At 69.1% G+C, this 55,457-nt stretch carries 54 protein-coding genes (2 of these 54 only partly in view); 23 read left to right on the plus strand and 31 right to left on the minus strand.

The genetic code is table 11. The features are described 5' to 3' along the window. The 3 genes from AC07UH_RS05235 to AC07UH_RS05245 form a co-directional block, all read left to right on the plus strand. Positions 1-634, plus strand: partial view of an ATP phosphoribosyltransferase regulatory subunit gene (locus tag AC07UH_RS05235; RefSeq protein ID WP_137899778.1) — the 3' portion only. 467 nt of this gene lie to the left of the window's left edge; the window shows 634 of its 1,101 coding nt (coding positions 468-1,101); the start codon falls outside the window, past its left edge; it ends in the stop codon at positions 632-634. Positions 635-656: 22 nt separating this feature from the next. Continuing rightward, the gene (locus AC07UH_RS05240; RefSeq protein ID WP_495179120.1) at positions 657-821 is read left to right on the plus strand and encodes a hypothetical protein; all 165 of its coding nucleotides are present in this window, start codon (positions 657-659) and stop codon (positions 819-821) included. A gap of 262 nt (positions 822-1,083) precedes the next feature. Continuing rightward, positions 1,084-2,373: an adenylosuccinate synthase gene (locus AC07UH_RS05245; RefSeq protein ID WP_322848685.1), complete on the plus strand. Its 1,290-nt coding sequence runs from the start codon at positions 1,084-1,086 to the stop codon at positions 2,371-2,373. Positions 2,374-2,436: 63 nt separating this feature from the next. Here the strand turns inward: AC07UH_RS05245 and AC07UH_RS05250 are convergent, their stop codons facing one another. The 8 genes from AC07UH_RS05250 to AC07UH_RS05285 form a co-directional block, all read right to left on the minus strand. Continuing rightward, complete coding sequence (locus tag AC07UH_RS05250) at positions 2,437-2,904, minus strand: hypothetical protein (protein WP_495179119.1); 468 nt, start codon at positions 2,902-2,904, stop codon at positions 2,437-2,439. A 69-nt stretch (positions 2,905-2,973) separates the two neighbouring features. Continuing rightward, the gene (gene aroC / locus AC07UH_RS05255; protein WP_495179118.1) at positions 2,974-4,044 is read right to left on the minus strand and encodes a chorismate synthase; all 1,071 of its coding nucleotides are present in this window, start codon (positions 4,042-4,044) and stop codon (positions 2,974-2,976) included. Beyond that, positions 4,041-4,295: a DUF2442 domain-containing protein gene (locus AC07UH_RS05260; protein ID WP_137899775.1), complete on the minus strand. Its 255-nt coding sequence runs from the start codon at positions 4,293-4,295 to the stop codon at positions 4,041-4,043. Before AC07UH_RS05260 ends, aroC begins: the two co-directional genes overlap by 4 nt. Further along, complete coding sequence (locus AC07UH_RS05265; RefSeq protein ID WP_495179783.1) at positions 4,270-4,521, minus strand: DUF4160 domain-containing protein; 252 nt, start codon at positions 4,519-4,521, stop codon at positions 4,270-4,272. The genes AC07UH_RS05260 and AC07UH_RS05265 overlap by 26 nt, the downstream gene beginning before the upstream one ends. Continuing rightward, the gene (gene fabI / locus AC07UH_RS05270; protein ID WP_081974412.1) at positions 4,521-5,324 is read right to left on the minus strand and encodes an enoyl-ACP reductase FabI; all 804 of its coding nucleotides are present in this window, start codon (positions 5,322-5,324) and stop codon (positions 4,521-4,523) included. The genes AC07UH_RS05265 and fabI overlap by 1 nt, the downstream gene beginning before the upstream one ends. Next, entirely contained in the window at positions 5,321-6,271 is a 951-nt protein-coding gene (locus AC07UH_RS05275) for a YihY/virulence factor BrkB family protein (RefSeq protein ID WP_038667115.1), read from the minus strand. Before AC07UH_RS05275 ends, fabI begins: the two co-directional genes overlap by 4 nt. A 7-nt stretch (positions 6,272-6,278) precedes the next feature. Next, positions 6,279-7,217: a DnaJ C-terminal domain-containing protein gene (locus AC07UH_RS05280; RefSeq protein ID WP_495179117.1), complete on the minus strand. Its 939-nt coding sequence runs from the start codon at positions 7,215-7,217 to the stop codon at positions 6,279-6,281. Between the two features lie 198 nt (positions 7,218-7,415). After that, positions 7,416-8,048, minus strand: coding sequence for a hypothetical protein (locus AC07UH_RS05285; protein ID WP_495179116.1), 633 nt, complete (start codon positions 8,046-8,048; stop codon positions 7,416-7,418). Between the two features lie 108 nt (positions 8,049-8,156). On the opposite strand from AC07UH_RS05285, the gene AC07UH_RS05290 reads away from it, so the two are divergent. The 4 genes from AC07UH_RS05290 to AC07UH_RS05305 all read left to right on the plus strand — a co-directional run bounded on the left by AC07UH_RS05290 (position 8,157) and on the right by AC07UH_RS05305 (position 12,286). Next, entirely contained in the window at positions 8,157-8,822 is a 666-nt protein-coding gene (locus AC07UH_RS05290; protein WP_495179115.1) for a response regulator, read from the plus strand. A 4-nt stretch (positions 8,823-8,826) separates the two neighbouring features. Beyond that, a complete protein-coding gene (locus AC07UH_RS05295) occupies positions 8,827-10,194 on the plus strand; it encodes a sensor histidine kinase (protein ID WP_495179114.1) in 1,368 nt (455 codons plus the stop codon). A 27-nt stretch (positions 10,195-10,221) separates the two neighbouring features. Further along, entirely contained in the window at positions 10,222-11,325 is a 1,104-nt protein-coding gene (locus tag AC07UH_RS05300) for an NADH:flavin oxidoreductase/NADH oxidase (protein ID WP_495179113.1), read from the plus strand. Positions 11,326-11,410: 85 nt separating this feature from the next. Continuing rightward, positions 11,411-12,286 carry an SMP-30/gluconolactonase/LRE family protein gene (locus AC07UH_RS05305; RefSeq protein WP_495179112.1) on the plus strand — a complete coding sequence of 292 codons (876 nt, stop codon included), beginning with the start codon at positions 11,411-11,413 and terminating at the stop codon, positions 12,284-12,286. Between the two features lie 235 nt (positions 12,287-12,521). Here the strand turns inward: AC07UH_RS05305 and AC07UH_RS05310 are convergent, their stop codons facing one another. After that, a complete protein-coding gene (locus AC07UH_RS05310) occupies positions 12,522-14,102 on the minus strand; it encodes an aldehyde dehydrogenase (NADP(+)) (protein ID WP_495179111.1) in 1,581 nt (526 codons plus the stop codon). Positions 14,103-14,217: 115 nt separating this feature from the next. After that, the gene (locus AC07UH_RS05315; RefSeq protein WP_038662692.1) at positions 14,218-14,496 is read right to left on the minus strand and encodes a hypothetical protein; all 279 of its coding nucleotides are present in this window, start codon (positions 14,494-14,496) and stop codon (positions 14,218-14,220) included. Positions 14,497-14,717: 221 nt separating this feature from the next. Between AC07UH_RS05315 and AC07UH_RS05320 the strand changes: the two genes are divergently transcribed. Together AC07UH_RS05320 and AC07UH_RS05325 are read left to right on the plus strand one after the other, a co-directional pair. Beyond that, a complete protein-coding gene (locus AC07UH_RS05320; RefSeq protein ID WP_495179110.1) occupies positions 14,718-16,757 on the plus strand; it encodes a TonB-dependent receptor in 2,040 nt (679 codons plus the stop codon). A 47-nt stretch (positions 16,758-16,804) separates the two neighbouring features. Beyond that, positions 16,805-17,827, plus strand: a complete 1,023-nt coding sequence (locus AC07UH_RS05325; RefSeq protein ID WP_495179109.1) for an alanine racemase — start codon at positions 16,805-16,807, stop codon at positions 17,825-17,827. Here AC07UH_RS05325 and AC07UH_RS05330 read toward each other — a convergent pair whose 3' ends face one another. From AC07UH_RS05330 to AC07UH_RS05345, 4 genes are all read right to left on the minus strand, one after another. Further along, positions 17,828-18,796, minus strand: a complete 969-nt coding sequence (locus AC07UH_RS05330) for a 2OG-Fe(II) oxygenase (RefSeq protein ID WP_495179108.1) — start codon at positions 18,794-18,796, stop codon at positions 17,828-17,830. An 84-nt stretch (positions 18,797-18,880) separates the two neighbouring features. Then, positions 18,881-22,141 carry a TonB-dependent receptor domain-containing protein gene (locus AC07UH_RS05335; protein ID WP_495179107.1) on the minus strand — a complete coding sequence of 1,087 codons (3,261 nt, stop codon included), beginning with the start codon at positions 22,139-22,141 and terminating at the stop codon, positions 18,881-18,883. 186 nt (positions 22,142-22,327) lie between these two features. After that, the gene (locus AC07UH_RS05340; RefSeq protein WP_495179106.1) at positions 22,328-23,500 is read right to left on the minus strand and encodes an acetyl-CoA C-acetyltransferase; all 1,173 of its coding nucleotides are present in this window, start codon (positions 23,498-23,500) and stop codon (positions 22,328-22,330) included. Between the two features lie 13 nt (positions 23,501-23,513). Next, entirely contained in the window at positions 23,514-24,515 is a 1,002-nt protein-coding gene (locus AC07UH_RS05345) for an alpha/beta fold hydrolase (RefSeq protein ID WP_495179782.1), read from the minus strand. 107 nt (positions 24,516-24,622) lie between these two features. On the opposite strand from AC07UH_RS05345, the gene phaR reads away from it, so the two are divergent. Next, positions 24,623-25,180 (plus strand): polyhydroxyalkanoate synthesis repressor PhaR, encoded by a 558-nt coding sequence (gene phaR / locus AC07UH_RS05350; RefSeq protein WP_137899549.1) that lies wholly within the window; start codon positions 24,623-24,625, stop codon positions 25,178-25,180. A gap of 9 nt (positions 25,181-25,189) precedes the next feature. Continuing rightward, positions 25,190-25,375 (plus strand): hypothetical protein, encoded by a 186-nt coding sequence (locus AC07UH_RS05355; RefSeq protein WP_495179105.1) that lies wholly within the window; start codon positions 25,190-25,192, stop codon positions 25,373-25,375. A gap of 294 nt (positions 25,376-25,669) precedes the next feature. On the opposite strand, the gene AC07UH_RS05360 is transcribed toward AC07UH_RS05355, so the two are convergent. Together AC07UH_RS05360 and AC07UH_RS05365 are read right to left on the minus strand one after the other, a co-directional pair. Beyond that, complete coding sequence (locus AC07UH_RS05360; protein ID WP_495179104.1) at positions 25,670-26,851, minus strand: aspartyl protease family protein; 1,182 nt, start codon at positions 26,849-26,851, stop codon at positions 25,670-25,672. Positions 26,852-27,026: 175 nt separating this feature from the next. Next, positions 27,027-28,568 (minus strand): TadA family conjugal transfer-associated ATPase, encoded by a 1,542-nt coding sequence (locus AC07UH_RS05365; protein WP_169742540.1) that lies wholly within the window; start codon positions 28,566-28,568, stop codon positions 27,027-27,029. A gap of 134 nt (positions 28,569-28,702) precedes the next feature. Between AC07UH_RS05365 and AC07UH_RS05370 the strand changes: the two genes are divergently transcribed. Beyond that, the gene (locus AC07UH_RS05370; RefSeq protein ID WP_495179103.1) at positions 28,703-30,253 is read left to right on the plus strand and encodes a S1C family serine protease; all 1,551 of its coding nucleotides are present in this window, start codon (positions 28,703-28,705) and stop codon (positions 30,251-30,253) included. A 13-nt stretch (positions 30,254-30,266) separates the two neighbouring features. On the opposite strand, the gene AC07UH_RS05375 is transcribed toward AC07UH_RS05370, so the two are convergent. Continuing rightward, the gene (locus AC07UH_RS05375) at positions 30,267-30,560 is read right to left on the minus strand and encodes a hypothetical protein (RefSeq protein WP_495179102.1); all 294 of its coding nucleotides are present in this window, start codon (positions 30,558-30,560) and stop codon (positions 30,267-30,269) included. A 258-nt stretch (positions 30,561-30,818) separates the two neighbouring features. Here AC07UH_RS05375 and AC07UH_RS05380 point away from each other — a divergent pair, with 258 nt between their 5' ends. Continuing rightward, complete coding sequence (locus AC07UH_RS05380; RefSeq protein ID WP_495179101.1) at positions 30,819-31,103, plus strand: hypothetical protein; 285 nt, start codon at positions 30,819-30,821, stop codon at positions 31,101-31,103. A gap of 277 nt (positions 31,104-31,380) precedes the next feature. Here the strand turns inward: AC07UH_RS05380 and ada are convergent, their stop codons facing one another. Both ada and AC07UH_RS05390 read right to left on the minus strand, forming a co-directional pair. Further along, entirely contained in the window at positions 31,381-32,406 is a 1,026-nt protein-coding gene (ada, locus tag AC07UH_RS05385; RefSeq protein ID WP_495179100.1) for a bifunctional DNA-binding transcriptional regulator/O6-methylguanine-DNA methyltransferase Ada, read from the minus strand. A 49-nt stretch (positions 32,407-32,455) separates the two neighbouring features. Further along, positions 32,456-33,388 (minus strand): hypothetical protein, encoded by a 933-nt coding sequence (locus AC07UH_RS05390; RefSeq protein ID WP_495179099.1) that lies wholly within the window; start codon positions 33,386-33,388, stop codon positions 32,456-32,458. A gap of 355 nt (positions 33,389-33,743) precedes the next feature. Between AC07UH_RS05390 and AC07UH_RS05395 the strand changes: the two genes are divergently transcribed. The 6 genes from AC07UH_RS05395 to AC07UH_RS05420 all read left to right on the plus strand — a co-directional run bounded on the left by AC07UH_RS05395 (position 33,744) and on the right by AC07UH_RS05420 (position 38,979). After that, complete coding sequence (locus AC07UH_RS05395) at positions 33,744-34,313, plus strand: F0F1 ATP synthase subunit delta (RefSeq protein ID WP_495179098.1); 570 nt, start codon at positions 33,744-33,746, stop codon at positions 34,311-34,313. 6 nt (positions 34,314-34,319) lie between these two features. Further along, positions 34,320-35,849: a F0F1 ATP synthase subunit alpha gene (gene atpA / locus AC07UH_RS05400; RefSeq protein WP_038662651.1), complete on the plus strand. Its 1,530-nt coding sequence runs from the start codon at positions 34,320-34,322 to the stop codon at positions 35,847-35,849. Between the two features lie 97 nt (positions 35,850-35,946). Continuing rightward, positions 35,947-36,831, plus strand: coding sequence for a F0F1 ATP synthase subunit gamma (locus AC07UH_RS05405; RefSeq protein WP_495179097.1), 885 nt, complete (start codon positions 35,947-35,949; stop codon positions 36,829-36,831). A 25-nt stretch (positions 36,832-36,856) separates the two neighbouring features. Beyond that, positions 36,857-38,338: a F0F1 ATP synthase subunit beta gene (gene atpD / locus AC07UH_RS05410; RefSeq protein ID WP_038662646.1), complete on the plus strand. Its 1,482-nt coding sequence runs from the start codon at positions 36,857-36,859 to the stop codon at positions 38,336-38,338. Between the two features lie 35 nt (positions 38,339-38,373). Next, positions 38,374-38,622: a hypothetical protein gene (locus AC07UH_RS05415; RefSeq protein ID WP_137899832.1), complete on the plus strand. Its 249-nt coding sequence runs from the start codon at positions 38,374-38,376 to the stop codon at positions 38,620-38,622. 105 nt (positions 38,623-38,727) lie between these two features. After that, a complete protein-coding gene (locus tag AC07UH_RS05420; RefSeq protein ID WP_037535488.1) occupies positions 38,728-38,979 on the plus strand; it encodes an ATP synthase F1 subunit epsilon in 252 nt (83 codons plus the stop codon). A 184-nt stretch (positions 38,980-39,163) separates the two neighbouring features. Here the strand turns inward: AC07UH_RS05420 and AC07UH_RS05425 are convergent, their stop codons facing one another. The 3 genes from AC07UH_RS05425 to AC07UH_RS05435 are packed head-to-tail and all read right to left on the minus strand — an operon-like array spanning position 39,164 to position 43,855. After that, positions 39,164-40,150 (minus strand): glycosylasparaginase, encoded by a 987-nt coding sequence (locus tag AC07UH_RS05425; protein ID WP_495179096.1) that lies wholly within the window; start codon positions 40,148-40,150, stop codon positions 39,164-39,166. Between the two features lie 34 nt (positions 40,151-40,184). Then, positions 40,185-42,356, minus strand: a complete 2,172-nt coding sequence (locus AC07UH_RS05430; protein ID WP_495179095.1) for a primosomal protein N' — start codon at positions 42,354-42,356, stop codon at positions 40,185-40,187. A 41-nt stretch (positions 42,357-42,397) separates the two neighbouring features. Next, positions 42,398-43,855: a diguanylate cyclase domain-containing protein gene (locus AC07UH_RS05435; protein WP_495179094.1), complete on the minus strand. Its 1,458-nt coding sequence runs from the start codon at positions 43,853-43,855 to the stop codon at positions 42,398-42,400. Positions 43,856-43,931: 76 nt separating this feature from the next. Here AC07UH_RS05435 and AC07UH_RS05440 point away from each other — a divergent pair, with 76 nt between their 5' ends. Then, positions 43,932-44,828 carry a tyrosine recombinase XerC gene (locus AC07UH_RS05440; RefSeq protein WP_137899828.1) on the plus strand — a complete coding sequence of 299 codons (897 nt, stop codon included), beginning with the start codon at positions 43,932-43,934 and terminating at the stop codon, positions 44,826-44,828. Positions 44,829-44,883: 55 nt separating this feature from the next. On the opposite strand, the gene AC07UH_RS05445 is transcribed toward AC07UH_RS05440, so the two are convergent. The 3 genes from AC07UH_RS05445 to AC07UH_RS05455 form a co-directional block, all read right to left on the minus strand. Then, on the minus strand, positions 44,884-45,486 hold the full coding sequence (locus tag AC07UH_RS05445) for a DedA family protein (protein WP_495179093.1): 603 nt from the start codon (positions 45,484-45,486) through the stop codon (positions 44,884-44,886). 23 nt (positions 45,487-45,509) lie between these two features. Continuing rightward, positions 45,510-46,466, minus strand: a complete 957-nt coding sequence (gshB, locus tag AC07UH_RS05450; RefSeq protein WP_038662629.1) for a glutathione synthase — start codon at positions 46,464-46,466, stop codon at positions 45,510-45,512. 85 nt (positions 46,467-46,551) lie between these two features. Beyond that, positions 46,552-46,932, minus strand: a complete 381-nt coding sequence (locus tag AC07UH_RS05455; protein WP_495179092.1) for a YraN family protein — start codon at positions 46,930-46,932, stop codon at positions 46,552-46,554. A gap of 198 nt (positions 46,933-47,130) precedes the next feature. Here AC07UH_RS05455 and AC07UH_RS05460 point away from each other — a divergent pair, with 198 nt between their 5' ends. After that, on the plus strand, positions 47,131-48,600 hold the full coding sequence (locus AC07UH_RS05460) for a glycosyltransferase (protein ID WP_495179091.1): 1,470 nt from the start codon (positions 47,131-47,133) through the stop codon (positions 48,598-48,600). A gap of 26 nt (positions 48,601-48,626) precedes the next feature. On the opposite strand, the gene AC07UH_RS05465 is transcribed toward AC07UH_RS05460, so the two are convergent. Then, the gene (locus AC07UH_RS05465) at positions 48,627-49,667 is read right to left on the minus strand and encodes a CAP domain-containing protein (RefSeq protein WP_495179090.1); all 1,041 of its coding nucleotides are present in this window, start codon (positions 49,665-49,667) and stop codon (positions 48,627-48,629) included. Between the two features lie 84 nt (positions 49,668-49,751). Continuing rightward, the gene (rsmI, locus tag AC07UH_RS05470; protein WP_495179089.1) at positions 49,752-50,606 is read right to left on the minus strand and encodes a 16S rRNA (cytidine(1402)-2'-O)-methyltransferase; all 855 of its coding nucleotides are present in this window, start codon (positions 50,604-50,606) and stop codon (positions 49,752-49,754) included. On the opposite strand from rsmI, the gene AC07UH_RS05475 reads away from it, so the two are divergent. Then, positions 50,605-51,810, plus strand: coding sequence for a penicillin-binding protein activator (locus AC07UH_RS05475; protein WP_038662619.1), 1,206 nt, complete (start codon positions 50,605-50,607; stop codon positions 51,808-51,810). The genes rsmI and AC07UH_RS05475 overlap by 2 nt on opposite strands. Positions 51,811-51,931: 121 nt before the next feature. On the opposite strand, the gene hemW is transcribed toward AC07UH_RS05475, so the two are convergent. Further along, positions 51,932-53,080 carry a radical SAM family heme chaperone HemW gene (gene hemW, locus AC07UH_RS05480; RefSeq protein ID WP_495179088.1) on the minus strand — a complete coding sequence of 383 codons (1,149 nt, stop codon included), beginning with the start codon at positions 53,078-53,080 and terminating at the stop codon, positions 51,932-51,934. 12 nt (positions 53,081-53,092) lie between these two features. On the opposite strand from hemW, the gene AC07UH_RS05485 reads away from it, so the two are divergent. Continuing rightward, entirely contained in the window at positions 53,093-53,662 is a 570-nt protein-coding gene (locus AC07UH_RS05485; RefSeq protein WP_495189915.1) for a CAP domain-containing protein, read from the plus strand. Between the two features lie 265 nt (positions 53,663-53,927). Here the strand turns inward: AC07UH_RS05485 and AC07UH_RS05490 are convergent, their stop codons facing one another. The 3 genes in view from AC07UH_RS05490 to rph are tightly spaced (at most 4 nt apart) and all read right to left on the minus strand, a layout consistent with a single transcriptional unit that may run on beyond the window. After that, on the minus strand, positions 53,928-54,554 hold the full coding sequence (locus tag AC07UH_RS05490; protein WP_495179086.1) for a GNAT family N-acetyltransferase: 627 nt from the start codon (positions 54,552-54,554) through the stop codon (positions 53,928-53,930). A 4-nt stretch (positions 54,555-54,558) separates the two neighbouring features. Then, positions 54,559-55,185, minus strand: coding sequence for an RdgB/HAM1 family non-canonical purine NTP pyrophosphatase (rdgB, locus tag AC07UH_RS05495; RefSeq protein ID WP_495179085.1), 627 nt, complete (start codon positions 55,183-55,185; stop codon positions 54,559-54,561). Beyond that, positions 55,182-55,457, minus strand: partial view of a ribonuclease PH gene (gene rph, locus AC07UH_RS05500; protein WP_495179084.1) — the end only. The gene runs 438 nt beyond the window's last position; 276 of the gene's 714 nt are visible here — the last part of the coding sequence; its start codon lies beyond the right edge, outside the window — the gene reads right to left on this strand; it ends in the stop codon at positions 55,182-55,184. Before rph ends, rdgB begins: the two co-directional genes overlap by 4 nt.

The following is a 55,457-nucleotide window of genomic DNA, read 5'->3' on the forward strand; positions in this document are numbered from 1 at the left end:
CTCGATCGATTTCACCTTGCCCGATCTGGTGGATACGCTGGCGGCGGGGCCGCTGCCCGTCGCCGCCGAGCGGATCGCGCTGTTGCAGGACCGGCTCGACGCCAAGGATGCCGGCGCGGTCGCGGCGATCGCGCCCGGCTATCTGCCGCTGATCGAGGCGGCGGGACCGTTCGACAGCGCGATCGCGCGATTGCGTGCCTTCGATACCGGGCAGGTGCTCGCCAGCCGGCTCGACGGGCTCGCCGCGATCGCCGCGGGGCTGGGGGAGGGCGTCGCGCTGACGCTCGACCCGACCGAGCGGCATGGCTTCGAATATCAATCGTGGCTCGGCTTCTCGCTGTTCATCGCCGGCGCGGCGCGCGAGGTCGGCCGCGGCGGCACCTATGCGGTGATGCACGAGGATGGCGCGGAAGAGGCGGCGACCGGTTTCTCGCTCTATGCCGATGCGATCCTCGCGACCGCGGGCGCCGTCGATCGCCGCCGGCTGTTCCTGCCGTTCGGCACGCCGCCCGAGGCGGGCACTGCGATGCGTGCCGCCGGCTGGGTCGCGGTCGCGGCCTTGACGCCCGCCGACACGCCCGAAGCGCAATTGTGCACGCATCTCTACGCCGAAGGCGAAGCACGCGCGCTCTGATCGTTTCGCTGCCGTAAAGACGATGACAGCGGCGCGGCCGGAGCATTACGCTGTCGGCGGCGGCGATCCTGCCGTCGATCCGATGGAAAGCATCATGTCGTTTGGCGACTTGTGCCTTTTCCTGGGGGCGTTGTTCGGCTTCGGCACCCTTCTGTTGAAGGTTGTCGAGGTGGCGCGTCACCGGTAGGCCACGGGCGGGGGCGCGTTGCCGCGCGTCCCCAAACGAAAAAACCCCCGCCATTGCCGTGGCGGGGGTTCATCCAATGGCGAAGCCATGTCGTTTGGCATCACCCATATAGCGAATTCGCGCGGCGATGACAATCGCCTGCCGAACGGTTGACCCCGCGGGCGCACCCCGGTAGGCGCGCCTTCGCATCTCAGGACCGTTCGTGTGCCGAGTCCTGTCGAAGGGCGCACGGATCAACGCCGGCAGGCGGAGACCTGTATCCATGGCCAATGTAGCAGTCATCGGCGCGCAATGGGGCGACGAAGGCAAGGGCAAGATCGTCGATTGGCTCGCTGAGCGTGCCGACATGGTGGTGCGCTTCCAGGGTGGGCATAATGCCGGCCACACGCTCGTCGTCGGCGACAACGTCTATAAATTGTCGCTTTTGCCCTCGGGCATCGTCCGCGGCACGCCGAGCGTGATCGGCAACGGCGTCGTGCTCGACCCCTGGGCGCTCAAGGCGGAAATCGAGCGGCTGGCGGCGCAGGGCGTCTCGGCGACGCCGGAGACTTTGCGCATCGCCGACAATTGCGCGCTGATCCTGCCGCTGCACCGCGATCTCGACGGGTTGCGTGAGGATGCGTCGGGCGCCGGCAAGATCGGTACCACCCGCCGCGGTATCGGCCCGGCCTATGAGGACAAGGTCGGCCGCCGGGCGATCCGCGTCTGCGATCTCGCGCATCTCGACGATCTCGGGCCGCAGCTCGACCGGCTGCTCGCGCATCACGACGCGTTGCGCGCCGGCTTCGGCTCGCCGGCGATCGACCGCGACGGCCTGATCGCCGAGCTGCGCGACATCGCAGGCTTCGTGCTGCCCTTCGCCAAGCCGGTGTGGCGGGATCTCAACGCGGCGCGCGCGGCGGGCAAGCGCATCCTGTTCGAGGGCGCGCAGGGCGTGCTGCTCGACGTCGATCACGGCACCTATCCGTTCGTCACTTCGTCCAACACGATCGCCGGCACCGCGGCGGGCGGGTCGGGGCTCGGGCCGGCGGCGGTGGGCTTCGTGCTCGGCATCGCCAAGGCCTATACCACCCGCGTCGGCTCGGGACCCTTTCCGACCGAGCTGGAGGACGAGACCGGCGAGCGGCTCGGCGTGCGCGGGCATGAATTCGGCACGGTGACCGGGCGCAAGCGGCGCTGCGGCTGGATCGATACCGTCCTGTTGCGCCAGTCGGCGGCGGTCGGCGGGATCACGGGCATTGCGCTGACCAAGATCGACGTGCTCGACGGCTTCGAGCAGGTGAAGATCTGCACCGGCTATCGCCTACGCGGACAGGAACTCGACTATTTCCCGGCGCATGCCGCCGATCAGGCGGCGGTCGAGCCGATCTACGAAGTCATGGAAGGCTGGCAGGAATCCACCGCGGGTGCGCGCAGCTGGGCCGACCTGCCGGCACAGGCGATCAAGTATATCCGCCGCGTCGAGGAGCTGATCCGCTGCCCGGTGGCGCTGGTTTCGACCAGTCCCGAGCGCGAGGATACGATCCTCGTCCGTGATCCCTTCGCCGACTGACGACAGACACGAAAAAGCCGGGCGGTGTGACCCGCCCGGCTTTTGCTTCATCGGTCAGGATGCTTATTGCGGCGTCGGGGTGCCGCCGGTGGTCGACCCGGCCGTGCCGCCCATCGTGCCGGTGGTCGAGGTGCCACCCATGGTGCCGGTCGTGCCGCCGCCCATCGTGCCGGTGGTCGAACCGGTGCCGGTGCCCGTGGTGCCGCCCATCGTGTCGGTCGAACCGCCCATCGTGCCCATCGTCGAGCCACTGTCGGTGGTCGATGTCGAGCCGGTGCCGGTCGAGCGGCCGCTACGGCTGCTGCGCGACTTCTTGGCCGAACGGCTCTGCGTCATGCTGCCCGACGTAGCCGACGAATCGGTCGGCGAGGTCGTCGTCTGGCCGCCCATCGCGCCGCCCATCGTTCCCGTGGGGCTGCCGGACGTCGTGCCGCCCATCGTTCCGCCTGCGGTGCCACCCGTCGTCGTCTGTGCATAGGCTGCGGCGGGGATCAGCATGGCTGCTGCCATGATTGGAATGATCTTACGCATCGTTCTCTCCTGCAAATTCTTGCACGGCCCCAACGGGTTGGGTTAGAGAGTGTTCCATTTGGTTAACGATTAGCGTCCCGTCTGGCCCCGATGCAGCAACGCCTGGTCGGCGAGTACCAATGCCATCATCGCCTCGACCACGGGCACGCCGCGGATGCCGACGCAGGGGTCGTGGCGCCCTTTGGTGGCGATATCCGCAGCCTGGCCGGTGCGGTCGATCGTCTCGACCGGGATCAGGATCGAGCTGGTCGGCTTGAACGCGACGCGCAGCCGGATCGGCTGGCCGGTGGCGATACCGCCGGTGATGCCGCCGGCATGGTTGGCGAGGAAATCGGGGCCTTCCGCGCCCGGACGCATCGCATCGGCATTGGCCTCGCCGGTCAGCGCCGCGGCGGCGAAGCCGTCGCCGATCTCGACGCCCTTGACCGCGTTGATCCCCATACAGGCATGCGCCAGCTCGGCGTCGAGCTTGGCGTAGAGCGGCGCGCCCCACCCGGCGGGAACCCCCGTCGCCTCGCAGGCGACGACCGCGCCGAGCGACGATCCCGCCTTGCGCGCGCCGTCGACCAGCGCCTCCCAGCGCGCGGCGGCGGCGGGATCGGGGCAGAAGAAGGGATTGGCGTCGATCGCGGCATCGTCGAACGCGGCATAATCGATCGCGTCGCCGCCGATCGCCTCGACCCAGCCGCGGATGCGCACCTGCGGGATCACCGCGCGCGCCACCGCGCCCGCGGCGACGCGCGACGCGGTTTCGCGCGCCGACGAGCGCCCGCCGCCACGATAGTCGCGGAACCCGTATTTGGCGTCATAGGCGTAATCGGCATGGCCGGGGCGATAGGCGAGCGCGACCTCCGAATAATCCTTCGACCGCTGGTCGACGTTCTCGATCATCAGGCTGATCGGCGTGCCGGTGGTGCGGCCCTCGAACACGCCCGACAGGATGCGCACCTGATCCGGCTCGCGGCGCTGCGTGGTGAAGCGCGACGTGCCGGGACGGCGCTTGTCGAGCCACGGCTGGATATCCGCCTCGGCAAGCGCGATGCCCGGCGGGCAGCCGTCGACGACCGCGCCGATCGCAGGCCCGTGGCTCTCGCCCCAGGTGGTGAAGCGGAACAGATGGCCGAAACTGTTGATGCTCATGCGGCGTGCGACCGGCTGCCGGTCATGTCGCCGCGCCCGGCGAGGATGCCGGCGATCGAAATGTCCTCGTCGAGCGCATCCCAGTGCAGGCCGCTTGGGCTGATTTCGACCTGGCGTCGTGCTTCCGCCGAGCCATGGAGCAGCCGCGGGAACCAGGCGAGCGGCACGCCGACCGTCCGGCCGTCCTCTAGCCGGACCCACATCTGGTCGTCATCGAAATCGACGCTAAGCGCCCGTGCCGAAGTGGTCATGCCACGCTCCCTCAATATCGTCCCGCCGTGCCTCGACGATCTCGGTAATCCACCGCTGCGTCCGTGCGTCGAAACCGTTGTTGTCGGCATAATGCACGTCGGGATAAAGCCACAGATTGGCGTCGCGGCCATCCTTGCTGACGTGGATATGCAACGGCTCGCGCGGATCGCCTTCGTTCGAGAAGAAATGGAACCGAAATCCACGCTCCCGAAAGACGAGGGGCATCACGCCAACGCGATATCCGGCGCATCCTCGGCCTTCATGCCGATCACGTTATAGCCCGCGTCGACATGGTGGATCTCGCCGGTGACGCCGCTCGCCAGGTCGCTCAGCATATAGAGGCCGGCGCCGCCGACATCCTCGATCGTCACGGTGCGGCGCAGCGGCGCGTTCAGCTCGTTCCACTTGAGGATATAGTTGAAGTCGCCGATGCCGCGCGCCGCCAGCGTCTGGATCGGGCCGGCGGAGATCGCGTTGATGCGGATGTTGTCGGGGCCGAGGTCGACCGCGAGATATTTGACGCTGGTCTCCAGCGCGGCCTTGGCGACGCCCATCACGTTGTAATGCGGGATGACCTTTTCGGCGCCATAATAGGTCAGCGTCAGGATCGAGCCGCCCTCGGGCATCAGCTTGCGCGCGCGCTGCGCCACCGCGACCAGCGAATAGGCCGAGATGTTCATCGTCATCAGGAAATTGTCGAGCGTCGTGTCGTAATAGCGTCCACGCAGCTGCGACTTGTCGGAAAAGCCGATCGCATGGACGACGAAGTCGATCGTCGGCCATTCCGCTTCCAGCGCCGCGAAGGTCGCGTCGAGCGCCGCCATGTCGGACACGTCGCAGTCGAACAGCCGCGCGACGCCCAATTGCTCGGCAAGCGGGCGCACCCGCTTCTCCATCGCCGCGCCCTGATACGAAAAGGCGAGCTCGGCGCCATGTTCGGACAAGTGCTTCGCGATACCCCAGGCCAGCGACTTGTCGTTCGCCAGGCCCATGATAAGCCCGCGCTTGCCCGCCATCAAACCCGTCACGCCGTCTTCGCCTCCGCTGTCGTTGACGCCCCCTGTAGCGCCGGTTCGGGGGGTTCCGCCAGTGCCGCGTTGAGATGCGCGCCGAACACCAACCCCAGTCCGATCAAATAGAAGAACAGCAGCATGACGACGACGCCGGCAAGGCTGCCATAGGTCAGGTCGTAGCCGCCCAATTGCCCGAGCACCCAGGGCAGCAGCGTCGTCATGCCGACCCACCAGACGGTGGTGAAGGCCGCGCCGGGCCATTTGCGGCAATTGGAGTAACGGTATTTCGACGGCGTCACCGAATAAAAGAGCAGATAGAGCGCGCCGAACATCACCAGCCCGGGGATCACCCGCGACAGGCCGACCCAGCCCGCGACGCCCTCGGCGAAGGGCAGCAGGCGATAGATGAACTGTTCCGCCGCGGTCAGGATACCCTGAACGAGGAAGCTCATCAGCGCGATGATGACCGACAGGATGATGACCCCGGACGAGGACAGGCGCGAGCGCCAGAACGGCACGCTCGCCTTCACGCCATAGGCGCGATGGAAGATGTCGCGGATCGTCTCGACGAAGCTGCCGACCGTCCACAGCCCGACCAGTCCGCCCAGCCACAGCAAGGATCCCGTTCGCGCGACGAGCACGTCGGCGATCGGCTTGCGCAGGATGTCGGCGACGTTGGGCGGCAGCACGTGCAGGAACGAGGCGACCGCGCGCTGCGTCTCGGCGCTCTGGCCGAGCAGCGATAGCACCGCCGCGGCGGTGATGAAGAACGGGAACACCGTCATCAGTGCCAGATAGGCGAGGTTGCCGGCGTGGATGAAGCCGTCGTTGAACACCCCGAGCACGGCGCGCTTGGTGATCTCCCAGGCGGCCGGGCCGGGCTTCAGCTTGGCGAGCTGGTGGCGGGCACCATGGCGCTGATGCGCCCGGTCTTCGGGCGTAAGGGCTGCGGTTTCGGTCACGTCGGCGTCAGACGCCCATTGCCCCGCGCGGGTTCCGTGCGTCGTTCCAACCGGCGACGAACTGTTGCAAGGCTGCATCATCCGCGGGCACGTCGATCATCAGCGTGACGAGCTGGTCGCCGCGCGTACCATCCTTCTTGTGGAAGCCCTTGCCCTTCAGGCGCAGCGTCTTGCCCGAACTGGTCCCCTTGGGGATGGTCAGCATCACCGGCTTGTCGACCGTCGGCGCGCGCACCGAGCCGCCCGCCACCGCTTCCTTGAGCGTGAGCGGCAGGTCGAGCCGGACGTCGTCGCCATCGCGGGTGAAGAAGCGGTGCGGCTGCACCTCGATCGAGACGATCGCATCGCCCGCGCCGCCGGGACCCGGTTCGCCCTTGCCGGCGAGCTTCATCTGCGTGCCGCTTTCGACGCCCGCGGGCAGCTTGAGGTCGATCGTCTTGCCGTCACCGAGCGTCACGCGCTGCGGCGCCAGCGTCGCGGCATCGACGAAGGGCACCTGCAGCCGATAGGTGATGTTGGCGCCCTTGGGCTGCGGGCGCCGGCCGAAGCCGCTGGCGAAGCCGCCGCCGCCGCGCGTCTGGCCGCCGCCGAACAGGCCTTCGAAGATGTCGCTCATATCGGCGTCGCCGCCGGTACCGAATTCATAGCCGGCGCTGCTGAATCCGCCGGGGCCGCCGCGTGCGGCGCCGGGCCGGGCGCCGCCATAGCCGAAGGGCGCGGCGGGATTGCCGTCGCCGTCGATCTCCCCGCGGTCGAAGCGGGCGCGCTTGTCCTTGTCGCTCAGCAGGTCGTAGGCATTGGTGACCTGGCTGAACCGCTCCGACGCCTTGGGATTGTCCTTGTTGCGGTCGGGATGCAGTTCCTTGGCAAGCTTGCGATACGCTTTCTTGATGTCCGCCTCGGACGCGCCGCGGGCGACGCCCAAGGTTTGATATGGATCGGCCATTGGTTCCCCATTGGTGTATTACGGACCTATGTGGGGGAGGGCGGCGCGCAACGCAATCGCTCGCTGCATCGTTGGTAGAATCGCGCGTGATGATCGACGGTGGCTTTGCGGACGTGACGGCTTCGCGTCGTCGCGTGAACCCCGACCCATCCGCCAAGCAAAAGGACCGGCCGCACGGGGCGACCGGTCCTTCCTGCTTCAGCGCGCCGGCGTGGGTGCCGGGGCCGGTGCCGCGGCCGGAGCATTGGCCGCGGGCGGCGGCGGCGGCACGGCGCTACCGTTGGCGGGCGGCGGCGGGGGCGGCGGTGCGTCGCGACCGGCGCCCGGGGGCGGCGGCGGCGGCGTTCCGGCCGGACCGGCACCCGGCGGGGGGGGCGGCGGGCCGTCGGGGCGACCTGCGCCCGGCCCACCCGGGCCGCCGGGGCCACCCGGACCATGCGGACCGGGCCGCGGACCAACTTCGCTCACCTGACCCGAGGGGCCGACGAGGAAGTGCGCGCGCAACTGCCCCTCGTCATAGCGGCCCTGCACCAGCACCGCATTGCCGCGGGTGACGTTGGCGGTACCATCGCGGCCCGCGTCGATCATCGCCCGGCCGCTGCCGTCCTGCACCACGAACCGGTCGCCGAACACCTCCGCGACACGGCCCTTCACCGTGACGATGCCGCCGCTGCTCGCCAGTCTGGCGATCGGCGTCGCGACCGTCGGGGCCATTTCGATGCTCGGGCGGCTGAGGGCGACCGCGCCCGCGCCGCCGGCGGCGCCGACCGCGACCAGCGCGGCTGCACCGAGTGCCAGGCGCTGGCGGGTGCCGATATGTAGTCTTGCCATCGATCGTCTCCTTCGTTTGTCGATGACCGGCTTCTAGGGTGATTCGTCCGACCCCCGCTGAACCGGGCGGTTCAGTTTCGGTTTAGTGGGGGAGGATAGGGCCACATCATGCGCATCTTGCTTGTCGAAGACGATTCCGACCTGGGCCCGGCGATCGCGCGCGCGCTGCGCGCCGAGCATTTCGCGGTCGACCTCGTCGCCGACGGCATCGACGCCGGCCATCTCGGCGAGACCGAAAGCTACGACGCCGCGGTGCTCGACCTCGGGCTGACCGGCAAGGACGGTATCGCCGTGCTGCGCGACTGGCGCACGGCGGGGCGCGCGCTGCCGGTGCTGATCCTCACCGCGCGCGACGGTTGGTCGGACAAGGTGGCGGGCTTCAAGGCAGGCGCGGACGATTATCTGGTCAAGCCGTTCCGCGTCGAGGAACTGGTGATGCGGCTGCGCGCGCTGGTCCGCCGCGCCGCCGGCCATGCCCAGCCGGTGCTCGCCTGCGGGCGGCTGTCGTTCGATACGCAGATCGGCCATTTCGAGCTCGACGGCCTGCCGCTCAAGCTCACCGCGTTCGAATGGCGCGTGCTGTCGGCGCTGATGCTGCGGCGCGAGGCGGTGATCGAGCGGCTCGACCTGCTCGAACGCGTCTACGAAGGCGATGCCGATGTCGATTCGAACAGCCTCGAGGTGATCGTCGGCCGGCTGCGCCGCAAGATCGGCGCCGAGATGATCGAGACGATCCGCGGCCGCGGCTATCGCCTGACCTGCGGCGAGGGCTGAGACGATGCCCAGATCGATTCAGGGCCGCATGTTGCTGCTGTCGGCGGTGGCGATCCTCGCCGCGCTCGGCATCGCCGGCTGGGCGATCGGCGGCGTGCTCGAACGTGTCGTCACCGAGGGGATCGACCGCCGGCTCGATGCCGAGATCGCACTGCTCGCCAGCACGGTCGATCGCGATGGTCGTATCGATCGCGCCCGGCTCACCGCGCGGGCGGGGGCGCTGGAGGCGGGGCGCGGCTGGCATTGGCGGATCGAGGGGCCGGACGGCGCGATCGGCTCGACCGAGACGCCGCGGCTGCACGGCGGGCCGGGGCCGGGCGACGGTCCGCTGCCGGGACCACCGGGGCCGCCGATGCTGCGCGACGAAGCCGATGCGCCGCAGGTGCTCGAAGGCGAGGATCGGGCCGGGCGCAGCGTCCATGCCCGTCGGCTGGTGATGAAGACCGGGCGCGGCGACGTGGCGCTGCTCGCGGTCGCGCCGCGCGCCGTCATCGCACGGCCGTTGCGCGACGCGCTGGTGCCGCTGCTCGCCGCGCTCGCGATCCTCGCCGGGCTGCTCGCGGTCGCGACGATCGTGCAGTTGCGGCTCGGCTTGCGTCCGCTCGCCCGGATGCGCGCGCAGGTCGCCGCGATCCGCGACGGCACGCGGACCGAGGTCGACGAGGACCAGCCGGTCGAGCTGCGCGGCCTCGCGACGGAACTCAACGCGCTCGCCGGCGATCGCGCCGCGGCGCTCGCCACCGCGCGCCAGTCCGCCGCCAATCTCGCGCATGCGCTCAAGACCCCGGTGGCGACGCTCGCGCTCGCGCTGCGCGACGATCCGGCCGCCGCGGCGCAGGTCGCGCGGATCGACGCCACGATCCGCCACCATCTGTCGCGTGCGCGCGCCGGCACCGGCGATACGCGCGCCAGCACCCGCGTCGCGCCGGCGGTCGCCGATCTCGCGGTGGCGATCGGCCGGCTCCACCCCGCGCGCGGCATCGCGGTGACGCACGCGGTCGCGGGCGATCCGGTCGCGGCGATGGACGCGCAGGATTTCGACGAGCTGCTCGGCAACCTCCTCGACAATGCCGCGCGTCATGCGGCGACGCAGGTCCGCGTCGAGGTACGCATGCAGCCCGGCGATGCGCGTCGCCTCGACCTGATCGTCACCGACGACGGCCCCGGCATTCCTGCCGCCGACCGCGCCCGCGTCACCGAGCCGGGCGTGCGGCTCGACGAGCGTGGCGAGGGCCATGGCTTCGGCCTCGCCATCGTCCGCGAACTCGCAGAACTGCACGGCGGCCGGCTGACGCTCGCCGAGCGCGACGGCGGCGGGCTGGAGGCATGCGTCAGCCTGCCCGCACGGCACCAAACCGGCGCCGAAGCGTAACGCCTCCGTCCCCCACGCGAGGTCTCCATGTCTTCTGCCTTGTTCCAGCCGATCACCATCGGCAGCACAACCCTGTCCAATCGCATCGTCATCGCGCCGATGTGCCAATATTCCGCCGAGAACGGCCGGATGACCGACTGGCATCTGATCCACCTCGGCCATCTCGCCTTGTCCGGCGCGGGCCTGCTGACGATCGAGGCGACCGCGATCGTGCCGGAGGGGCGGATCACCTATGGCGACGTCGGCCTGTGGGACGATGCGACCGAGGCGGCGATGGCCCGCGTGCTCGAATCGATCCGCCGCCATTCGGACATGCCGATCGCGATCCAGCTCGCCCATGCCGGCCGCAAGGCATCGACCGACCTGCCATGGAAGGGCGGCAAGCAGATCGCGCGCGACCACGCCGACGGCTGGCAGACGGTCGCACCGTCGCCGCTGCCCTTCGCCGAGGGCGAGAATCTGCCGACCGAACTGACCGAGGACGATCTTAAGCGGCTCGTCGACGCCTTCGCCGAATCGGCCCGCCGCGCCGCGCGGCTCGGCATCGACGCGGTGCAGCTCCATGGCGCGCACGGCTATCTGCTGCATCAATTCCTCTCGCCGCTCTCCAACCGGCGCACCGATGATTATGGCGGCAGCCTCGAAAACCGGATGCGCTTCCCGCTCGAAGTGCATGACGCGGTGCGCGCCGCTTTCCCCGCCGACAAGCCGGTGACGATGCGCGTCTCGGGCAGCGACTGGGTCGCGGGCGGCTGGGATGCCGATCAGACCGTCGCCTTCGCTCGGGCGCTCGAGGCGCGCGGCTGCGCGGCGATCCACGTGTCGAGCGGCGGGCTCGACCCGCGGCAGGAGATTCCGACCGGCCCGAGCTATCAGGTGCCGCTCGCCCGCGCGGTGAAACAGGGGTGCGGCCTGCCGGTGGTCGCGGTCGGGCTCATCACCGAATACGAACAGGCGGAGGCGATCGTCGGCACCGGCGATGCCGATATGATCGCGCTTGCCCGCACCATCCTCTACGATCCGCGCTGGCCGTGGCATGCCGCCGCGCATCTCGGCGCGCACGTCAAGGCGCCCGACCAGTATCTGCGCTCGCAGCCGCGCCAGTATCGCGACCTGTTCGACATGGATTGAGCCCGCGCGCGGCTTTTGTCAGACTAGACGAAAGCCGCGCTTCGGTGGATGGAGCGCGCGACCCCAAGTGGAGAGGAATTGCGCGATGACCGACCATGATGTTCGTACCGTCCTGCCGGTGCAGGCGATCCTCGGCGAGGGCCCGGTCTGGGTGGCGCGCGAGCAGGCTTTGTGGTTCGTCGACATCAAGAGCCGCCACGTCCACCGTTTCGACCCGACGACGGGTGAGGCGCGGCGCTGGGATGCGCCCGATCAGGTCGGCTGGATGCTGCCGAGCGCGGATGGCGGGATGATCGCCGGCCTGCGCACCGGGCTGCACCGCTTCGATCCGGCGGACGGCAGCTTCACCTTCCTCGCCCGGCCGGAGGGCGATCCCGCCGGCAACCGGCTCAACGACGCCGCGACCGACGGCGCGGGGCGCATCTGGTTCGGCACGATGGACGATGCCGAGACCGACATGAGCGGCCGCGTCTATCGCCATGCTGCCGGCATCGTCACCGACAGCGGCCTCGCACCGGTGTGCATCACCAACGGCCCGGCGATCGCCGGCGACGGCACGACGCTCTACCACACCGACACGATCGGCAAGACGATCTGGCGCGCGACGATCGGTGCCGACGGCACGCTCGGCGAGGCGGCGCCGTTCGCGACCATCGAGGAAGGCGCCGGCCATCCCGACGGTTCGGTGGTCGATGCCGAGGGGTGTCTCTGGGTCGCGCTATGGGGCGGCTGGGGCGTGCGGCGCTACGACCCGTCGGGCAAACTGATCGGCACGGTCAGGCTGCCGGCATCGAACATCACCAAGATCGCCTTCGGCGGCCCCGATCTGCGCACCGCTTATGCGACGAGTGCGCGCAAGGGGCTCGACGAAGCGGCGCTGGCGGATCAGCCCGAGGCGGGCAATCTGTTCGCCTTCGATCCCGGCGTCGCGGGCGTGCCGGTGACGCCCGTCGCGCTGTAGGGGGCGTTTCGGCGCAGCCCCTGACCCTCGGAACGGTTCCCGCCACACCCGTCACCCCGGACTTGTTCCGGGGTCCACTCTGCGGCGAGGGGAACGGCATGAGCCTCTAGCCGTACCCCAGCCGCCCGGTGGACCCCGGAACGAGTCCGGGGTGACGGGTGAGTGGGGAACGGGTGCAGCCCTACGCTACCGCCGATTCCTCCCCCGCCTAAGCAAGGGAGGAATCGAACCGACTTTACCGCGGGCTCGCCTCGCGCTTGCCGTCGAGGCGACGCGCGATGCCCCAGCCATTGTCGTCGTGCAGCGCCTCGGGCAGCAGCGCCGGCGCGAGGTTCTGGAAGCAGACCGGGCGCAGGAAGCGCGCGATCGCGAGCGTGCCGACCGACGTCGTCCGCCCGTCGCTCGTCGCCTGGAAGGGACCGCCGTGCACCATCGCCGGCGCCACCTCGACACCCGTCGGCCAGCCGTTGGCCAGAATACGGCCGACGCGGCGCGCGATCACCGGCACCAGCTTCGCCGCCTCCGCCTCGTCGGCGGGATCGACCTGCAGCGTCGCGGTGAGCTGGCCTTCCAGCTTGGCGATCACCGAGGCGATCTCGCCGAGGTCGCGGCAGCGCACCAGCATCGACGACGAGCCGAACACCTCGTGCGAGAGCTTGACGTCGGCGAGGAACTGGTCGGCGGTCGTCTCGAAGAAGGCGCCGACCGCCTGGTTGACGCCCTCGCCGGACTTGCCGCGCGCAACGGTGCGCACCGCCTCATGGCCGGCGAGCGCCGCGACGCCCTGTTCGAAGCTGGCGTGGATACCGGGCGACAGCATCGTCGCCGGCGCGCTGTCGGTCAGCGCCGCGCCCGCCGCCTCAACGAACGCGTCGAGATCGGGGCCGTCGACCGCCAGCACGAGGCCGGGGTTGGTGCAGAACTGGCCGGCGCCCATCGTCAGCGACCCGACGAACTCCTTGGCCAGCGCCGCCCCGCGCGCGGCGAGCGCGGCGGGGAAGAGGACGACCGGGTTGATGCTCGACATTTCGGCATAGACCGGGATCGGCTCGTCCCGCTCCGCGGCGATGCGCACCAGCGCGAGACCGCCGCCGCGCGAACCGGTGAAGCCGACCGCCTGGATGCGCGGATCGGCGACCAGCGCGCCGCCCAGTTCGTTGGTCTCGCCGGGCAGATAGGAGAAGACGCCCGCGGGCAGGCCGGCGTCCGCGACGGCCTTCTGGATCGCGCGCGCGACCAGCTCGCCGGTGCCGGGATGCGAGGGATGGCCCTTCACCACCACCGGACAGCCGGCGGCGAGCGCCGAGGCGGTGTCGCCACCCGCGACCGAAAAGGCGAGCGGGAAGTTGGACGCGCCGAACACCGCGACCGGGCCGATCGCGAGATTGACGCGGCGCAGGTCGGGGCGCGGCAGCGGCGCGCGGTCGGGCAAAGCGGGGTCGATCGTCGCGTCGAGGAAGTCGCCCTGACGCACGACGCCGGCGAACAGCTTGAGCTGGCCGACGGTGCGGCCACGCTCGCCCTCGAGGCGGGCGCGCGGCAGGCCGCTCTCCGCCATCGCGCGCTCGATCAGCTCGTCACCGATATCGAGGATGTTCTGCGCGATGCCTTCAAGGAAGGTGGCACGCGTATCGAGGTCGGTCGCGGCATAGGTCGCGAACGCGTCTTCGGCGAGCGTGCAGGCTTCGGCCACCGCATCGGCATTCGCCGACGAGAAGTCCGGGGTCAGCGTCTCGCCGCTCGCCGGATTCACCGCGGTGAACCGGTTCGCGGCCTGGCGTGCTTCGCCACCGATCAGCAGGGCGCCGTCGATCATGGAAATACCTCTCTCGGAAATTGTCAGAGTTATTCTAGGGACCCGATCGCCCCGCGACAATGGTAGACGTCGCGCCGGTCGCGCACCTGCGATGCAAGAGACGATAAAGGCGCGGTCAGCGATCGGCGACGAACGTCACGTCATCCTCGGTGTTGTGCGGGTCGAGGTCCCAGTCCGCAGCGACCTCTTCGACCGCGCGGCGTGCGATCGCATCGAGCTCCTCGGGGCAGAACGCCTGGACGTCCCAATTGTGGCCGGACGCGCCGTCCCAGGGATCGGCGAGCGTCGGCAGCATGAACTCGATCCTCGCCCCCTCGCTGTCGAGCGACAGGCGGAGCGCCGCCTGGTTGAGTTCGTCGCGCAGCGCCGACGCGCCGAGCACCGGCCGGCTCATCGCGACGCCCCCTGCGACACTGACGCGGGCGGGAGAGAATAAGGAACCGCCATGACCATCTCCTTCGAGTCCGCAGCAAGCGCAGCGCGACCGAGATCGTTCCCGATCCGTGTCGTCCTTGCAATGTCGATGTCACATACCGCGTAAGGTGGCCGGTACACCGCTTTGAATAAGCGAGGTTTGTCATTCTCCTCGGCGCCGGAAACCGCCAAGGGGGCGCGATGCGTCTTCTGCTTTCCACCGCCGCCCTGTTCGTCTCGGCGATCGCCGTCCCTGCGCTGGCGCAGGCCGATCCCGACGTCGCGCCCGATATCGTCGTCACCGGCCGCGGCCTGCCCGATTCGCCCGGCGAGCGCGCCTTCGACATCGTCACCATCGACCGCGACCGGCTTCAGGCCAATGCCAGCGCGCGGCTGGAAAGCGTGCTCGCCGATGTCGCCGGCTTGCAGCAGTTCCGCCGGTCCGACAGTCGCACCGCTAATCCCACCAGCCAGGGCATCACCCTGCGCGGGATCGGCGGCAATGCCTCCAGCCGTGCGCTGCTGATCCTCGACGGCGTGCCGCAGGCCGATCCTTTCGGCGGCTGGGTCGCGTTTCCGGCCTATGCCACGGGGCGGCTGGGGCAGGTGCGGGTGACGCGCGGCGGCGGCAGCGGCTATTTCGGCCCCGGTGCGCTCGCCGGCACCGTCCAGCTCGACAGCGCCACCCCCGACCAGCTCGCGCCGCTCGACGCCAGCCTGTTCTACGGCAGCCGCGATTCGATCGAGGCGCAGGGCGCTGCGGCGCTCGTCCGCGACGGCGGCTTCGCGACGCTGTCGGGGGCCTATGCGCGCGGCGACGGCTTCGTGCCGACGGTCGCATCGAGCCGCGGTCCGGTCGACCGCGCCGCGACCTACGAACAGGCATCGGGGGCGCTGCGTACCGTCGTGACCGTCGCGCCGTCGACCGAGGTGCAGACCAACGTCAGCGCCTTCACCGACCGGCGCGACCGCGGCACGGCGTTCACCGCGAACCGGTCGGACGGCGCCGACGCCAGCCTGCGCCTCGTCGGCCGCGGCGCCTGGGGCTGGTCGGCGCTCGCCTATCTGCAGACCCGTGCCTTCGCCTCCAGCTTCGCCAGCATCAACGCGGCGCGGACGACCGTCAGCCAGTCGCTGAACCAATATAACACGCCCGCCACCGGGCTCGGCGCGCGGCTGGAGGTGCAGCCGCCGGTCGGCGCGGCGATCGACCTGCGGCTCGGCGCCGACATCCGCGACGTCTCCGGCAAGACGCAGGAGCTGTTCACCTTCGTCAACGCCAGCCCCACCCGCCGCCGCGAGGCGGGCGGGTCGAGCCGCACCCAGGGCCTGTTCGCCGACGGCAGCGTCGCGCTCGGCGACCTGACGCTGACCGGGGCGGGGCGTATCGATTGGTGGCGGATCGACGGCGGCTTTCTTCGCGAGCGCCCGCTCGCCGGCGGCGCGGCGCTGACCGACAATCGCTTCGCCGATCGCGACGGCAGTGAATTCACCGGCCGGCTCGGCGCCGCGTGGCGCGCCGCCGCGGCGGTGACGGTGCGCGCGGCGGCCTATCGTGGCTGGCGGCTGCCGACGCTCAACGAACTCTATCGCCCCTTCCGCGTCGGCAATGACGTCACCGCCGCCAATGCCGGCCTCTCGCCCGAGCGGCTGACGGGGATCGAGGGCGGCGTGACGCTGACGCCCTTCGCCGGCGCCAGCCTTGCCGCGACGCTGTTCCGCAACCAGCTCGACGATGCGATCGCCAACGTGACGCTCGCCGCGACGCCGACCAGCGCCATGCGTGTCCGCCGCAACCTCGACGCGATCCGCTCGACCGGCGTCGAGGTCGATGCGCGCTATGCGACCGGGCCGTTCACCGCGCTCGCCTCGTGGAGCCATGTCGACGCACGCGTCCGCGCCTCAGGCGCGGCGGTGGTGCTCGACGGTCTGCGCCCGGCGCAGACGCCGCGTGACGCGCTATCCGGGACGCTCGGCTGGCGGCAGCGGCGCGCGGCCGTCTCGGCGACGCTGCGTCACGTCGCGCGCCAGTTCGACGACGACCAGAACAGTCGCAGCCTCGCCCCCGCGACGACGCTCGACGGCTATGCCGCGCTGCCGGTGACGCGCGTGCTGACGATCGAGGCGCGTGCCGAGAACGTCTTCGACGCGCGCGTCGAGGCGGGGATCAGCGGCGCCAACATCGTCGAGCGCGCGACGCCGCGCACGCTGTGGATCGGGGTGCGCGCGCGGCTCGATTGAACCGGCGTGGCTCGACGCCGGCAGCCGGGGCGATTACACGCCCCGGCGTGACCGCTCCCCTCCGCCTCCGCCTCGACCGCCATGCCCTCGCCGACAATTGGCGCGCGCTCGACCGGATGAGCGGCACGGCGGCGTGCGGCGCGGCGATCAAGGCGGACGGCTACGGCCTCGGCGCGAGCGAGGTCGCAGGGCAGCTCGCCGCCGCCGGCTGCCGCGACTTCTTCATCGCGACCTGGGCCGAGGCGGCGCGGCTGGGGCCGCTCGGCCTGCCTTTGTCGGTGCTGCACGGCGTCCGCGCCGAGGACATGCCGCTGGCGCGGCAGGGCATCGCGCGCCCGGTGCTCAACAGCGAGACGCAGGTCGCGCGCTGGCGCGCGGCGGGCGGCGGTGCCTGCGACGTGATGGTCGACACCGGGATCAACCGGCTCGGCGTCTCGCCGGCGGCGGTGCGCGACGGCCTGCTCGACGGGCTGACGATCGAGACGCTGATCAGCCATCTCGCCTGCGCCGACGAGGACAGCGCGATGAACGATCGCCAGCGCGCCGCCTTCGCGGCGCTGGCGGGGGTGACGGGCGCGCGCCGGATGAGCCTCGCCAATTCCGCCGGTATCGCGCTCGGGGCGGGGTACGCCTTCGATCTCACCCGCCCGGGAATCGCGCTGTACGGCGGCATCGTCCGGCCGGAATTCGCGGGCACGATCCGCCAGGTGGCGACGCCCGAGGCGCAGGTGCTGCAACGCCGCACCGTCCCCGCCGGCGAGACGGTCGGCTACAACGCCACCTGGACCGCGCCGCGTGTGACCGAAGTGGCGATCCTTAACCTCGGCTATGCCGACGGCTATGTCCGCGGCTTCTCCGACCGCGGCCGGGCGGGCGGGGGGGCGCTGCCGGTGATCGGGCGGGTCTCGATGGACCTGATGGCGATCGACGTCACCGCCGCGCCGAATCTGGCGGAGGGCGACTGGATCACGCTCGACTTCGCGCTGCCGGCGGCGGCGGCAGCGAGCGGGATGTCGCAATATGAGCTGCTGACGCTGCTGGGGCAGCGGTATGCGCGGCAATGGGGGTGATCAGGCCGTTTCGGGGCCGGTCCATACGTCGAACGGCCGCGCCCGGATCCATCGCGTCGCCAGCCATTTGACGCCGCTGCGGACGGGCTCGCCGGCGTGGCGGGCGGTGGCCAACGGCCGGCCCTGCGCGTCGACATTGTCGAAGATGATCGCATCGCCCGCCTTCGGGCGGATGGTCAGGCCGTGGTCGGGGAACGTCGTCTCGCCGCCGCCGAAGCCGTCGTTGAGATAGACGAGGACCGTCGCGACGCGCTGGTTGCGCACCTGGGGCAGGACGTCGGCGTGGAGGCGGAACTGCTGGCCGGGGCGATAGCGCAGCACGGTCAACGCCTCGCCCTGCGCCACCTGGGTGTCGCTGAGCGCGGCGATCCGGACGTTGATCGCACGGATGACCGGGTCCTCGCGCAGCGGGCTCAGCACGCCCGCATCCGAGGTGCGGATTGGATGGGGCACGTGGCGGCCGGTCCGCGGGTCGACGACGACGGCGGGAGCCAGCAGGTCGCTGGCGGCATTGGCAATATGCGTGCACTCGGCGACGCTCAGCGCACCGCGCACTCGTCGCACGCTGCGGTCGTCGGTCAGTGGTTCGACGAGGAGCGGCGTGGTCGGATGGCCGTCGCCGTCGATCGCCATCGCCGACAGCAGCCCGTGCAGGTAGCGCGCGTGCGGGTCGCCCGCCGCGTTGGCGGCCGCAAGCAGTCGCATCGCAGCGGGCCAATCGGCGGCCGCACCGGTGCCGTTCGCCGCAAGCGTGATCTCGACGAGCCGCGCCTCGCCATGATCGCAATCCGCGGCCTGCCGCAACGCAAGTCGGGCAGCGGCCAGGTCGCGGGGCAGGGGGTGGCCCTGAAGCTGCCACAGCGCCTGTTGGAAAAGCGCGCCGCCATGCCCCGCCGCCGCGAGCCTTGCAACGGTCGCGGTGGCGTCGGCGACGCGGCCGCTTCGCAGCATCGCGTCTACGGCGCCCATCGGGTCGTTCTGCATCGGTGGAGACTGGACGAAAAAAGGGCCGGTGGAAACCACCGGCCCTCGATTTTCACGCTACGGCGTCGCTTAGAAGCGCGCGGTCACGCCCGCATACATGCGGCGTCCGATGTTGTCGAAGATGGCGCTGCCCGCACCGATGCCCGTCGCCCCCAGCGGCGGTAGACGATCGGTGAGATTGTCGACGCCGATGTAGAAGCTGGACCGTTCACCGACGTCGAAGCCGAGCTTCATGCCGATGTACAGCACGTCCGGATAATAAGGCGTGCTGAAATCGTCGAGGTTCTGCGGCGGACGGCCCTGGAAGGCGATGCGGTTCTCGATCGCGCCGACCGACTGCTTCGACAGGTAGCGGAACTGCGTATCCAACGTGACGATGCCGAAGTCCGCCCCCAGGTTCACCTGCACCTGATCCTTGGGATAGCCCAGCTCACCGACCGTCGTATCCGCGAACGACGGCTGCAACGGGTTGAGGAAGCTGCTGCTCTCCAGGATGTGGGTATAGATCACCTGACCCGAGAGACGCGTGTCGCCGAAGCTGCGCGCATAGCTCAGGTTGGCATCGATACCGCGCCGCTTCAGGCTCGCATAGTTGAGCGGATTGTCGGCAAGATTACCCTCGATGATACGGAACGGCTGTTCGCCGTTCGGTCCGGTCGCGCCGGCTGCGACGCGGTTGAACTGCGCGCAGAACTGATTGTTGGTCAGCGACGGCGAATCGTAGCAATTGTTCACGGTTGCTTGCGCGCCCGCATAATTGATGACGTTGTTCACCTTGATGTTGTAGTAATCGACCGACAGGATCAGCCCCGGCGTGAACGTCGGCGAAATCACCGCGCCGTAGGTGTAGGAGTCGGACTTCTCCGCCCGCAGGTCGGGGTTGCCGCCGCTCAGGATTTCCAACGACTGGGCATATTGGAAGTTGTACGTCGTCGGAATGCCCGCCGCCGCGCAATTGGCCGCGCGGAACTGCGTACCACGGCCCAGATTGTCGGCCGAGCACGGATCGGCGAAACCGGGCGCGAAATTCTGGCCGGCCGATGCATACAGTTCGGTCAGGTTCGGTGCGCGGACCGAGCGACCGTAATTGGCACGGAAGCGCAGCCCCTCAACCGGCGCGTAGGTGCCGTTCAGGTTGTAGGTATAGACCGTGCCCGCCGAGCCCTTGTAGTCGGACACGCGCCCGGCGGCGCCGAAGGTCAGCTCCTTGATGAGCGTGATGTCCTTGAGCAGCGGGACGCGCAGCTCGCCGAACGCTTCCTTCACCTCGAACGACGGCGGGTCGAACCTGGCGAGGGCATTGTAGAAGGTGTAGCCCGCCTCGACGTAGGGATCGGCCTGGAAGTAATTGGTCTCGCGGCGATATTCCGCACCGAGCGAGAAGCCGACAGCGCCGCCCGGAAGGTTGAAGAACTTCGAGGAGTCACCCGACACGTTGGCAAGCAGGTCGAGCTGCGTGATCTTGCCTTCCGAGACGGTGTTGCGCAGCACGTAGTTGCGTGTCGCCTCCGAGATATTGCCCTGGCCGAACGGATTGAGCGGCTGGCAATTGGCGATGTCGCTGGCCAGATTGGCGGCATTGCCGCCGATGTCGGTGCCGAATGCGAAGCGGCTGGCGTCCAACTGTGCGCCGCAGACGATCTGCCCGGCGGGATTGCGCACGGCGTCGAGCGCGAGGCTGAGACGCTGCACGTCGACGTTGCCGAGGACGCGCGTGCGCTCCTTGAACTCGCCGTAATTGGCCGACACTTCGTAGTTGAACGTCTCGGCGAAATCGCCGCGCACGCCGCCGACGAAGCGATAGGTCTCGCGGCGGGCATCCTCACGACGCGAACCCAGATCGGTCAGGTTCTTGCGCAGGATGAAGCGATAGGAGCCATTCGCGATCTGTGTGCGCAGCGTGGCCGCCTGTGCGGCGGTGATCGCCGCACCAGTCGTCGGGCTGATGCCCGAGTTGACCGCCTGCAACGCCTGCGCCGCCAGCGTCGCCTGCGAGGACGCGCTGAGGAACGGATTGTCGAGACGGGGACGCTCGTAGAGCGCGTCGATCGTCGAGCCCGTGTAGAAGGCCGGACCCGAACCGCCGAGGCTGACCGAATCGACGCGGACGTACTTCGCCTCGAAGAATGGCACGAACGCGTCGGAGACCGCGAAATGGCCGAGCAGGTTGGCCGAATAGCGGTCGAGTTGCGGCAGCAGCTGGACCAGCGTGCCCTCGCGACGGGTGTTGCCGTTGCCGCCGACAAAGCCGCCGGTCGGGGTCGCGGTCGGCGCTGTTACCGAACCACCGGCGATGCCGACGCGGGTGCCCGTCTGCGAGACAAGCGAGCCGTCCTGCTGGAACAGATAGTTGCAGGTGAAGGCGCGACCCAGCGAGTCACGGCCGCACCGTGCGTTCGTGCCCGAGCCGGCGGGCGAACCTGCGAAAGCGACCAAGCCGCCGTCGAAGATGTTGGCGCCGCGGATATCGCGGAAGAACGTCGAGTCGGGGATGCCGTCGAAGTTCAGATTGCCGCTGACGCCGGCACCGGCCGCATCGACGTTGGTCGTCACGAAGGCATCGTTTTGACGGTAGGCCTTGCGGCCTGACGCGAACAGCGCCTCGGTGCGGGCATATTCCACGTTCATCGCGATGTTGCCGCGATCGTCAGCGAAATTCTTGCCGCCGGTCAGGCTGACGAAGTAGCTGCCGGCGTCCTTCTCGTCGCTGACGCCGCCCTGCGCGCGGATCTGCAGGCCTTCGAAATTCTGCTTCAGGCGAAAATTGACGACGCCGGCGATGGCATCGGAACCATACACCGCCGAGTTGCCGCCGGTGACGATGTCGACACCGTCGATCAGGTCGGTGGGGATGGTATTGACGTCGACCGATACCGCGTTGTTCAGAATGTCGGACGCGACATGACGGCGGCCGTTGACCACGACCAGCGTGCGCTGGGTGCCGAGGCCGCGCAAATCGAGGAGATTGAGGCCACCGGTGCCGAGAAAGCGGGTCGAGTTCGACTGGCTATAGGTGCTCTGCAACTGCGGCAGATCGTTCAGCACGTCGCCGATTGAGGTGCGCGCGGTCTGTGTCAGTTCGGCGGCCGACACCGTGGTGATCGGCACGACCGAAACCGCGTTGGGCGAACGGATGCGCGAACCGGTGATGACGATTTCCTCGCCCGGACGCGCTTCCGGCTCGTCCTGATCCGGCGCTGCCATCGACGTGCCAGCGGTGTTGCTGCCGGCCTGCGGCGCACCGGCTTCGGGCGCCGTCTGCGCAAAGGCGGTGGTGGCGAGCAACATCCCGCCCGCGAGCGCACTCGCGGAGAGCAACCAAGTCTTCATGTCAGTCCCCTGTTTTCAGGCTTTGCGCCTTGTCAGAAGACCTTGTTGGCGCAACCGGACCGAAGCGGACAAGCCGGTTTGCGACAGAAACAGTCGTAATCGAGCGGTTTGGTCAAAAGTGTCGCTAAAATGACACAAAAATTACAGCTTTTATGTCCGCATGTTGCGCATTCGTCAGCGCGTGCGTCACCGCTCGACGCACATCGCGATCCCCATCCCGCCGCCGATGCACAAGGTTGCCAGCCCCTTCTTCGCGTCGCGCTTTTCCATCTCGTAGAGCAGTGTGGTCAGCACGCGCGCGCCGCTGGCGCCGATCGGGTGGCCGATCGCGATCGCGCCGCCGTTGACGTTGACCTTGCCCGCATCCCAGCCGAGTTCCTTGCCGACCGACAGCGCCTGCGCCGCGAACGCCTCGTTCGCCTCGATCAGGTCGAGGTCGGCGAGCGTCCAGCCGGCCTTCTCCAGCGCCTTCCTCGAGGCCGGCACCGGGCCGATGCCCATCACCGACGGGTCGACGCCCGCGCTCGCCCAGCTCCGGATCGTCGCGAGCACCGGCGTGCCGCGCGCCTCGGCCTCGGCGCGGCTCATCAGCACCAGCGCCGCTGCGCCGTCGTTGAGGCCGCTCGCATTGGCGGCGGTGACGGTGCCGTCCTTCTTGAACGCCGGCCGCACGCCGCCGACGCTGTCGAGCGTCGCGCCGGCGCGGATATATTCGTCGTCCGCCACGACGGTGTCGCCCTTGCGGCCCTTGATCGTCACCGGCGCGATCTCGTCCTTGAAGCGACCGCTGCCGCGCGCGGCCTCGGCCTTGTTCTGGCTGGCGACCGAGAAGGCGTCCTGGTCGGCGCGCGTCACCTGATATTGCTCGGCGAGATTCTCCGCGGTGATCCCCATGTGATAGCCGTTGAACACGTCGGTAAGGCCGTCGACCACCATCGTGTCGACGAGGCTGACCGCGCCCATCTTGGTGCCGCCGCGCATTGTCTGCGCATGCGCGCTCATCGACATGCTCTCCTGCCCGCCGGCGACGACGATCGTCGCGTCGCCGGTCTGGATCGCCTGACAGGCGAGCGCGACCGCGCGCAGGCCCGAGCCGCACACCTGATTGACGCCCCAGGCCGGCACCTCCTTGGGGATGCCCGCCGCCATCGACGCCTGCCGCGCCGGATTCTGGCCCTGCGCCGCGGTGAGCACCTGGCCGAGGATCACCTCCGACACGTCGGCGCCGTCGACGCCGGCCTGCGCGAGCGCCGCCTCGATCGCGACGCGGCCCAGTTCGTGCGCGGGGGTGGCGGCGAAGGCGCCGAGGAAGCTGCCGACGGGGGTACGCTTGGCGGCGGTGATGACGATCTCGGTCATGATGATCCTGCTCCTACTTTGGTGCGTGTCTACCCGGCGGCAGCGCCGCGATCCAGTGCGCGAGCGGCTCCCACAGCATCGTCCGCCCACGCCCGCCGACGATCATCCCGACATGGCCGAGGCCGAGGTCGCGCCGGTCGGCGAGCCCCGCGGCGGTGGCCGCCGGGACGATCCGGTCGGTGAGCGAGACGAACTCGACCGCGGGGCAGTCGAGCCGGGCCGGGGAGGCGGGGGCGTCGCGGACGATCCATCCGCCGGTGCCCGGCCGGTCGGCGGCGACGAACCCCTCGAACAGGTCGCGCGCCGCGGCGAGCGGCAGCGGCGCACCGGCATTGGCCCAATCCTCCAGCCGGACGAAGGCGCGCGCCGCCGCACCTTCGGGGTTGAGCCGCCCGAACGATTCGTATTTGGCGATCGTCCGCGCCGGATCGAGCCGCCAGAAGCCCGCCTGCAACACCTCCATCGGTAGCACGCCGAGCGCCTCGGCGGTCGGCTTCGCCGCCTGCCACAGGTCGAGCATGCCGGGCGCGGATTCGCCATAGCCGGCGAAACGCCACGGCGCGGCGATCGTCGCGAGGCCGGCGACCGGGGTGGCGCCCGCCGCCGCCAGCGCCATCGTCCCGCCGAGGCAATAGCCGACCAGCACCGGCGGCTCGTCGAGCTGCTCGATCAGCGTCAGCAGCAGCGATTCGATATGGCCGGTCATGTCCATGTCGCGATCGGCGGCGCCCGGCTCGCCCCAGTCGACCAGCGCGACGCGGCAGCCCTGCGTCGCCATCCAGCGCACCAGCGACGCTTCGCCGAGATCGAGGATCGCCGGCGGGTTGATCAGCGACGGTACGAACACCACCATCCGGCCGCGCCCGCCATAATAACGCAGGCAGGCGCGCCCGGCGGTGGCGAGTGCCGGCATCGGCGGCGGCGGGGAGGGGCGTGGCGCCTGCTGATAGGCGGCGAGCCCGGCGAGCGCCGCCGCGGTGCGCGCCGGGTCTGCTGCGGTTTCGCTGCGCAGCATGTCGAGGAACAGCGGCAACGGGCGCGGGCCGTGTTGCGGTGCGAAAAATTGCGGCGTACCATCGGTATCAGTCACGGCAAAGGACCGTCGCGCGACAGGGGAGCGATATGAAGAAACAGGCCAGGGCCGACGGAATCGTCATCATCAAGAAATACGCCAATCGGCGCCTCTATAATACCGAGACCTCGTCCTACATCACGCTCGAGCATCTGGCGACGATGACCCGCGAGGGGCGCGACTTCAAGGTCGTCGATGCCAAGACCGACGACGATATCACCCACAACGTGCTGACCCAGATCATCATGGAAGAGGAAAGCCGCGGCCAGACGATGCTGCCGGTCAGCTTCCTGCGCCAGCTCATCTCCATGTACGGCGATTCGATGCAGGCGATGGTACCGGGTTATCTGGAAGCGTCGATGGACAGTTTCCGCCGCAACCAGGAACAGTTCAAGTCGGCGGTCGAGGGCGCCTTCGCGCACTCCCCCTTCGCCGAGATCGCCAAGCGCAACCTGCAGATGCTCGAGGTCGCCGCGCAGGCGTTCCAGACGCCGGGCGTCGCCCCGGTGACCCCGCCACCGTCGCCCACGGCGAGCAAGGACGACCAGATCGCCGCACTGAAGGCGGAGCTGACGCGCCTGCAGGACAAGGTCGAGAAGCTCGGCTGAGCGCGGACGATGCCGGTTATGTTCTGGGCGGCGGGTGCGTCGGTGCTGCTCGCGCTTGCAGCGGCATTCGCCGATCGCCGCCGCCGGCTGCGCGTCGATCCCGACCGTGTCGGCTTCGTCGACTGGCGCACCGTCCAGATGGCGGCCCTGCTCGCGACGATCCTGCTGGTGAGCATTGGCCTGCACACGCAATAGGGCAGGCGCTCTCCTTGGATTGGCGCCGCTCTGCGGGCGGGAAGGCAGGATTGTTCACGCGAAGGCGCGAAGACGCGAAGAGAAGAAGAGATTGGTTCGCGCAGAGGCGCGGAGGCGCAGAGATGGTGCGTCCGGCGCGAAGCTCCATGCATCCGCGATGAGGAAGACTGAAGGCCGCTGGCGCGGCCGGACCATCTCTGCGTCTCTGCGCCTCTGCGCGCAAATACCCTTCTTCTTCTCTTCGCGTCTTCGCGCCTTCGCGTGAACCAAGCTTCTTCCGCTGACGTCCCCGCCTCAGTAGAATTGCCGCAAGGTCAGCGTCCGCACCGACCCGTCGCACAGGCCCAGCCGCACCGCCGTACCCGGCGCGCCGATCGCCCATTTCGCCAGTGCGCTCGTCGGATAGTCCGCGGTGACCGGCTGGTCGTTGATCCGGCAGATCGTCTCGCCGGGCTGCCACCCCGCCGCCGCCGCCGGCCCGCCGCGCATGACGTGCAGCACCTTGAGCCGGTCGCGCTCCAGCCCGACCAGCAATCCGCTGGTCGAGCGCAGCGGCGGGGCGTTCGCCTCCGGCCCCGGCTTGAGCACCATCCGCCCGGCGCCGGGGTCGAGCAGCACGCGGTAATTCTGGAGCAGACCCGACCCGATCCGCCCCGCCACGCCGATCGTCTCGGAAAAGCCGCCCGCCGGCTCGACCCGCGCCTCGACGTTGCGCACCACCTGCTGCCCCAGCGACACCGCGGGCAGGATGGCGAGCGTGCTCACCGTCTCGCCGGCGAGGCCGAAGGAGATCGTCGTCGTGGTCGGCAGCCGCGCGATCCCCGCCGTTCTGGCGGATGCGGCGGACAAGGTCAGCGCCGAGCCGTCGCCGGTGTCGACGATCATCGGCGCCAGCCGTCTGGTCGCGATCGTCGCGCTGCTTTCGTAGACGCGGCGGCCGAGCGAGATGGACAGCGGCGCGATCGCCCCGACGAACGGCAGCCGGCCCGACGGCAGCAGGCGGAAGCGGTGGTTGGCGTAATCGATGTCGAGCGCCTGCCCGCCGGTGACGTCGCGCCCGATCAGCATGTCGACCGCCTGCGCGCTGCCGGTGGCGAGCGCGGGCAGGTCGGCGACGGTGACGCCGCCGCCGGTGCGGGTGAGCCCGCCGATCGCCAGCCGCCGCGTCGCCAGCCAGCCCACCGCCACCGCGCCATTGCCGCCGCCGCCGATCGCGGTCGCCTGGCCGTTGGCGGTGACCCGCGCCGGATCGGCGGCGGCGGACTTGGCGGCGAGCACCGAATAGCTCACCCCGGTATCGAGGATCGCGGTCACCGGCCGTTCGTCGAGCGTCAGCGTGAAGCGGATCTGGTTGCCCGGCGTCAGGTCGAACGACACCCAGCGCGCCTCGCTGTCGGCGGCAAGCGTGACGACGCCCTCACGTCCCGCGGGCTGGGGCGAGGCGGCGAGCAGGACGAGGGGCAGGAGCAGGTGCATCGGCCGACCCTAACGGCGGAACGCCGGCGCTGCCACAAGGGGTTGGGGCGCGGCGCACCGGGCCTTCATGCGCCCCGTTGGTGCTGAGCTTGTCGAAGCGCCATGGGACTCACCGCCCTTCGACCGGCTCAGGGCTGACGGTCCGGGGGCGTTCGTGCGGTCGATAACGCCGATCCTACAGGCACGCCTCCAGAAACGCCTGATCGAACCCGAATTGCTTGGCCTTGTCGAGCGTATAGGGGCGCAGCCCCATCGAGCGATATTCGCCGATGATCTTGCCGTCGGCGCTCTCGTCGAGATACTCGAACTTGAACAATTCCTGCGTCACGATCACCGGCCCTTCCATGCCGATCACCTCGGTGACGTTGGTGACGCGGCGCGAGCCGTCGCGCAGGCGCTTCACCTGGATGATGAGCTCGACCGAATCGGCGATCTGGCGGCTGATCGCCTCCTTGGGCACCTTGATGTCCGACATCATCACCATGTTCTCCATACGGGCGAGCGCCTCGCGCGGGGAATTGGCGTGGAGCGTGCACATCGAGCCGTCGTGACCGGTGTTCATCGCCGCGAGCATGTCGAAACACTCGCTGCCGCGGATCTCGCCCAGGATGATGCGATCGGGGCGCATACGCAGCGCGTTCTTGACGAGGTCGCGGATGCTGATCTCGCCTTGCCCTTCCAGATTGGCCGGGCGCGTTTCCAGCGGCAGCCAGTGCGGCTGCTGCAGGCGAAGCTCGGCGGCGTCCTCGATCGTCAGCACGCGCTCGCCGGGGTCGATCATCTTCGACAAAGCGTTGAGCATCGTCGTCTTGCCCGAACCGGTGCCGCCCGAGATGACGACGTTGAACCGGCTCGCGCCCGCGATCTTGAGCGCGGTCGCCATCTTGGGGCTCATGCTGCCGAAGCCCGCCATCATGTCGAGCGTGATCGGCTTGGCGGAGAATTTGCGGATCGAGATCGCGGTGCCACGCAGCGACAGCGGCGGCACGATGACGTTGACGCGGCTGCCGTCCTTGAGGCGCGCATCGGCGAGCGGCGTGGTCTGGTCGACGCGGCGGCCGACCGAATTGACGATCCGCTGCGCGATCTGGAACAGATGCTCCTCGTCGCGGAACTGGATCTGCGCCAGCTCCAGCTTGCCCTTGCGCTCGACATAGGTCTGGTCGGGGCCGTTGACCATGATGTCGGTGATCGCCGGATCGGCGAGCAATTCCTCGAGCGGCCCCAGGCCGAGCAGCTCGTCGACCAGCACCTTTTCCAGCGCGAACTGTTCGCGGCGGTTGAGCGTCAGCTTGAGCTCGGCGAGCACCTCGCCGATGATCGGGCGGAATTCCTCGGCGAGCTCGTCCTTGCCGAGCGTCGCGGCGGCCTCAGGATCGACGCGTTCGAGCAGGCGCGGCAGCACCTGTTCCTTGATCTTGTGGATCGACGCCTCGAAGCCCTCGCCGCGGCTGCTGCCGGCGTCGCCGCTGGCATTCTGCCGGTCGGTGAGTCGCTGCATCGCGTCGAGCGTGCCGGCGGGCAGGCTGCCGGCGAGCGGGTCGTCGCCGGGCAGGCCGCCGGGCAGCGGCATCGTCTCGATCGGCGGGAACTGGCTGCCGGGTGCGGCTTCGTCGGCACGCGGCGCCGGGCTGCCCTGCATCGGGCGCGCCACGCCGAACGCCGGCCGTGCCGGCTGTCCGTTACCCATTCCGTTGCGACGCCCGAACGCGCTCATACACCAATCCTCGACCTTCAGTGACGGCGGTAGGCATCAGAGTTTGAGATTTTCCTAACCAAACCAAAACGGTGCGGCAGGGGCCGATCGCCGTGCTTGACAGCGGCGCGCCGAGGCCGTTCGGAAGGCGCGACATGCGCCGCCTCCTGCTCCTGCTTCTCGCCCTGCTCGGCGCCCCGTTCTGGGCGACGCCCGCCGCCGCCGACGACATCGGTGCGACCGCGCGCGGCGTCGTCCGCGTCGTCACCATCGCCGTCGTCGACGGGCAGGTGGTCGGCTTCGGCCACGGCAGCGGCGTCGCGATCGCACCCAACCGCATCGTCACCAACGCGCACGTCATGGAACTGGCGGAACGCTATCCCGACAATGTCGTGATCGGCGTGGTGCCGTCGGAAGGCGACAAGAGCTACCAGGGCCGCGTCGTCGCCTATGACGCCAAGCGCGACCTCGCGCTGATCGAATTCGCCGGCGCCCGGCTGCCCGCGGCCGCGCTCTATACCGGGCCGGTGAGCGAGGGCGATCCGGTGGTCGCGCTCGGCTATCCCGGCAACGTCGATCTCGCGACCGCGCAATCGGCCGCGGATTACATCCGCCCGACCTCGCCGGTCCGTTCGGAAGGCGTCTTCTCCGGTCGGCGCAGCCTGACCGGGATCGAGGTGCTGCTCCACACCGCCAGCATCGCGCGCGGCAATTCGGGCGGGCCGTTGCTCGACCGCTGCGGCCGGGTGATCGGCATCAATTCGGCGATCACCCGCGGCGAGGAGGGCGATGGCTCGTTCGGCTTCGCGATCGCCGATACCGAGCTGTCCGCCTTCCTGCGCGAGGCGAAACAGCCTTATGCCAGCGTCGGCACCGCCTGCACCTCGATCGAGGAACGGCTGCGCGACGACAGCGCGGCGGATGTGCGCGCGCGTAGCGACGCCCTGACCAGCCAGCGCGACGCCGCCACCCGCGCGGCGATGGGCCGCGAAGAGGCACTCGCCCGCGCCCGCGAGACCGCGCAGACCCGGCGTGAGAACGTCATGGGGTTCGCCGGCCTGCTGCTGGTGCTCGGCGCGATGGGGATCGGCGCGGCCGGGCTGTTCGCAGTGCAGGGGCAGGGGCAGGGGCAGGGGCAGGGGCAGGGGCAGGGGCACGGGCAGCGGCGGCGGACGATCTGGGCGGCGAGCCTCGGCGGCCTCGTCATGGTCGTGGCGATGCTCGTCTTCGTGCTGCGGCCGAAGGGCGAGCCCGCCGTCCCGCCGCCGCCCGCGGCGATCAGCCAGGTCGTGCCCAATGCGCCGCTCGGCAAGCTCACCTGCGTCTTCCAGCCCGAACGCAGCCGCGTCACCGTCTCGCCGACCAGCGACGTCGCGCTGCACTGGGGGCGCAGCGGGTGCGGCGGCGGCGTGCAATATCTGCCGACCGGCGACCGCTGGGAGCGCGTGGTGGTGCCCGACGGCGAGCAGACGGTGTCGGTCGTCGCCTTCGACCCGCTCACCCGCCATTATACCGACACCCGCTACATGCTCGGCGCGCAGGCGATGGCGCAGGCGCGCAAGCTGCAGCAGGGGCAGGGCGCGGCATCCCGCTGCACCGTCGACCCCGCTGCGATCGAGCGCCTCGCCCAGCAGCAATCGGCGATCCGCACGACGCTGCCGCCGCTGCCCAACGAGAAGCTGGTCTATAGTTGTCGTACGGGCTGATCCCTTAGCGTCATCAGTTATTGCCGTTTATATCATCGGGATTTCTTGGGCGTCGTGGATTTAATAGCGGATTGGGAACTTGCACCGGGCGGCCAATGTCAGGATTGGTCCTAACGGGATTGTCAGAATTGTCGCCGCCTGTGGTATCGACCTGCTTTGGCTTGCGAGCTGTAACAATTATATTGTCGTTATCGGTGCTTTTGTCATCGTTTTGCTCTTGCCCGTATGAAAGGCTCATTGTGGGTGCGGGGCTAAGGGGTGATGCAAGAATTGCCACGGCGGTAAATGCGAGAAAGACCATTTTCATTTCCCTTCAAGATAATCAGCCAATTTAGAATTGATCAGATCAGCAGGGATGATTCCCGACGAGAAGTAAATAGTCAATTAAATTAAATACCATATTGGATGCATTGTAAATTATAGTAAATCCATATACTTATGATTGTGCCTAGCGAGCGATGTGTGTGTTGTTGAATGATGGAGGGCGCGCAGCTGGCTGCTCCGCGCGAACAAGCTCGACACCAACGACGCCTATGCGCTGACGCTCTTCTATTCGAGCTTCGGCATGGCGGGGACGCCGGCCACCGACAATGCCAAGGCCGCGCTGCGTCGCGCCCACGAGCTGGTACCGCAGGACGAGGGTCTCGCTTATGCCTATGCGACGCAGCTGTTGGTCGACGACAAGCGTGACGAGGCCCGCACGGCGCTGCGTCCGCTCGCCTATTCGGCGCACAGCAATCCCGACAATGCCGCCGCCAGGCTCATCGCCGCGCTCGCGACCGGCAAAACCGGCCCGCAGGCGCTCGCCTCGCTCGGCGGGGACGCCGCCAAGGTGACGATCGAGAATTAGGCCGGCCGACATTCATCGGCACCCGCGATAGCACCGGTCCGTCACCCCGGACTTGATCCGGCGTCCCGCTACGTCCTTCACGCTTGCCATCGGGGAGAAGCGGGGGCCCGGGGTGACGAAAGGGTGAAAGTGTCGCGCCTGGGCGCAGAGGTAATGCGCCCCTGTCATTGCAACGGAGCCGCAGATGCGACTAGCGCAACACGCTCTGCGCCTCTGCGCCTCTGCGCGAACCTGATACGTCTTCGACGAACCAGGCGGCGATCCGCAGCGGCCCGGCTCACCCGCCCTCGCGCGCCAGCAGGGCGCGCTTGCGTTCGACGCCATAGGCATAGCCGCCGAGCCCGCCGTCGCTGCGCGTGACGCGGTGGCAGGGGACGACCACCGCCAGCGGGTTGCTGCCGCATGCCGTCCCCGCCGCGCGCACCGCGCCCGGCTGGCCGGCGAGCGCGGCCAGCTCGGCATAGCTGCGCGTCTCGCCCGCCGGGATCGTCTTCAGCGCCTGCCACACCGCCTCCTGAAAGGCGGTGCCGCGCACGTCGAGCGGCAGCGCGGCGTCGCGGCCGGGCGTCTCGACCAGCGCCACCACCGCCGCGGCAAGGCCGGCTAGCGCCGTGTCGCCCGGCGCGATCTCCGCCCGCGGGAAGCGCGCCGCCAGCGCCGCCGCATCCTCGTCGAACGCCACCCGGCACAGCCCCTTGTCGGTCGCCGCGACGAGCAGCGGCCCCAGCGACGTCGCGACCTGCGTCCAGCGGATCGTCGCGCCCGCGCCGCCCCGCGCCCAGACCGACGGCGCCATGCCGAGCCGCCTGGCGCCATCGGCATAGAAGCGGCTCGCCGCGCCATAGCCCGCGTCGTAGATCGCATCGGTGACGCGGTCCGCCTGCTGCAACGCGTCCGCCGCGCGTCCGGCGCGCAGCGCGCGCGCATAAGCGGCGGGGCTGACCCCGGTCGCGCGGGTGAACAATCTTTGGAAATGATGCGGCGCATAGCCGACCCGCGCGGCGAGCGCCGCCAGCCCGACCGGTTCCTCCGCCGCCGCGATCAGCGCGATCGCCTCGGCCACCGCCCGGCTGTCGCGGGCGACGTCGTCGGGTTTGCAGCGCAGGCAGGCGCGATAGCCCGCCGCGCGCGCCGCCGCGCCGTCGGCGAGAAAGCTGACGTTGTCGCGCCGCGGATGCCGCGCGGGGCAGCTCGGCTTGCAATAGATGCCCGTGGTGCGCACCGCGACAACGAACGCGCCGTCCTGCGTCCGGTCGCGGCGCTCGAAGGCGGTCCAGGCCGCGTCCTGATCGATCATCGTCATGCCATGGTGATAGCCGATTGCTCGCCGCGTCTCATCCCGCGGCTTGCGATCAAAAGCCGGTACCCGTCACCGCCGGCCGGCTGCGCATCAGCGCGACGTCCTGCGCGCCCGCCGCCAGCGCGGTGACGCGCGCCAGCCCCTTGCTCACCTCGCCGCCGGCATAAGGCGCGAACAGCCGCGCACGAGCATAGCGATCCGCCGCCTCGCGATACCGCCCGGCCGATTCCGCGCATAGCGCCAGATTGAACGCCGTCGCGCCATTGTCCGGCGCCAGCCGGTCGACCTCGGCGAAGACGGCGCAGGCGGCGGCGGGATCGTGCTTGGTCAGCTTCACCGCCCGTTTGAACCGCGCCGCGGCATCGGCGGGCAGGCCGTCGCGCGTCTCGATCACGCGGACGGTATAATCTTCCGCATGCGGGGCGAGATCGTGCTGCACCTCGGCGGCGACCGATTCGATCATGCCGCTCACCACGCCCTCGACATTGGTCGCGACGCCGCGGTCCTCGCACCAGTCGCTGCGGTCGTCGCGCGTCTTGGCGACCGTATAGGGTAGCGCGCCGGTACGCCGCCGCACCTCCAGATCGGCGCGCAACGCCACCGTGCGGCGAACGCAGGCGACGCTATAGCGCTCCCTGCGCGTGCATTTGCCGTCCTTCTTCTCGGCGCAGCGCTCGCGCCCCTCGCGATAGTCGCTGCTCGCGACCTGCACCCCGGTACGCCCGGTGAGCAGCCCGTCGGGGCGCAAGGCCGGCGGGATCAGCCGCACGTGCGGCAGCCCGTCCGCGCCGAGCTTCGCCAGCCGCCGCTCGATCGCATCGGCGAGCTCCGCGCCGTCCGGCCCGGTGAACGGCCCGACGCCGATCGTCGGCAACAGGCTCGCCTCGCGTGCCTGCGCGGCGAAGACGCCCTCGACGCGCAGCGTCTCGGCGGTCGCGGGCAGGGCGAGCATCGCTCCGATCGCCACCGCCGCCCACCATCGCATCGTCTTGTCTCCATTTGCCGGAAGCGGGCTTACCCGCCCGATCCTGAACGAAAGCCCTAAATCCTCCCCCGCAAGGGGGAGGTGGCACGGCAAAGCCGTGACGGAGGGGGAGGACAGGGCGGAAGCCCAATCATAACGCTCCCACCCTACCTCCCCCTCCGTCAGCGCTGCGCGCTGCCACCTCCCCCTGGCGGGGGAGGAATTGGGTTGCTCAAACCCCCGCCGGCACACCACTTTGCGCGCTCGATACTTGCACTAACCGCCCCCTCATGCTAGCCGCCCGCCACCCATAGCAGGTGTGCATCGCGCGCCCTCTTCCCCATGGGCCAACATTCGGCACGAGGACTTCAGCTCCGTGGAGACATCCATCGGTACTTCTGGCGGCGGTATTCAGGCGAGCCTGGGTGGGCGTTACGCGATCGCCCTGTTCGATCTCGCGCGCGACGCCAGGACGATCGACACCGTCGAATCCAGCCTCGCCACGGTGCGCGACGCGCTGAACGAAAGCGCCGATTTCCGCGCACTCACCGTCAGCCCGCTGGTCGCCCGCGGCGCCGCGGTCAAGGCGGTGCTCGCCACCGCCGATGCGCTCGGCATCGACGCCACGACGAAGAATTTCCTCGGCGTCCTCGCCGAGAACCGCCGCCTCGGCCAGCTGCCCGCGATCATCCGCGCCTTCCGCCAGCTCGCCGCGCGCCACCGTGGCGAGATCGCTGCCGAGGTGACCAGCGCGCATCCGCTGAACGACGAGCAGGTCGTCGAGCTCAAGCAGCAGCTCCGCCAGCGCGTCGGCCGCGACGTCTCCGTCGACCTGTCGGTCGACCCCGATTTGCTCGGCGGCCTGGTCGTCCGCATCGGTTCACAGATGATCGATTCGTCGATCCGCACCCGTCTCAATACTCTCGCGCACGCGATGAAGGGCTAACTCACGATGGATATCCGCGCCGCAGAAATCTCCAAGGTCATCAAGGACCAGATCAGCAACTTCGGCACCGAAGCGCAGGTCACCGAAACCGGTCAGGTGCTGTCGGTCGGCGACGGCATCGCGCGCATCTACGGTCTCGACAACGTCCAGGCGGGCGAGATGGTCGAATTCGCCAACGGCGTGCAGGGCATGGCGCTCAACCTCGAGGCCGACAACGTCGGCGTCGTGATCTTCGGCTCGGACTCGGAGATCCGCGAGGGCGATATCGTCAAGCGCACCGGCACGATCGTCGACGTCCCCGTCGGCAAGGGCCTGCTCGGCCGCGTCGTCGATGGCCTCGGCAACCCGATCGACGGCAAGGGCCCGATCGTCGCCGAGAAGCGCAGCCGCGTCGAGGTCAAGGCACCGGGCATCATCCCGCGCCAGTCGGTCAGCGAGCCGATGCAGTCGGGCCTCAAGGCGATCGACGCGCTCGTTCCCGTCGGCCGCGGCCAGCGCGAGCTGATCATCGGCGATCGCCAGACCGGCAAGTCGGCGGTCGCGATCGACACCTTCATCAACCAGAAGACGATCAACCAGTCGTCGGACGAGTCGAAGAAGCTCTATTGCGTCTATGTCGCGGTCGGCCAGAAGCGCTCGACCGTCGCGCAGCTCGTCAAGACGCTCGAAGAGAATGGCGCGATGGACTATTCCATCGTCGTCGCCGCGACCGCGTCGGAGCCCGCACCGCTCCAGTTCCTCGCGCCCTATACCGGCACCGCGATGGGCGAATATTTCCGTGACAACGGCATGCACGCGCTGATCGTGTTCGACGATCTGTCGAAGCAGGCGGTCGCCTATCGCCAGATGTCGTTGCTGCTGCGCCGTCCGCCGGGCCGCGAAGCCTATCCGGGCGACGTCTTCTATCTGCACAGCCGCCTGCTCGAGCGCGCCGCCAAGATGTCGGACGCCAACGGCGGCGGCTCGCTCACCGCGCTGCCGATCATCGAGACGCAGGCGGGCGACGTGTCGGCCTATATCCCGACCAACGTGATCTCGATCACCGACGGCCAGATCTTCCTCGAAACCGATTTGTTCTTCGCCGGCATCCGCCCGGCGATCAACGTCGGCCTGTCGGTCAGCCGCGTCGGCTCGGCCGCGCAGACCAAGGCGATGAAGAAGGTGTCGGGCTCGATCAAGCTCGAGCTCGCGCAGTATCGCGAGATGGCGGCGTTCGCGCAGTTCGGATCGGACCTCGATGCCTCGACGCAGCGCCTGCTCAACCGCGGCGCGCGCCTCACCGAATTGCTCAAGCAGGCGCAATTCTCGCCGATGCCCTTCGAGGAGCAGACCGCGTCGATCTTCGCCGGCACCAACGGCTATCTCGACAAGGTCGCGGTGACCGACGTCGTCCGCTACGAGCAGGCGATGTTGCAGGATCTGCGCGCCAATCACGCCGGCGTCCTCACCAAGATCCGCGAGACGCGCGATCTCGGCGACGAGGCCAAGTCGGGGCTGAAGGCCGCGCTCGACCAGTTCGCGAAGACCTTCGCGTAACATCCGGTGCTCCTGCGCAAGCAGGAGCCCAGAGCCCAGAGCGGCTCGCTTGGTAACCCTGGGCTCCTGCCTGCGCAGGAGCACATGAAGGACAACAATGGCGTCGTTGAAGGCCCTCAAGATCCGGATCAACTCGGTCAAATCGACCCAGAAGATCACCAAGGCGATGAAGATGGTCGCCGCCGCCAAGCTGCGCCGCGCGCAGGAGGCGGCGCAGGCCGGCCGTCCCTATGCGGAGCGGCTGGAGGCGGTCGTCTCCAGCCTGTCGCGCCAGCTCGCCGGCGGGGCGACCGTGTCGCCGCTGCTGTCGGGCACCGGCAAGGACCAGGTGCATCTGCTCGTCGTCGCCACCTCGGAGCGCGGTCTGGCGGGTGCGTTCAACACCAACATCGTCCGCGCCGCCCGCCGCAAGGCGGAGGAGCTGGAGGCGCAGGGCAAGACCGTGCGCTTCTATCTCGCCGGCAAGAAGGGGCGGGTGCTCAAGCGCTTCTACCCGAACGCGATCCTCGCCGATCACGAGCTGGGCGGCCACAAGACGCTCGGCTTCCAGCAGGCCCGCGAAGTCGCCGACGACCTGCTCGCACGCTATGCCGCGGGCGAGTTCGACGTCGCGCATCTGTTCTACGCCAAGTTCGTCTCGGCGCTGGTGCAGCTCCCCGTCGGTCGCCAGATCATCCCGGTCGCGGTCGACGAGACCAAGGCGGACGTGCCGGTCACCTCGGCGGGCGCCGTGGTGGAATACGAGCCCGACGAGGAGCAGATCCTCGCCGACCTGCTGCCGCGCAACGTCGCGATCCAGGTGTTCCGCGCGATGCTCGAAAACGCCGCATCCGAGCAGGGCAGCCGCATGAACGCGATGGACAATGCCACCCGCAATGCGGGCGACATGATCAATCGCCTGTCGATCCAGTATAACCGCACGCGTCAGGCCGCGATCACGACCGAGCTGGTCGAGATCATCTCCGGCGCCGAAGCGCTCTAACGAATCCGAAGCAGGAAGAACCGCCATGGCAACCGCCGCAGACGACATCCGCCCGACCCAGTCGACGGGCAGCAGCAACACCACCGGCACGATCGCCCAGGTCATCGGCGCCGTCGTCGACGTCCACTTCCCGGACAATCTGCCGGCGATCCTCTCGGCGCTCGAGACCGACAACAACGGCAACAAGCTGGTGCTCGAAGTCGCGCAGCATCTCGGCGAGAACACCGTCCGCACGATCGCGATGGACGCGACCGAGGGCCTGACCCGCGGTCAGACCGTCCGCGACACCGGCGCGCAGATCAGCGTTCCGGTCGGCCCGGCGACGCTCGGCCGCATCATGAACGTCATCGGCGAGCCGATCGACGAGCGCGGCCCGGTGCAGACCGACCTGCGCGCGCCGATCCATGCCGAGGCGCCGCTGTTCGTCGACCAGTCGACCGAGAACGCCATCCTCGTCACCGGCATCAAGGTCATCGACCTGCTCGCGCCCTACGCCAAGGGCGGCAAGATCGGCCTGTTCGGCGGCGCCGGCGTCGGCAAGACCGTGCTGATCCAGGAACTGATCAACAACATCGCCAAGGGCCACGGCGGCACCTCGGTGTTCGCCGGCGTCGGCGAGCGTACCCGCGAGGGCAACGACCTCTATCACGAATTCCTCGACGCGGGCGTCATCGCCAAGGATGCCGAGGGCAATCCGACCAGCGAGGGCTCGAAGGTCGCCCTGGTGTTCGGCCAGATGAACGAGCCGCCGGGCGCCCGCGCCCGCGTCGCGCTGTCGGGCCTGACCATCGCGGAATATTTCCGCGACCAGGAAGGGCAGGACGTGCTGTTCTTCGTCGACAACATCTTCCGCTTCACCCAGGCGGGCGCGGAAGTGTCGGCATTGCTCGGCCGCATCCCGTCGGCGGTGGGCTATCAGCCGACGCTGTCGACCGACATGGGCGCGCTGCAGGAGCGCATCACCTCGACCAACAAGGGTTCGATCACCTCGGTGCAGGCCGTGTACGTCCCCGCGGACGATCTTACCGACCCGGCGCCGGCGACCTCGTTCGCCCATCTGGACGCGACGACCGTGCTCAACCGCGCGATCTCGGAACTCGGCATCTATCCGGCGGTCGATCCGCTCGATTCGACCAGCCGCGTGCTCGAACCGCGCGTCGTCGGCCAGGAGCATTACGACACCGCCCGCGCGGTCCAGTCGCTGCTCCAGCGCTACAAGTCGTTGCAGGACATCATCGCCATCCTCGGCATGGACGAATTGTCCGAAGAGGATAAGCTGACGGTGACGCGCGCGCGCAAGATCCAGAAGTTCCTCAGCCAGCCGTTCCACGTCGCCGAGGTCTTCACCGGCATCAGCGGCAAGTTCGTGCAGATCGAGGACACGGTCCGCTCGTTCAAGGCGGTGGTCGACGGCGAATACGACCATCTGCCCGAGGCGGCCTTCTACATGGTCGGCGGCATCGACGAGGTCGTCGCCAAGGCCGAGAAGCTCGCGCAGGAAGCGTAATCGACTTCGGCAGGAGGTTCGGTTAGGCTGGGTTCGTGAACGTCGATACGCTCTCGATCGCCCGGGACCTGAAGGCCACCGAACTTCCCGCCGCGCAGGCGGAGGCGATCGCTTCTGCCATCGGTCGGGCGGTGACGGACGGGGTTGCGACCAAGTCTGATATCCAGCTCATGGAAGAACGGCTCAGCGCGCGACTGGAAAGCGCGAAGACGCAATTGCTGACCTGGTTGATGGGCGTCATCGTCGCCACGGCTGGCATTCTGATCGCGGTGTTGAAGCTGTGATCGATCCATTCCGCGCGCGCGGAAATTGGGTGATCGCCCAGTTTGTCGCCGCCATGTACATCATTGCCTGCATCACGGGCATCGCGCTCAGGACCTTTCGATAACATGCTCCATTTCGAACTCGTCACGCCTGAGAAGCTCGTCCGTTCCGAGGACGTCTATATGGTCGTCGTCCCCGGCACCGAGGGTGACTTCGGCGTGCTCGAAGGCCATGCGCCGCTGATGTCGACGGTTCGCGACGGTGCGCTGTCGGTCTATCGCACCGAGGGTGGCCAGCCCGAGACGATCGCGATTCAGGGCGGATTCGCCGAGGTCAACGCCAAGGGCCTGACCGTGCTGGCCGAACGCGCCGCCTGAGGCCCGCCGGTCGCGCTGTCCTACATGGCGCTCCGCTGCTAGGGGAGGGCCGTACACCCGGCTCTTTCCCATCTGTGCAGAAACGGAAACGATCGGGAGGCGATCGTTTCCATTAAGGTGTCCATGTTGTCCATGTTCGTGCGGTAAACGCCCGAAATTATGGCATATTTGTGCGAGCCGGGCCTCATGCCGCGAACAGCGACGGCCCCTTCTTCACCACCGTCACGCCTGCCGCATCGGTCACCGCATAGGTGAACCCCGGCAGCAGGCAGAAGGCGCCGACCTCGCCCTTTGGCGACAGCGCGAGAAAGCCGACCTGCGTCCCCTTGATCGCATCGCCGCGCAGCTTGGCGATATGGCGGACCACCTCCTCGCACGCCGCCTGCGGCGACAGGCCGGCGCGCATCGACGCCACCACGCGCGCACTGCCCGACACCCGCGTCACTTCCTCGCCGAGCCCAGTCGATGTCGCCGCGCCGACGCCCGCCTCGACGTAAAGGCCCGCGCCGACCTGCGGCGAATCGCCGACCCGGCCGCGCATCTTGAACGCCATGCCGGAGGTCGTGCACGCCCCCGCCATCCGTCCGTCTGCGGTCCGCGCGAGCAGGCCGATCGTGTCATGGTCGAGCGCGCCGCCGCGCGGCCGGCGGTTCTCGATGTTCGCTTCCGGTCTGTATTGCGAGGTCTTGAGCCAGTCGCGCCATGCCTTCTCCGCTTCGGGGGTGAGCAGATTGACCTTGGGAAAGCCCTGGTCGCGGGCGAAGCGCGTCGCGCCCTCGCCGACGATGAACGTATGCGGCGTCTTCTCCATCACCCGGCGCGCCACCGAGATGGCGTGGACCGTATCCTCCAGCGCCGCCACCGCGCCGACGCCACCGCGGTCGTCCATGATGACTGCGTCGAGCGTGACATGGCCGTCGCGATCGGGATAGCCGCTATAGCCGACCGAATGGTTGTTCGGGTCCGCCTCCGGCACCATGCCGCCCGCCTCGACCGCGTCGATCAGCGTGCCGCCAGCCTTGAGCCGCGCGAAGGCGGCGTCATTGGCCGCCGCGCCGAAATCCCAGGTCGAGACGATCATCGCGCCGCCGCCGGGCTGCGCCGCACCGGCCAGTGATGCCACGCCCGCAGTCGCCGCCGCCCCGCCGAGAAATCCGCGCCGTGTCGTCATTCGCCACACCCCCTGTTGGACCTGAATTGGTCCGCTAAAGGAAGTTATACGGATCGACGTCCACCGTCACGCGTGCTTTTGCCGGCCAGTCGAGTGCGCCCAGCCAGTCGCGGATCACGTCCTGCACGTCGAGCGCGCGGCGGGCATGGACGAGCAGCCGATAGCGGTGGCGGCCGCGCAGCATCGCCAGCGGCGCGGGGGCAGGGCCATAGACCGCCATGCCGTCGACCTGCGGCGCCGAGCGCGCCACCAGCCGCGCGATCTCGTTGGCGCAGGCCTGTTCCTCCGACGAGACGACGATCGCCGCATAGCGACCGAACGGCGGCGCACCGGCGTCGCGTCGCGCCTCGGTCTCCGCCTCATAAAAGGCGTCGGCGTCGCCGGTGACCAGCGCCTGCATCACCTGCGCCTTGGGGCTGTGCGTCTGGATGAACACATGGCCCGGCTTGGCGCCGCGCCCGGCGCGTCCCGACACCTGGCGGATCTGCTGGAAGGTGCGCTCGGCAGCGCGAAGGTCGCCGCCCTCCAGTCCGAGGTCGGCGTCGACCACCCCGACCAGCGTGAGGTTGGGAAAGTGATAGCCCTTGGTGACCAATTGCGTGCCGACGACGATGTCGATGTCGCCCGCCTCCATCCGCCCGACGAACTCCGCCGCCTTGGCCGGCGACCAGATCGTGTCGGAGGTGACGACCGCGGTCTTCGCCTCGGGGAACAGCGCGGTCACCTCGTCGGCGATTCGCTCGACGCCGGGGCCGCAGGCGACGAGGCTGTCCTCCTCCTTGCATTCGGGGCAGGCGCGCGGCGTCGGCAGGACATGGCCGCAATGATGGCAGGCGAGCCGCCGCGTCAGCCGGTGCTCGACCATCCACGCGGTGCAATTGGGGCATTGGAAGCGATGCCCGCAGGTCCGGCACAGCGTCAGCGGCGCATAGCCGCGTCGGTTGAGGAACAACAGCGACTGTTCCCCCTTGGCCAGCGTCTCCTCCAGCGCGGTGACGAGCTTGGGCGCGAGCCAGCGGCCGCGTTCGGGCGGCTGCTGGATCAGGTCGATCGCCTCGATCGTCGGCATCTCGGCGGCGCCGTAGCGGCCGGGCAGCTTGAGCTCCGCATAGCGGCCGAGCGCGACCTGCTGCCGCGTCTCGATCGCCGGCGTGGCGCTGGCGAGGATCACCGGGCAACCCTCGAACTTGCCGCGCATCACCGCGACGTCGCGGGCGTGGTAATGGACACCCTCTTCCTGCTTGAAGCTGGTCTCATGCGCCTCGTCGACGACGATCAGCCCGAGGTTGCGATAGGGCAGGAACAGCGCCGAGCGCGCGCCGACCGTCACCAGCGCCTCGCCGGTCGCGATCGCCCGCCACGCGCGGCGGCGCTGCGTCGAGCGCAGCCCCGAATGCCACGCCACCGGCTCGCAGCCGAAACGGTCGTGGAAGCGCTTGAGGAACGGCTCGGTCAACGCGATCTCGGGCAGCAGGACGAGACATTGCCGCCCCTGCCGGATCGCCTCGGCGACCGCCTCGAAATAGACCTCGGTCTTGCCCGAGCCGGTGACGCCGTCGAGCAGGGTGGGGCGGAATGCGTGAGCGGCGACCCCCTCGACCAGAGTCGCCGCCGCCGCCTGCTGTTCGCCGGCGAGCTGCGGTGGACCGAAGGCGGGGTCGGGATGCGGATAGGGGCTGTCGATCGCCACCTCGACCGCCTCGATCGCGCCGGCCTTGACGAGGCCGCGGATCACCGCGTCGGAAACGTCGGCGGCGGTGGCGAGTTCGCGGATCAGGCCCTGCCGGTCGCCGATCCGTTCCAGCGCCTGTTTGCGCTGCGGCGTGAGGCGCGGCGGGACGATGCCGGTGGCGCGATATTCGGTGGCGGTGCGCGATCCCTCCAGCGCGGAGGTGGAGGCGAGCGTCATCCGCACCACCGCGGCGGGCGGGGCGAGATAATAATCCGCGGTCCACTCCACCAGCCGGCGCAGCGGCGCGGCGAGCGGCGGCACGTCGACCGTGCCGAGCAGCGGCCGCAGCCGGTTGTCGCCGACCTCGGCATCCGAGGGCAGCCGTTCGGGCTCCCAGACGACGCCGAGCAGCTGACGCGGCCCCAAGGGCGCGATGACGACCGAGCCCGGCTCGACCGCCATGCCCGCCGGCACGCGATAATCGAGCGGACCGAGCGCGGAGTTGAGGACGAGGACGCGGGCACGCGAGGACATGACGCGCCCCATATGGGGGCTCGGCGACTCGTCGGAAAGCGTTAAGCCGCCTTGCGGACGTTCGCGCGCTGCGTCTGGCCGACGCGGGCGCGTTTTGCGGCGTAAAGGACGACGTCGGCACGTCGGGCGAAATCGCGCAGCGAATGGCAATCGGCGTCGAACGTCGCGAGCCCGACCGAACCGGCGCTCGTCATCGTGATGCCACCGCTCTCGACCGGGATGTGCAATGCCGCCTCGAGCCGGTCGCGCAACCGGTCGGGGTCGGCGATCATCACCGGATCGGTGATCACCACCGCGAATTCGTCGCCGCCGATCCGCGCGGTGAAGCAATTGCGCAGCCACGGTTCGGTCAGCGCCGCACCGGTCAAGCGCAGCACGTCGTCGCCGACGCCGTGGCCGAGCGCATCGTTGATGTCCTTGAACCCGTCGAGGTCGATCAGCGCCAGCATCAGCGGCGATCCGTCGATCCGCGCCCGCCGCATCGCGTGATCCAGCTCGCGGTCGAACGCCGCGCGATTGGGAATACCGGTCAGCGCGTCGGTATCCGCGGAATGGCGCAGCCGCGTTTCCAGCTCATGCTGTCCGGTGATGTCCTGAAACACGCCGACCAGCGCCTGGACGATGCCGTCGGACGCCTCGACCTCGGCGGCGGCACGCACCCGGCGGCGGCGGCCGTCGGCGGTGATCAGATCGGTGTCGAATTCGAACGGTTCGCCGGTCTCCAGCGCCTGGCGGATCGTATCGGCGACCATCATGCGGGCGTGCGGCGGATAGAAATCGAGCGCGCCGTCGAGCGGCGGCACCGCGCCGACCGGCAGGCCGTGGATGCGGAACACGTTCTCCGACCATTCGAGCGCCGCATCGGCGACCGACATGCGCCACGATCCGATCATCGCGATCCGTTCGGCCTGGCGGAAGATGCGCTCCTTGCGCTCGAGCCGGCGGACCAGCTCCTCGCCGGTGGTGGCGATGCGGATCGCCTCGATCGCGGTCCGCCGCGCCGCGATGAGCGCCTCCGCGAGGCTGGCGAGGTGCTCCAAGGCGGCATGGCCGGCGGCGTTGAGCGAGCGCGGACTGGTGTCGAGGACGCAGAGCGTGCCGATCGGCTGACGGACGCCGGCGCCGTCGGCGACATGGATCGCGGTCCCGGCATAGAAGCGAATGCCGGCATCGGTGACCAGCGGGAAGCTGTTGAACCGCACATCCTGCGTGAGATCGTCGACGATCAGCGGCCGATCCTGGCGGATCGTGCGATCGCAGAAGGCGACGTCGCGATCGAGCTCACGCTCGCCGGGCACCGTGCTCGCCTTGATCCACAGCCGTTTTTGGTCGATCAGCGTCAGCAGCGCGATAGGACAGCCGAGCAGCTCCGCCGCCAGCGCGACGAGCGCATCGAACTCCTTCTCGGGTTCGCTGTCGAGCAGCGCCAGCGCATGCAGCGCGGCGAGTCGGCCGGCTTCGTCATAGGATGGATGGGACGACGACTGATGATCATTCATGGCCACTATGATGTTGTCCCAAAAGGGTTAAAATGTTCTTCTTGAGCCCCGCTACGGGTGCCGTGGCGGCGGCGCGATGAGCGCATCCGGGCCTCCCTTGTCGGTCCGCTGGGCGGCGCATCTCGCCCGCGACCGGCGGCGGTCGGCGCATACCGTCCGCGCCTATCAGGCGACCGCCGAGCGGCTCACCGCCTTTCTCCAGGCGCATTGGGGCGCACGTGCCGATGCGGCGGCGCTGGCGCAGGTGACGGCGGCGGACCTGCGCGCCTTCCTCGCCGCGCGCCGCGCGGAAGGGCTGGGCAATGCCTCCGCCGCGCGCGAGCTTTCGGCGGTGCGCGGCTTCCTCGCCTTTGCGGTGCCGGACGGCGTGGTGCCGCGGTTGCGTGGACCGCGGGTGAAGGTCGGGGTGCCGCGGCCGGTGTCGCCCGACGAGGCGCTGGCGCTCGCCGGTGCGGTGGCGGATGCGGCGGTCGAGCCATGGATCGGCGCGCGCGACTGGGCGGTGCTGCTGCTGCTCTACGGTGCCGGGCTGCGTATCGGCGAGGCGATCGCGCTGCCGGCGGCGGTGCTGCCGCTCGGCGAGACGCTGGCGGTGACCGGCAAGCGCGACAAGACGCGGATCGTCCCGTTGCTGCCGCAGGTCCGCGAAGCGATCGGGACCTATGTGGCGCAGCAGCCATGGGTGCTCGATCCGCAGGCGCCCTTGTTCCGCGGCGCCAAGGGCGGGCCGCTGTCGCCCGGCATGGTCCGCAAGGCGGTGCAGCGGGCACGGGGCCAGCTCGGGCTCGGCGAGCGGACGACCCCGCATGCGCTGCGACACAGTTTTGCGACGCATCTGCTCGGTCGGGGCGCGGACCTGCGCGCGTTGCAGGAGTTGCTGGGTCATGCCAGCCTGAGTTCGACCCAGGTCTATACCGCGGTGGACGCGGCGCATCTGCTCGACGTCTACCGCAACGCCCACCCGCATGGCTGAGGGACCGGTCGGACGATGATTCCTCCCGCTGGCGGGGGAGAAGCCGGGGTCCGCGCTATTGCCCCCGCGGCTTCCATGTCGCGACGCGCCAGATGTACGCGATCACGATCAGCACCATGATCGCCACCGCCAGCGGTCCGACATAATGATCCAGCTCGGCGAAGCGCGCACCGAGGTACAGGCCGGCGCCGGCGAGAATGCTGTTCCAGATCAGGCTGCCCGCAAAGGTCCAGACGAGAAACCGCCACACCGGCATGCAGGTGATGCCGGCCGGCAGCGAGATGATCGTCCGGAAGGTCGGCATGAAGCGGAACACGAACACCACCCAGCCGCCGCGCCGGACAAAGAAGCGGTGCAGCGCCTCGACATCCTCCCATTCCATCGTCAGCCAGCGGCCGTGCCGTTCGACGAAGGGGCGGAAGCGGGTGTAACCGACGTGACGGCCGATATGATACCAGACGTAATTGCCCGCCGTCGTCCCCGCGGTGCCCCACAGGACCAGCGGCACCATCGCCATGTCGCCGCGCGCGACCGCCATCCCGCCTAGGCCCATGATCACCTCCGACGGGATCGGCGGGATGATGTTCTCCAGTGCCATCAGCAGGAAGATGCCGATATAGCCGCCCCAGGCGATGCCGTTGAGGATGAACTCGGTCATGCCGGAGGGTAACGGCGGAGCCGTCAGCCGCGTTCCGACACCCTGCGCTCGATCGCATCCCAGATCAGGCCGGCGACGTCGGTGCCGTCGAACCGCTCGATCGCGACGATGCCCGTCGGCGAGGTGACGTTGATCTCGGTCAGCCATTCGCCGCCGATCACGTCGATGCCGACGAAGATCAGGCCGCGGCGCTTCAGCTCGGGGCCGAGCGCGTCGCAGATCTCGCGCTCGCGGTCGGTCAGCTCGGTCTTCACCGCCGAACCGCCGACCGCGAGGTTGGAGCGGATCTCACCCTCGCCGGGCAGCCGGTTGATCGCACCGGCGACGACGCCGTCGACCAGAACGATACGCTTGTCGCCCTTCGCCACCGCCGGCAGGAACGCCTGGATCATATGCGGCTCGCGCCACGTCTGGTTGAACACCTCGATCAGCGCAGAGAGGTTGGCGCCGTCGCTGCCGACCTTGAAGATCGCCTTGCCGCCGTTGCCGTGGAGCGGCTTGACGACGATCTCGCCATGTTCGGCGAGGAAGGCGCGCGCCTCGTCGAGGCTGCGGGTGATCAGCGTCGGCGGCATGAAGCGCGCATAATCGAGCACGAACACCTTCTCGGGCGCGTTGCGGACGCTGACCGGGTCGTTGACCACCAGCGTCCGGTCGGCGATCCGCTCGAGCAGGTGCGTCGCCGTGATATAGCCGAGGTCGAACGGCGGGTCCTGCCGCATCAGCACGACATCGGCCTGCTCGCCGAGGTCGAGGCTGACCGGGGGATCGAACCGGAAATGATCGCCGTCGACCCGCTGCACGGTGACCGGATGCGCCTTCGCCCAGACGCGGCCGTCGCGATAGTTGAGGTCTTCGGCGTCGTAATGGAAAAGGCGGTGGCCACGCGCCTGGCCGGCGAGCATCAGCGCGAAGGTCGAATCCCCCGCGATGGCGATGCTGTCGAGCGGGTCCATCTGGACGGCGACGGTGAGGGGCATCGGGACACTCGCGGGCTGTTGATCTCGGGCGGCACTTAGGGTGGCGGGGCCGGAATGTCACCGTCTGCGCAGGTCCCGCGCGGCTTCATCCGCCGATCCACGCATTCTCGATATGCCGCGGCCGCGTCCCGGGGGCGAGCAGGATCACGTCGATGCGGATGTCGTCGCCGGGACCGGCGTAGCGCGGCATCAGCAGCTCGGCGGCCGCCGCGACGCGGGCGAGGCGCCGTTCGTCGATGGCGAAGTCGAGTTCCGCGACGGTGCGGCGCGTCTTGACCTCGACGAAGGCGATCAGGCCATCCTTGCGCGCGACGAGGTCGACCTCGCCTGCCGGCGTGCGGACGCGGCGATCGAGCACCGTCCAGCCCTTGAGCCGCAGCCACCAGCCGGCGAGCCGCTCGCCGCGACGACCCGCCGCCTCCGCAGTGCGACGCTCGGTGGTGGAGGCGCGGCGAGGGGGACGCATGCAGCGATCTTGCCGCAGTGGCTCCCACCGCACAAGCATGCGCGGCCTGCGGGCAAAACTACTTGGTGAGGGCCCGCGCAACCTCTTGCTCGGCCGGCCTATAATGGAGGTCTGCAAGATGCGGCGAAGACCACGTCGCGCGCCGCCCGCTTACATACGACGCCATTTTCCACCGAGTTATAACGACGGAACCGAATGATGAAGATTCCGAAGATCCTGCACTATTGCTTTGGGCTATCCGAGGATTTCGGCGGCAAGCCGTGGAGTTTGATGCATTACGTCTGCTTGCGTAGCGCGATCGAGCACATCAAGCCCGATGCGGTGTTCTTCTATTACGAGTTCGAACCCGACACGGTCTGGTGGGGTTTGACGGAGCCACTCGTCACCAAGGTCAAGGTAGAAGCGCCGCGTGAGATATTCGGGCATCCGTTGCTGAACACCGCGCACCGGGCCGACGTCGTACGGCTGGTCGCGTTGCTCGACCGCGGCGGTATTTATCTCGACGCTGACGTCATGGTCCATCGCAGCTTCGACCCGCTGTTGAACGAGTCCGCCGTTCTGGGATTGGAGGGCATCAACGGCCAATATGGCACCGCCAATGCGGTGATACTGGCGCAGCCGCATTCATTGTTCGTCACGCGCTGGCTCGACCAGTATAATTGGTTCAGGGGTACGAATCTTCACCGACCGTTCTGGAATGAGCATTCGGTTCAACTGCCGTTCTTCATGAGCCGCTTGTTCCCGAACGAGGTCACGGTGCTTGACCATCGCGCATTCTTCTGGCCGCTGTGGACGGAGCAGGGGATCGAGCAGATCTTTCGGTCGCATGAGCCGATCGATATCTCGGAGAGCTATGCGACCCACCTTTGGGAAACGTTCGGCTGGCCCTACGTCAAGGATCTCACGCCCGGCGCGGTCCGCCAGCTCGACAGCAACTTCGCGCGCTGGGCTAGACCCTATGTCGAACATCTCCCGGACGAGTTCGGTGATGCGGACAGCGGGCGGTCGGAGGGGGAGGCGCATGTCCGACGCGCAGCCTTTCAGCGGACCTATGCCGAGGGATTGTGGGGCCGCGAGGGTAACCACCGCTTCTTCTCCGGGGCTGGATCGCGCGGCTATGCGGCCGATGCCTATGTCATCGCCATATTGGCGGAACTGGATGCCCTGCGTTCAACGGCGCAGCGGCCATTGAAGATCGTCGATATCGGTTGTGGCGACTTCGTAATCGGTGCCGAGATCGTACGCCATACGCCGGACGCTTATCTGGGGTGTGACATCGTGCCGGAACTCGTCGAGCACAATCAAGCCGTACACGCGAACAACCGCGTATCGTTCCAGGTCCTGGATGCGGTCGCCGATCCCTTGCCCGAGGCAGATGTCTATCTGGTCCGGCAGGTGCTGCAACATCTCCCCAACGTGGACATCCAGAAGATCATTGAAAAATTGCGGGGGCATCCGGCAGTCTACATCACCGAAGGGCAACCGCGTGTGGCGCTGGGGCCGATCAATCCGGACAAGCCCGCCAATCACGAGGTCCGCTTCGACTGGCGGACGGGTGTCGGGCGAGGCGTAGAGCTCGATCAATCGCCGTACGACTTGAAGATCGACCTCATCAGTCGCGTCGTGGCGGAAACCGAGGCCATCAACAGCTATAAGATCAACTGGTAAGGCGCACGTCCCCCGCGCCAGCCCGGCTAGCTGACGCGGAAGGAATAGCTGTAGTCCGTGCGGGGCGCACCAGTGATGCCGGCGATCGTCACCGTATAAGTGACGCCCGCCTGCAATCCGGCGACGCGCCATTGCACGTTGTTGGCGAGGCCATAGCCTTCGTTGTCGCTGGTCACGTCCGACACGGCGAGCGCGCCACCGGGGCCGGTGACGGTGATCGTCGCGCGATCGTAGCGGACGTTGGCGTTGGCGCCGAACGTGCCCGTCGTCCCCGCGACCACGCTGAAGGACAGGTAGCTCGACAGCGTGAAATAGCGCGCCGGATAGTCGCCCTGCGGGTAAGCGACATAAGCGGGCAGGCCGGCCGGCGCGGTGACGCCGCCGGCGAAGTTGAAGACGCGCATCGAGGCGGCGCTGGCGCGGCTGCCGTCGGGCAGGACGAGCGCGACGCGGCCATAGGAGGTCTTGCCGAGGAACGGATTGAGGATCCAGCGGCGGTGGCCGATCGACGCGCTGCCGCCCTCGGTCAGCCACAGGCCGAGATAGCTGTCCTCGCTGTCGAAACCGAGCCCGGTCCCCCAGCCGCCGATCAGGTTGCTCGCACCGGCCGCGGCGGCGCCGCTGGCGGTGTAGCAGGTCCAGCTCGTCGGCGGCGTGTGGCTGAGCTGCTTGTTGACCGCCATCATCAGCGACGAATCCGCCTCCGCCGCATCCTCCGCCTCCGAATAGGTCACTGCGGGAAGCTGGTGCAAGGCGCGGATCGCGTTGAGCTTGGCGAGGAAGTCGGCCTTGACGCTCGCCTTCAGCGTGCCGGCGCGGCAGGTCGTGGCATCGGGCTGGACGTCGTAGAGCGCGGCGGCGGCGCCGGCCCAGGTCGTCGGGGCGGGCGTGGGGGTCGGCGTCGGTGCCGGCGTGGGTGTGGGGCTGGGTGCGGCGGTCGGCGCCGGCGTCGGCGCAGGCGCAGAGATGACGGGCACCGCCGCCGAACCGCCGCTACCGTCGCCGCCGCCGCATCCCGCCAGGGCCATCAGGAGCGCCGAGGTGACGCCGGTCTTCCACATCTGCATGCGTCGACCATAGCCGTGGACTCATTGACAAGTCGTTGAAGTACGACGCTATTTACCGCCTTCACGGCACAGGTCGGCGCGCCGCTATTCGCCCTTCATCGCCAGCGCCCGGGCGTAGAGCGTCTTGCGGTCGAGCCCGAATGCCTTGGCCACCTCGCCGGCGGCCTTGGCGACGGGCAGGCGGGTCAGCGCCTCGACCAGCGCGGCATCGGCATCCTGCGGATCGGGCGGCGGCGCCTCGCCGGGCGGCGCGACGACGATGACGATCTCGCCCTTCGGCGGCGCATCGGCATAGCGCGCGGCAAGGTGGGTGAGGGTGCCGGTGACCGCTTCCTCATAGCGTTTGGTGATCTCGCGCGTCACCGCCGCGTCGCGGTCGCCGAGCCCCTCGGCCAGCGCGGTGAGGCAGGCCGACAGGCGTGGGCCGGATTCGTAGAGGACGAGCGTGGCGCGGATCGTGGCGATTTCGGCGATCGCCGAGCTCCGCGCCTGCGCCTTGCTCGGCAGGAAGCCGGCGAAGAGGAAGCGGTCGGTCGGCAGGCCGGCGAGCGTCAGCGCGGCGACCGCGGCGCAGGGGCCGGGGATGGTGACGACGTGCCGGCCGGCGGCGCGCGCGTCGCGGACCAGCTTGTAGCCGGGGTCGGAGATCAGCGGCGTGCCGGCGTCGGAGACGAGCGCGACCGCCTCGGTCGCCATGCGCGCGATCAGGCCGGGGCGCATCCCCTCGGCATTGTGGTCGTGATAGGGGAGCATCGGGCGCTTGACGCCGATATGGCGGAGCAGGCCGGCGGTGACGCGGCTGTCCTCGACCGCTATCACGTCGGCGCGGGTCAATATGTCGGCGGCGCGCGGCGACAGGTCAGCAAGATTGCCGATCGGCGTCGCGACGATGTAGAGCCCGGGTTCTAAAGGTTCGGATATGGCCACAGGGGACGTCATGGCAGAGGCAGCTACACTTGGACAGCCGGGAGCGCGACAGCCGTGGCTGCGGCGCGGCATCGCGCTGGTCGCCGCGGCGATGCTCGCCGCCTGTTCGACCGTGGTGCCGCGTGCGCCGGTGACCGCACCCGAGCGGGCGCCGCGCCCTGCCGCGAACCGGCCTGAGCCGGTCGAGGCGGGACTGCCGCGCGACACCGCGCGCAATCGCGTCGCGCTGCTGGTGCCGCTGTCGGGCAGCAACGCGGGCGTCGGCCGCTCGATCGCCAATGCGACGATGCTGGCGGTGCTCGACACCGGCACCGACAAGGTGCGGATCACCAATTACGATACCGCGACGGGCGCGGCGGCGGCGGCGCAACGCGCGATCGCCGAGGGCGCGCAACTGATCCTCGGGCCGCTGCTGTCCGACGACGTGCGCGCGGTGGCGCCGATCGCCAAGGCGGCGGGCGTGCCGGTGCTGAGCTTCTCCAACGACGCGTCGGTGGCGGGCAACGGCACCTATCTGATGGGCTATGCGCCGGCGCAGTCGATCGACCGCGTCGTGCAATATGCCACCAGCCGCGGCGTGACGAGCTTCGCCGGGCTGATCCCCAACGGCCTGTACGGCGAGCGCGCCTCGACCGCCTTCCTGCGCTCGGTCGAGGGGGCGGGCGGCTCGGTCGTGTCGCTGCAGACCTATGGCCGGGTCGCGGGCGGCATCGCCGGCGCGGTGACGCGACTCAACGCCAAGGCGCCCTATGGCGCGGTGCTGATCGCCGACGGCGCGGCGAGCGCGGGCGTCGCGGCGCCATTGGTCAAGCGCGGCAGCGGCGCCTCGACGCGGCTGCTCGGCACCGAATTGTGGAATTCGGAAACGAGCCTCGCCACCAAGCCGGCGCTCAACGGCGCGTGGTTCGCGAGCGTCGGGAACACGCTCTACCGGCAATATGCGACCAAATATCGCGCGCGCTACAATGCGGCGCCGTACCGGCTGTCGAGCCTCGGCTATGACGCGGTGCTGCTGACGGTGCGCATCTCGCGCGACTGGCCGGTGGGGCGGCCGTTCCCTGAAGCGCGGCTGCGCGACGCGGACGGCTTCGCGGGGATCGACGGGGCGTTCCGCTTCGGCCGCGACGGCGTCGCCGAGCGGGCGCTGGAAGTGCAGGAGATCCAGAACGGCACGACCGTGACCGTGTCGCCGGCCCCGACCGGCTTCGGGCGGTAGAATCGGAAATTCCTCCCCCGCAAGGGGGAGGTGGCACGGCGAAGCCGTGACGGAGGGGGAGGACAGGGCGGAGCTACCTTATGGCACTCCCGCCCGGCCCACCCCCCTAACGGGGGAGGATTCAGGCGTCCTTCACCACCAGCGGCAGGATCGCGTCGAGCAGGAGCGTGCCCGCCTCCGTCACCCGCAGCCGCCCGGGATCACGCGCGACGAGGCCCTGCGCCTCGAGCCGCTCCACCGCAGCCCAGTCGATCGGCGCGGTACCGCCGGCGAGCGTCGCGACGTGCGTCAGGTCGATGCCCTCGCGCAGCCGCAGGCCCATCACCAGCGCCTCGCTGGCGCGGTCGTGTGCTACCAGCGGCTCCTCGATCTGGAGGCCGTGGCCGTTGCGGGCGACGGCGGATAGCCAATTCTCCGGCTTCTTGTGGCGCTGCGTCGCCAGCCCGCCCCGGCGGCCGTGCGCGCCGGGGCCGATCCCGGCATAATCGCGGTAGCGCCAATAGGTGAGGTTATGGCGGCTCTCCGCCCCGTGCCGCGCATGGTTCGAGGTTTCGTAGGCCGGCAGCCCCGCCGCGTCGGTCAGCGCGCGCGTCGCCTCGAACAGGTCGGCGGCGGCATCGCCGTCGGGGATGGTGAGGCGGCCCTTGGCCGCCTCGGTCGCGAAGCGCGTGCCGGGCTCGATCGTCAATTGATAGAGCGAGAGATGCTCGGTGCCGAACGACAGCGCCCGTGTCAGCTCGGCTTCCCAGGCGGGCAGGCGCTGATCGGGGAGCGCGTAGATCAGGTCGAAGCTGACCCGAGCGAAATGCCGCTGCGCGGTGGCGAGCGCGGCCAGCCCCTCGTCGACGCCATGCGCGCGGTCGAGGAAACGCAAGGCGCGATCATCCAGCGATTGCAACCCCAGCGAGACGCGGTTGACCCCCGCCGCAGCGATATCGGCGAAGCGCGCCGCCTCGACCGAGGAGGGATTGGCCTCGAGCGTGATCTCGATATCGGCGGTCGGCTGCCAGTGCGTCTGCGCGGCGGCAAGGATCGCGGCGACGGTGGCGGGCGGCATCAGCGACGGCGTGCCGCCGCCGAAGAAGATCGAGCCGAGCCGGCGGCCAGGCAGGGCGCGCGCCTCGTGCGCGAGGTCGGCGAGCAGCGCGTCGCGCCACGCCTCCTGATCGACCGTGTCGCGGACGTGGCTGTTGAAGTCGCAATAGGGGCATTTCGAGACGCAGAACGGCCAGTGGACGTAGAGCGCGAGCGGCGTCTTGTCGGAATCCATGATGCTGCCGATATGGCGGCAATGACATGGAAACGCCACTCATGGCTCGCAGCGGGCCTGCTCTTCGCCACCGGATGCACGCAGGGCCCCGAGCGCGTCGTCGAGCCGCGCGCGAGCGCCGCGCCGGCCCCGCGCGGGTCGGTGCTGCTGCGCGAGGCGATGCTGACCGGGCAGAATCGCGCCCGCGCCGATGTCGGCGTCGCGCCGCTGACGTGGAGCGAGCCGCTCGCCGCCTCGGCCCTCGCCTATGCGCAGGTGATGGCGCGCACCGCGCGGTTCGAACATGCGCCGCAGTCGCTGGGGATGGACCGCGAGGGCGAGAATCTGTGGACCGGCACGCGCGGCGCCTATCGCTTCGACGAGATGGTCGGCCATTGGGTGGCGGAGAAGAAGGACTTCGTGAACCTGCCGGTGCCGCAGTCGAGCAAGACCGGACGCTGGGAGGACGTCGGCCATTACACCCAGATCGTCTGGCGCGGGACGACGCAGGTCGGCTGTGCGCTGGCGAGCAACGCGAAGGACGATTTCGTGGTGTGCCGCTATGCGCCGCCGGGCAATGTCTGGGGGACGGTGGCGTATTGAGGGCGGAACGCCAGCTCCTCGCCCTTGAGGGCAGGGCTATGGCATATGGACGTTGGTGCGAGGTTGTCGTCTTCCAAGCTTACCTCGTCACCCCGGACTTGTTCCGGGGTCCACCCTGCGGCGGGGAGAAAGGCTTGATTCGATACGGTTCTCTCGCAGCTGGGTGGACCCCGGAACAAGTCCGGGGTGACGAATCTGACGAGGGAATCCGAGCGAGCCTCATCACCGCAACCATATGCGATTGCCTTGCCTTTGCTGGAAAAAATCAGGGGATCGTCGCCGTCGTGTACGGCGCATAAACCCGCCAGCCGAGCGTCGCGTAGAGCGCGGCGCCCATAGCGGTGGCGGTCAGCACTTGACGTGACGTCGACGTGCAATGCGCGCCCAGCGCCATCATCAATGCCCGTCCCAATCCGCGGCGGCGGTGCGCGTCCTCGACCACGATGCGGTCGTACACGAAGATGCCGTCCAGTTCCGCCGCATGGCCGCTCGCCGCAAGGCCCCCATCGGGTGCGGCGATCGTCACGTGCGTGACGCCGCCGTCGCGGACCGTCGTCAGCCGATAGCCGGGCGGCACGACCGGCGGCGTCAGGGCAGCCCGCTCCGGCACCATCATGCAATTGGCGTCGGTAATCGTCCAATGCGGCGGCAGCAGCGCGCGGAACGTGTCGGCGTCGGCGCAGAGCTTCACGAAGACACCCGGCGTGTCGATCGTCGCGAGCAAGGCGGTCAGGCCCGGACCGGCTTCGGCGAAAAGATGGCGGCGGCGTTCGATCGGTCCGCCGGTGTCGACGCGCCAGCCGCCTTGGTCGGCGACCGGCGCGGGCAGGCCGCGCGACAGCGAACGGGCGGCGAGCCAGCCCCGCACGAGGACCGGATCGACGCCCGTCATCGCCTTAGAGGACCGCGGCGACCAATTGGCGGAACGCGTCGGCGCGGTGGCTGATCGCATGCTTGGCGGCAGCGTCCATCTCCCCGAACGTTTCAGTCCCGCGCTCGGGCAGGAACATCGCGTCATAGCCGAAGCCGTTGCCGCCGCGCGGCGGCCACACCAGCGTGCCGTCGACGCGACCCTCGAACCATTCGACATGACCGTCGGGCCAGGCGAGCGCCAGCGCGCAGACGAAATGCGCGCTGCGCGGCAGGTCGGGCTCTTCGTTTAGGCGATCCTCGACCAGCCGCATCGCGAGATCGAAGTCCTTCGACTCCCCCGCCCAGCGCGCGGAGAAGATGCCGGGGTCGCCGCCCAGCGCATCGACGCACAGGCCGCTGTCGTCGGCGAGCGCGGGCAGGCCGGACAGGTCCGCCGCCTGCAACGCCTTCAGTTCGGCGTTGGCGACGAAGGTGGTGCCGGTTTCCTCGGGCTCGGGCAGGTCGAGCTCGCCCGCCGAGACGGGCTCGATGCCATAGGGACCAAGCAGCTCGGCGATCTCGCGCACCTTGCCCGCATTGTGGCTGGCGATGACCAGCCGGCCGGGGGCGAGCTTGCGGATCGCCTGTGGCGTGTCGCCTTCGCCGCTCATCGGACGGCGCGATCCTGCGCGGCGAAGATCTCGGTGCAGCCGATGCGCGCGAGCCGGAGCAGGCGGAGCAGCGCCTCCTCGTCATAGGTGGCGTGTTCGGCGGTCGCCTGCGCCTCGGCGATGTTGCCGTTTTCGAGCAGGACGAAATTGCCGTCGGCATCCGCCGCCGAATCCTCGAGATAGTCGAGGTCGAGCACCGGCGTGCCCTGATAGATGCCGCAGCTCACCGCGGCGACCTTCTGCCGGATCGGGTCGTTGGTCAGCTTGCCGCT

This window comes from Sphingomonas sp. GW821-FHT04B01 (assembly GCF_059420425.1).

Coding starts and splice junctions, on each gene's coding strand:
- AC07UH_RS05240 (WP_495179120.1), top strand. CDS start 657: ATGACAGCGGCGCGGCCGGAGCATTACGCTGTCGGCGGCGGCGATCCT.
- AC07UH_RS05245 (WP_322848685.1), top strand. CDS start 1,084: ATGGCCAATGTAGCAGTCATCGGCGCGCAATGGGGCGACGAAGGCAAG.
- AC07UH_RS05250 (WP_495179119.1), bottom strand. CDS start 2,904: ATGCGTAAGATCATTCCAATCATGGCAGCAGCCATGCTGATCCCCGCC.
- aroC (WP_495179118.1), bottom strand. CDS start 4,044: ATGAGCATCAACAGTTTCGGCCATCTGTTCCGCTTCACCACCTGGGGC.
- AC07UH_RS05260 (WP_137899775.1), bottom strand. CDS start 4,295: ATGACCACTTCGGCACGGGCGCTTAGCGTCGATTTCGATGACGACCAG.
- AC07UH_RS05265 (WP_495179783.1), bottom strand. CDS start 4,521: ATGCCCCTCGTCTTTCGGGAGCGTGGATTTCGGTTCCATTTCTTCTCG.
- AC07UH_RS05280 (WP_495179117.1), bottom strand. CDS start 7,217: ATGGCCGATCCATATCAAACCTTGGGCGTCGCCCGCGGCGCGTCCGAG.
- AC07UH_RS05285 (WP_495179116.1), bottom strand. CDS start 8,048: ATGGCAAGACTACATATCGGCACCCGCCAGCGCCTGGCACTCGGTGCA.
- AC07UH_RS05290 (WP_495179115.1), top strand. CDS start 8,157: ATGCGCATCTTGCTTGTCGAAGACGATTCCGACCTGGGCCCGGCGATC.
- AC07UH_RS05295 (WP_495179114.1), top strand. CDS start 8,827: ATGCCCAGATCGATTCAGGGCCGCATGTTGCTGCTGTCGGCGGTGGCG.
- AC07UH_RS05300 (WP_495179113.1), top strand. CDS start 10,222: ATGTCTTCTGCCTTGTTCCAGCCGATCACCATCGGCAGCACAACCCTG.
- AC07UH_RS05305 (WP_495179112.1), top strand. CDS start 11,411: ATGACCGACCATGATGTTCGTACCGTCCTGCCGGTGCAGGCGATCCTC.
- AC07UH_RS05310 (WP_495179111.1), bottom strand. CDS start 14,102: ATGATCGACGGCGCCCTGCTGATCGGTGGCGAAGCACGCCAGGCCGCG.
- AC07UH_RS05315 (WP_038662692.1), bottom strand. CDS start 14,496: ATGAGCCGGCCGGTGCTCGGCGCGTCGGCGCTGCGCGACGAACTCAAC.
- AC07UH_RS05320 (WP_495179110.1), top strand. CDS start 14,718: ATGCGTCTTCTGCTTTCCACCGCCGCCCTGTTCGTCTCGGCGATCGCC.
- AC07UH_RS05330 (WP_495179108.1), bottom strand. CDS start 18,796: ATGGGCGCCGTAGACGCGATGCTGCGAAGCGGCCGCGTCGCCGACGCC.
- AC07UH_RS05335 (WP_495179107.1), bottom strand. CDS start 22,141: ATGAAGACTTGGTTGCTCTCCGCGAGTGCGCTCGCGGGCGGGATGTTG.
- AC07UH_RS05340 (WP_495179106.1), bottom strand. CDS start 23,500: ATGACCGAGATCGTCATCACCGCCGCCAAGCGTACCCCCGTCGGCAGC.
- AC07UH_RS05345 (WP_495179782.1), bottom strand. CDS start 24,515: ATGCTGCGCAGCGAAACCGCAGCAGACCCGGCGCGCACCGCGGCGGCG.
- phaR (WP_137899549.1), top strand. CDS start 24,623: ATGAAGAAACAGGCCAGGGCCGACGGAATCGTCATCATCAAGAAATAC.
- AC07UH_RS05355 (WP_495179105.1), top strand. CDS start 25,190: ATGCCGGTTATGTTCTGGGCGGCGGGTGCGTCGGTGCTGCTCGCGCTT.
- AC07UH_RS05360 (WP_495179104.1), bottom strand. CDS start 26,851: ATGCACCTGCTCCTGCCCCTCGTCCTGCTCGCCGCCTCGCCCCAGCCC.
- AC07UH_RS05365 (WP_169742540.1), bottom strand. CDS start 28,568: ATGAGCGCGTTCGGGCGTCGCAACGGAATGGGTAACGGACAGCCGGCA.
- AC07UH_RS05370 (WP_495179103.1), top strand. CDS start 28,703: ATGCGCCGCCTCCTGCTCCTGCTTCTCGCCCTGCTCGGCGCCCCGTTC.
- AC07UH_RS05375 (WP_495179102.1), bottom strand. CDS start 30,560: ATGAAAATGGTCTTTCTCGCATTTACCGCCGTGGCAATTCTTGCATCA.
- AC07UH_RS05380 (WP_495179101.1), top strand. CDS start 30,819: ATGGCGGGGACGCCGGCCACCGACAATGCCAAGGCCGCGCTGCGTCGC.
- ada (WP_495179100.1), bottom strand. CDS start 32,406: ATGACGATGATCGATCAGGACGCGGCCTGGACCGCCTTCGAGCGCCGC.
- AC07UH_RS05390 (WP_495179099.1), bottom strand. CDS start 33,388: ATGCGATGGTGGGCGGCGGTGGCGATCGGAGCGATGCTCGCCCTGCCC.
- atpA (WP_038662651.1), top strand. CDS start 34,320: ATGGATATCCGCGCCGCAGAAATCTCCAAGGTCATCAAGGACCAGATC.
- AC07UH_RS05405 (WP_495179097.1), top strand. CDS start 35,947: ATGGCGTCGTTGAAGGCCCTCAAGATCCGGATCAACTCGGTCAAATCG.
- atpD (WP_038662646.1), top strand. CDS start 36,857: ATGGCAACCGCCGCAGACGACATCCGCCCGACCCAGTCGACGGGCAGC.
- AC07UH_RS05420 (WP_037535488.1), top strand. CDS start 38,728: ATGCTCCATTTCGAACTCGTCACGCCTGAGAAGCTCGTCCGTTCCGAG.
- AC07UH_RS05425 (WP_495179096.1), bottom strand. CDS start 40,150: ATGACGACACGGCGCGGATTTCTCGGCGGGGCGGCGGCGACTGCGGGC.
- AC07UH_RS05430 (WP_495179095.1), bottom strand. CDS start 42,356: ATGTCCTCGCGTGCCCGCGTCCTCGTCCTCAACTCCGCGCTCGGTCCG.
- AC07UH_RS05435 (WP_495179094.1), bottom strand. CDS start 43,855: ATGAATGATCATCAGTCGTCGTCCCATCCATCCTATGACGAAGCCGGC.
- AC07UH_RS05440 (WP_137899828.1), top strand. CDS start 43,932: ATGAGCGCATCCGGGCCTCCCTTGTCGGTCCGCTGGGCGGCGCATCTC.
- AC07UH_RS05445 (WP_495179093.1), bottom strand. CDS start 45,486: ATGACCGAGTTCATCCTCAACGGCATCGCCTGGGGCGGCTATATCGGC.
- gshB (WP_038662629.1), bottom strand. CDS start 46,466: ATGCCCCTCACCGTCGCCGTCCAGATGGACCCGCTCGACAGCATCGCC.
- AC07UH_RS05455 (WP_495179092.1), bottom strand. CDS start 46,932: ATGCGTCCCCCTCGCCGCGCCTCCACCACCGAGCGTCGCACTGCGGAG.
- AC07UH_RS05460 (WP_495179091.1), top strand. CDS start 47,131: ATGAAGATTCCGAAGATCCTGCACTATTGCTTTGGGCTATCCGAGGAT.
- AC07UH_RS05465 (WP_495179090.1), bottom strand. CDS start 49,667: ATGCAGATGTGGAAGACCGGCGTCACCTCGGCGCTCCTGATGGCCCTG.
- AC07UH_RS05475 (WP_038662619.1), top strand. CDS start 50,605: ATGGCAGAGGCAGCTACACTTGGACAGCCGGGAGCGCGACAGCCGTGG.
- rsmI (WP_495179089.1), bottom strand. CDS start 50,606: ATGACGTCCCCTGTGGCCATATCCGAACCTTTAGAACCCGGGCTCTAC.
- hemW (WP_495179088.1), bottom strand. CDS start 53,080: ATGGATTCCGACAAGACGCCGCTCGCGCTCTACGTCCACTGGCCGTTC.
- AC07UH_RS05485 (WP_495189915.1), top strand. CDS start 53,093: ATGGCGGCAATGACATGGAAACGCCACTCATGGCTCGCAGCGGGCCTG.
- AC07UH_RS05490 (WP_495179086.1), bottom strand. CDS start 54,554: ATGACGGGCGTCGATCCGGTCCTCGTGCGGGGCTGGCTCGCCGCCCGT.
- rdgB (WP_495179085.1), bottom strand. CDS start 55,185: ATGAGCGGCGAAGGCGACACGCCACAGGCGATCCGCAAGCTCGCCCCC.